Annotated in this window: 54 protein-coding genes and 1 riboswitch (1 of these 55 running past the window's edge); of the genes, 29 read left to right on the forward strand and 25 right to left on the reverse strand. The window is 43.7% G+C overall.

The window, feature by feature from the left end; all coding sequences use genetic code 11:
* Positions 1-224 precede the first annotated feature (224 nt).
* From AAE02nite_RS00005 to AAE02nite_RS00015, 3 genes are all read right to left on the reverse strand, one after another.
* The gene (locus AAE02nite_RS00005) at positions 225-1802 is read right to left on the reverse strand and encodes an amino acid permease (protein ID WP_146894367.1); all 1578 of its coding nucleotides are present in this window, start codon (positions 1800-1802) and stop codon (positions 225-227) included.
* A 161-nt stretch (positions 1803-1963) separates the two neighbouring features.
* Entirely contained in the window at positions 1964-2266 is a 303-nt protein-coding gene (locus AAE02nite_RS00010; RefSeq protein ID WP_146894368.1) for a hypothetical protein, read from the reverse strand.
* 306 nt (positions 2267-2572) lie between these two features.
* Positions 2573-3196, reverse strand: a complete 624-nt coding sequence (locus AAE02nite_RS00015) for a NifU family protein (protein WP_146894369.1) — start codon at positions 3194-3196, stop codon at positions 2573-2575.
* Positions 3197-3424: 228 nt separating this feature from the next.
* On the opposite strand from AAE02nite_RS00015, the gene AAE02nite_RS00020 reads away from it, so the two are divergent.
* Positions 3425-4801 (forward strand): sodium:proton antiporter, encoded by a 1377-nt coding sequence (locus tag AAE02nite_RS00020; RefSeq protein WP_146894371.1) that lies wholly within the window; start codon positions 3425-3427, stop codon positions 4799-4801.
* 162 nt (positions 4802-4963) lie between these two features.
* On the opposite strand, the gene AAE02nite_RS00025 is transcribed toward AAE02nite_RS00020, so the two are convergent.
* From AAE02nite_RS00025 to AAE02nite_RS00035, 3 genes are all read right to left on the reverse strand, one after another.
* Entirely contained in the window at positions 4964-5941 is a 978-nt protein-coding gene (locus AAE02nite_RS00025; RefSeq protein ID WP_146894372.1) for a YitT family protein, read from the reverse strand.
* A gap of 128 nt (positions 5942-6069) precedes the next feature.
* Positions 6070-7146 (reverse strand): chorismate synthase, encoded by a 1077-nt coding sequence (gene aroC / locus AAE02nite_RS00030; RefSeq protein ID WP_146894374.1) that lies wholly within the window; start codon positions 7144-7146, stop codon positions 6070-6072.
* Between the two features lie 3 nt (positions 7147-7149).
* Entirely contained in the window at positions 7150-8541 is a 1392-nt protein-coding gene (locus AAE02nite_RS00035) for a BatD family protein (RefSeq protein WP_170252493.1), read from the reverse strand.
* Between the two features lie 449 nt (positions 8542-8990).
* Between AAE02nite_RS00035 and AAE02nite_RS00040 the strand changes: the two genes are divergently transcribed.
* From AAE02nite_RS00040 to AAE02nite_RS00050, 3 genes are all read left to right on the forward strand, one after another.
* Entirely contained in the window at positions 8991-9725 is a 735-nt protein-coding gene (locus tag AAE02nite_RS00040) for a ferritin-like domain-containing protein (protein ID WP_146894377.1), read from the forward strand.
* 18 nt (positions 9726-9743) lie between these two features.
* The gene (locus AAE02nite_RS00045; protein ID WP_146894379.1) at positions 9744-10571 is read left to right on the forward strand and encodes a ferritin-like domain-containing protein; all 828 of its coding nucleotides are present in this window, start codon (positions 9744-9746) and stop codon (positions 10569-10571) included.
* Positions 10572-10798: 227 nt separating this feature from the next.
* Positions 10799-10990, forward strand: coding sequence for a hypothetical protein (locus AAE02nite_RS00050; protein ID WP_146894381.1), 192 nt, complete (start codon positions 10799-10801; stop codon positions 10988-10990).
* Here the strand turns inward: AAE02nite_RS00050 and queG are convergent.
* The 4 genes from queG to AAE02nite_RS00070 form a co-directional block, all read right to left on the reverse strand.
* A complete protein-coding gene (gene queG, locus AAE02nite_RS00055; RefSeq protein WP_146894383.1) occupies positions 10987-11925 on the reverse strand; it encodes a tRNA epoxyqueuosine(34) reductase QueG in 939 nt (312 codons plus the stop codon). The genes AAE02nite_RS00050 and queG overlap by 4 nt on opposite strands.
* A 149-nt stretch (positions 11926-12074) precedes the next feature.
* Positions 12075-13112 (reverse strand): Holliday junction branch migration DNA helicase RuvB, encoded by a 1038-nt coding sequence (ruvB, locus tag AAE02nite_RS00060; protein ID WP_146894385.1) that lies wholly within the window; start codon positions 13110-13112, stop codon positions 12075-12077.
* Positions 13113-13273: 161 nt separating this feature from the next.
* The gene (locus AAE02nite_RS00065) at positions 13274-14452 is read right to left on the reverse strand and encodes an acyl-CoA dehydrogenase family protein (RefSeq protein WP_146894387.1); all 1179 of its coding nucleotides are present in this window, start codon (positions 14450-14452) and stop codon (positions 13274-13276) included.
* A gap of 122 nt (positions 14453-14574) precedes the next feature.
* The gene (locus tag AAE02nite_RS00070) at positions 14575-16986 is read right to left on the reverse strand and encodes a TonB-dependent receptor (RefSeq protein ID WP_146894389.1); all 2412 of its coding nucleotides are present in this window, start codon (positions 16984-16986) and stop codon (positions 14575-14577) included.
* Positions 16987-17041: 55 nt separating this feature from the next.
* Positions 17042-17138: riboswitch (TPP riboswitch) on the reverse strand.
* A gap of 217 nt (positions 17139-17355) precedes the next feature.
* On the opposite strand from AAE02nite_RS00070, the gene AAE02nite_RS00075 reads away from it, so the two are divergent.
* Complete coding sequence (locus tag AAE02nite_RS00075; RefSeq protein ID WP_146894391.1) at positions 17356-17610, forward strand: hypothetical protein; 255 nt, start codon at positions 17356-17358, stop codon at positions 17608-17610.
* Between the two features lie 144 nt (positions 17611-17754).
* Here the strand turns inward: AAE02nite_RS00075 and AAE02nite_RS00080 are convergent, their stop codons facing one another.
* The 4 genes from AAE02nite_RS00080 to AAE02nite_RS00095 all read right to left on the reverse strand — a co-directional run bounded on the left by AAE02nite_RS00080 (position 17755) and on the right by AAE02nite_RS00095 (position 22124).
* On the reverse strand, positions 17755-18627 hold the full coding sequence (locus AAE02nite_RS00080; RefSeq protein WP_146894393.1) for an aldose 1-epimerase family protein: 873 nt from the start codon (positions 18625-18627) through the stop codon (positions 17755-17757).
* A gap of 212 nt (positions 18628-18839) precedes the next feature.
* Positions 18840-19364, reverse strand: coding sequence for an AAA family ATPase (locus AAE02nite_RS00085; protein WP_246150691.1), 525 nt, complete (start codon positions 19362-19364; stop codon positions 18840-18842).
* A 35-nt stretch (positions 19365-19399) separates the two neighbouring features.
* Positions 19400-20755 carry a sensor histidine kinase gene (locus AAE02nite_RS00090; RefSeq protein ID WP_146894395.1) on the reverse strand — a complete coding sequence of 452 codons (1356 nt, stop codon included), beginning with the start codon at positions 20753-20755 and terminating at the stop codon, positions 19400-19402.
* The gene (locus AAE02nite_RS00095; protein WP_146894397.1) at positions 20745-22124 is read right to left on the reverse strand and encodes a sigma-54-dependent transcriptional regulator; all 1380 of its coding nucleotides are present in this window, start codon (positions 22122-22124) and stop codon (positions 20745-20747) included. The genes AAE02nite_RS00090 and AAE02nite_RS00095 overlap by 11 nt, the downstream gene beginning before the upstream one ends.
* A 266-nt stretch (positions 22125-22390) precedes the next feature.
* On the opposite strand from AAE02nite_RS00095, the gene AAE02nite_RS00100 reads away from it, so the two are divergent.
* The gene (locus AAE02nite_RS00100; RefSeq protein ID WP_146894399.1) at positions 22391-22831 is read left to right on the forward strand and encodes a hypothetical protein; all 441 of its coding nucleotides are present in this window, start codon (positions 22391-22393) and stop codon (positions 22829-22831) included.
* 108 nt (positions 22832-22939) lie between these two features.
* On the opposite strand, the gene AAE02nite_RS00105 is transcribed toward AAE02nite_RS00100, so the two are convergent.
* The 4 genes from AAE02nite_RS00105 to AAE02nite_RS26815 form a co-directional block, all read right to left on the reverse strand.
* A complete protein-coding gene (locus AAE02nite_RS00105) occupies positions 22940-23473 on the reverse strand; it encodes a hypothetical protein (RefSeq protein ID WP_146894401.1) in 534 nt (177 codons plus the stop codon).
* A gap of 138 nt (positions 23474-23611) precedes the next feature.
* Positions 23612-23869: a winged helix-turn-helix domain-containing protein gene (locus AAE02nite_RS00110; protein ID WP_146894403.1), complete on the reverse strand. Its 258-nt coding sequence runs from the start codon at positions 23867-23869 to the stop codon at positions 23612-23614.
* A 67-nt stretch (positions 23870-23936) separates the two neighbouring features.
* Positions 23937-24116 carry a DUF2158 domain-containing protein gene (locus AAE02nite_RS00115; RefSeq protein WP_146894405.1) on the reverse strand — a complete coding sequence of 60 codons (180 nt, stop codon included), beginning with the start codon at positions 24114-24116 and terminating at the stop codon, positions 23937-23939.
* A 551-nt stretch (positions 24117-24667) separates the two neighbouring features.
* The gene (locus tag AAE02nite_RS26815; RefSeq protein WP_146894407.1) at positions 24668-25048 is read right to left on the reverse strand and encodes a fatty acid desaturase; all 381 of its coding nucleotides are present in this window, start codon (positions 25046-25048) and stop codon (positions 24668-24670) included.
* Positions 25049-25383: 335 nt separating this feature from the next.
* On the opposite strand from AAE02nite_RS26815, the gene AAE02nite_RS00125 reads away from it, so the two are divergent.
* The 4 genes from AAE02nite_RS00125 to AAE02nite_RS00140 all read left to right on the forward strand — a co-directional run bounded on the left by AAE02nite_RS00125 (position 25384) and on the right by AAE02nite_RS00140 (position 32708).
* Positions 25384-27762, forward strand: a complete 2379-nt coding sequence (locus tag AAE02nite_RS00125) for an ABC transporter permease (protein WP_146894408.1) — start codon at positions 25384-25386, stop codon at positions 27760-27762.
* Between the two features lie 239 nt (positions 27763-28001).
* Complete coding sequence (locus AAE02nite_RS00130; RefSeq protein ID WP_146894410.1) at positions 28002-30413, forward strand: ABC transporter permease; 2412 nt, start codon at positions 28002-28004, stop codon at positions 30411-30413.
* A gap of 455 nt (positions 30414-30868) precedes the next feature.
* Complete coding sequence (locus AAE02nite_RS00135) at positions 30869-31810, forward strand: DUF4097 family beta strand repeat-containing protein (RefSeq protein WP_146894412.1); 942 nt, start codon at positions 30869-30871, stop codon at positions 31808-31810.
* A gap of 232 nt (positions 31811-32042) precedes the next feature.
* Complete coding sequence (locus AAE02nite_RS00140; RefSeq protein WP_146894751.1) at positions 32043-32708, forward strand: ABC transporter ATP-binding protein; 666 nt, start codon at positions 32043-32045, stop codon at positions 32706-32708.
* A 3-nt stretch (positions 32709-32711) separates the two neighbouring features.
* Here AAE02nite_RS00140 and pnuC read toward each other — a convergent pair whose 3' ends face one another.
* Entirely contained in the window at positions 32712-33284 is a 573-nt protein-coding gene (pnuC, locus tag AAE02nite_RS00145) for a nicotinamide riboside transporter PnuC (protein WP_146894414.1), read from the reverse strand.
* A gap of 89 nt (positions 33285-33373) precedes the next feature.
* On the opposite strand from pnuC, the gene AAE02nite_RS00150 reads away from it, so the two are divergent.
* The 10 genes from AAE02nite_RS00150 to AAE02nite_RS00195 all read left to right on the forward strand — a co-directional run bounded on the left by AAE02nite_RS00150 (position 33374) and on the right by AAE02nite_RS00195 (position 45027).
* On the forward strand, positions 33374-33694 hold the full coding sequence (locus tag AAE02nite_RS00150; protein WP_246150693.1) for a rhodanese-like domain-containing protein: 321 nt from the start codon (positions 33374-33376) through the stop codon (positions 33692-33694).
* Positions 33695-34114: 420 nt separating this feature from the next.
* Positions 34115-35584 carry an IMP dehydrogenase gene (gene guaB / locus AAE02nite_RS00155; protein ID WP_146894416.1) on the forward strand — a complete coding sequence of 490 codons (1470 nt, stop codon included), beginning with the start codon at positions 34115-34117 and terminating at the stop codon, positions 35582-35584.
* A gap of 198 nt (positions 35585-35782) precedes the next feature.
* On the forward strand, positions 35783-37849 hold the full coding sequence (locus AAE02nite_RS00160) for a PP2C family protein-serine/threonine phosphatase (RefSeq protein ID WP_146894418.1): 2067 nt from the start codon (positions 35783-35785) through the stop codon (positions 37847-37849).
* Between the two features lie 15 nt (positions 37850-37864).
* Positions 37865-38203 carry an STAS domain-containing protein gene (locus tag AAE02nite_RS00165; RefSeq protein ID WP_146894420.1) on the forward strand — a complete coding sequence of 113 codons (339 nt, stop codon included), beginning with the start codon at positions 37865-37867 and terminating at the stop codon, positions 38201-38203.
* Positions 38196-38615 carry an ATP-binding protein gene (locus tag AAE02nite_RS00170; protein WP_146894422.1) on the forward strand — a complete coding sequence of 140 codons (420 nt, stop codon included), beginning with the start codon at positions 38196-38198 and terminating at the stop codon, positions 38613-38615. Before AAE02nite_RS00165 ends, AAE02nite_RS00170 begins: the two co-directional genes overlap by 8 nt.
* Positions 38616-38985: 370 nt before the next feature.
* The gene (locus AAE02nite_RS00175) at positions 38986-41262 is read left to right on the forward strand and encodes a peptidylprolyl isomerase (protein ID WP_146894423.1); all 2277 of its coding nucleotides are present in this window, start codon (positions 38986-38988) and stop codon (positions 41260-41262) included.
* Positions 41263-41439: 177 nt separating this feature from the next.
* A complete protein-coding gene (locus tag AAE02nite_RS00180) occupies positions 41440-42813 on the forward strand; it encodes a peptidylprolyl isomerase (RefSeq protein ID WP_146894424.1) in 1374 nt (457 codons plus the stop codon).
* Positions 42814-42819: 6 nt separating this feature from the next.
* The gene (locus tag AAE02nite_RS00185) at positions 42820-43785 is read left to right on the forward strand and encodes an AAA family ATPase (protein ID WP_146894425.1); all 966 of its coding nucleotides are present in this window, start codon (positions 42820-42822) and stop codon (positions 43783-43785) included.
* A gap of 178 nt (positions 43786-43963) precedes the next feature.
* Positions 43964-44392, forward strand: coding sequence for a hypothetical protein (locus tag AAE02nite_RS00190; RefSeq protein ID WP_146894426.1), 429 nt, complete (start codon positions 43964-43966; stop codon positions 44390-44392).
* Positions 44393-44445: 53 nt separating this feature from the next.
* A complete protein-coding gene (locus AAE02nite_RS00195; RefSeq protein WP_146894427.1) occupies positions 44446-45027 on the forward strand; it encodes a GNAT family N-acetyltransferase in 582 nt (193 codons plus the stop codon).
* Between the two features lie 70 nt (positions 45028-45097).
* On the opposite strand, the gene AAE02nite_RS00200 is transcribed toward AAE02nite_RS00195, so the two are convergent.
* A complete protein-coding gene (locus AAE02nite_RS00200) occupies positions 45098-46234 on the reverse strand; it encodes a lipid A deacylase (protein ID WP_246150695.1) in 1137 nt (378 codons plus the stop codon).
* 148 nt (positions 46235-46382) lie between these two features.
* Here AAE02nite_RS00200 and recA point away from each other — a divergent pair, with 148 nt between their 5' ends.
* From recA to AAE02nite_RS00225, 5 genes are all read left to right on the forward strand, one after another.
* Entirely contained in the window at positions 46383-47414 is a 1032-nt protein-coding gene (recA, locus tag AAE02nite_RS00205) for a recombinase RecA (protein WP_146894428.1), read from the forward strand.
* A 162-nt stretch (positions 47415-47576) separates the two neighbouring features.
* Positions 47577-48377 carry a DUF3108 domain-containing protein gene (locus AAE02nite_RS00210; RefSeq protein WP_146894429.1) on the forward strand — a complete coding sequence of 267 codons (801 nt, stop codon included), beginning with the start codon at positions 47577-47579 and terminating at the stop codon, positions 48375-48377.
* Positions 48378-48535: 158 nt separating this feature from the next.
* Positions 48536-49228 (forward strand): response regulator transcription factor, encoded by a 693-nt coding sequence (locus AAE02nite_RS00215; protein ID WP_146894430.1) that lies wholly within the window; start codon positions 48536-48538, stop codon positions 49226-49228.
* A gap of 2 nt (positions 49229-49230) precedes the next feature.
* Positions 49231-50268: a sensor histidine kinase gene (locus AAE02nite_RS00220; protein WP_146894431.1), complete on the forward strand. Its 1038-nt coding sequence runs from the start codon at positions 49231-49233 to the stop codon at positions 50266-50268.
* A gap of 239 nt (positions 50269-50507) precedes the next feature.
* The gene (locus tag AAE02nite_RS00225; protein WP_146894432.1) at positions 50508-51221 is read left to right on the forward strand and encodes an RluA family pseudouridine synthase; all 714 of its coding nucleotides are present in this window, start codon (positions 50508-50510) and stop codon (positions 51219-51221) included.
* Positions 51222-51322: 101 nt separating this feature from the next.
* Here the strand turns inward: AAE02nite_RS00225 and AAE02nite_RS00230 are convergent, their stop codons facing one another.
* Positions 51323-51970 (reverse strand): chemotaxis protein CheC, encoded by a 648-nt coding sequence (locus tag AAE02nite_RS00230; RefSeq protein WP_146894433.1) that lies wholly within the window; start codon positions 51968-51970, stop codon positions 51323-51325.
* Positions 51971-52624: 654 nt separating this feature from the next.
* On the opposite strand from AAE02nite_RS00230, the gene rplM reads away from it, so the two are divergent.
* From rplM to tsf, 4 genes are all read left to right on the forward strand, one after another.
* Complete coding sequence (gene rplM / locus AAE02nite_RS00235; protein ID WP_146894434.1) at positions 52625-53074, forward strand: 50S ribosomal protein L13; 450 nt, start codon at positions 52625-52627, stop codon at positions 53072-53074.
* 9 nt (positions 53075-53083) lie between these two features.
* Positions 53084-53470 (forward strand): 30S ribosomal protein S9, encoded by a 387-nt coding sequence (gene rpsI / locus AAE02nite_RS00240; protein ID WP_146894435.1) that lies wholly within the window; start codon positions 53084-53086, stop codon positions 53468-53470.
* 21 nt (positions 53471-53491) lie between these two features.
* Positions 53492-54262, forward strand: coding sequence for a 30S ribosomal protein S2 (gene rpsB / locus AAE02nite_RS00245; protein ID WP_146894436.1), 771 nt, complete (start codon positions 53492-53494; stop codon positions 54260-54262).
* Between the two features lie 204 nt (positions 54263-54466).
* Positions 54467-55300: a translation elongation factor Ts gene (gene tsf, locus AAE02nite_RS00250; protein WP_146894437.1), complete on the forward strand. Its 834-nt coding sequence runs from the start codon at positions 54467-54469 to the stop codon at positions 55298-55300.
* Positions 55301-55384: 84 nt separating this feature from the next.
* On the opposite strand, the gene AAE02nite_RS00255 is transcribed toward tsf, so the two are convergent.
* The 4 genes from AAE02nite_RS00255 to AAE02nite_RS00270 all read right to left on the reverse strand — a co-directional run.
* Positions 55385-56557 carry an SHOCT domain-containing protein gene (locus AAE02nite_RS00255; protein WP_146894438.1) on the reverse strand — a complete coding sequence of 391 codons (1173 nt, stop codon included), beginning with the start codon at positions 56555-56557 and terminating at the stop codon, positions 55385-55387.
* A gap of 89 nt (positions 56558-56646) precedes the next feature.
* Positions 56647-56895, reverse strand: a complete 249-nt coding sequence (locus AAE02nite_RS00260; protein WP_146894439.1) for a hypothetical protein — start codon at positions 56893-56895, stop codon at positions 56647-56649.
* 59 nt (positions 56896-56954) lie between these two features.
* The gene (locus AAE02nite_RS00265) at positions 56955-57491 is read right to left on the reverse strand and encodes a hypothetical protein (RefSeq protein WP_146894440.1); all 537 of its coding nucleotides are present in this window, start codon (positions 57489-57491) and stop codon (positions 56955-56957) included.
* 64 nt (positions 57492-57555) lie between these two features.
* A protein-coding gene (locus AAE02nite_RS00270; RefSeq protein ID WP_146894441.1) for a MutS-related protein crosses the window boundary here: on the reverse strand, positions 57556-57671 show its 3' portion. 1687 nt of this gene lie beyond the right edge of the window; 116 of the gene's 1803 nt are visible here — the last part of the coding sequence; the start codon falls outside the window, past its right edge; its stop codon occupies positions 57556-57558.

A 57671-nucleotide genomic window follows, 5' to 3' on the forward strand; every position in this document is an offset into this window, starting at 1 on the left:
AAGCTATAAAATATTGAGTAGTGAATACCTGATAAAATATTTCAGGTGAAAACACACTGAAACGGCGGCCGAACTGCCCGACAGACAAACCTTTATCGAGCCTTAGAAGTGCGTCAGATTAACATCAGAAATAATAAATATCAGATTATCATCAATTTGACCTTTGATTCTTATTTGATATATAAATTTTCTAAAAATTTAACTGGGAAAGCACTAATCTAAAATTAATTAGCATCCGGCAGGTTGTTGTTTTTATTTAATTTACTGTGATGACGGCTGTATAAAAAATAAACCACCAAACCAATAGCCAGCCAGCCCAGTAACCTGTACCAGGTATGAATATTGAGGCCGGCCATCATGGCTAAACAAACAACAATGCCCAGAATCGGCACCAATGGTACCAGCGGTGTCCGGAAAGGCCGCGGCCGGTCCGGCTCTTTCACCCGTAAATACCAAACACCGCCACAAACAATTACAAAAGCGAGGAGAGTCCCGATGGATGTCATCTCGCCCAATTGGGCAATGGGCAAAGCACCGGCCGTAATCGCACATACTACCCCAATCAGAATAGAGCTCACATAGGGTGTTTGAAAACGCGGATGAATTTTACCAAAGAACGGCGGAATCAGGCCGTCGCGCGACATGGAATAGAAAATACGGGGCTGCCCCAGCAATAATACCAGCATAACCGAACCCAAACCGGCTACGGCGCCAATTTTTATTAAATCGGTTAGAATGCTATAACCGGTAGCTTCAATTCCCAGGGCAATCGGTTCCGCCACGTTTAGTTTGCGGTAATCGACCAGGCCGGTTAAAATACCCGATACCAGAATATACAGAATGGTACAGATAACCAATGAGCCTAATATCCCAATAGGCATATCGCGTTGCGGATTTTTTGCTTCCTGAGCAGCCGTACTCACCGCATCGAAACCAATATAAGCAAAGAATATCACCCCGGCCGCCCGCAAAATACCGCTCCAGCCATAGTGACCGAACTCGCCGGTATTCTCTGGTACAAAAGGTGTCCAGTTATCGGCAGCCAGTTCCGGGTTCCGGAAAATAAAGTAGCCGCCGGCCAGCACAAAGGCAAACACCACAAATAATTTAATAAATACTATAAAGTTATTGAACTTGGCCGACTCCTGAATTCCTATTACCAGGATTACGGTTACGAGCAAAATTGCGCCGGCGGCCACCAGGTTAAAAACACCGGTTGCGTGCGGCAGGGTTACGATATTCAATCCCTGGCTGGCATAAGATTGGGTAAGCTGGTCGGTTATCTGCAGCCAGGCCTGAGACTTAGGATCCTGTACCAATTCTATGCCCGGCGCATTCCACCACATGGGCGGTATATTAATCCCCAAGTCGCGCAAAAAGCTAACCAGGTAACCACTCCAGCCCACGGCTACCGTAGCAGCCCCGAACATATATTCCAGAATTAAATCCCACCCGATTATCCAGGCTACTAACTCCCCTAAAGTGGCATAGCCATAGGTATAAGCCGAGCCGGCAATCGGAATCATGGAGGCAAACTCGGCGTAACACAAGCCGGCAAAAGCACAACCAATGCCCGCAATAATAAAAGAAAGTACCAATCCAGGTCCGGCAAACTGGGCAGCCGCACTGCCGGTAAGCACAAATATGCCGGTCCCGATAATAGCACCAATACCCAGCATAATCAGGTTAGTAGCCGAAAGGGTACGTTTCAGGGTGTGTCCGCCGTGGCCGTCGCTGTGCCCACCTTCCGCTTCCTGTAATAATTTATTAATAGATTTTCTGGCAAATATTTTAGAAGCCATTGACCTTTATCCTTAAATATTTAGAGATTGATTAATTCTGTTTTAAACTGCCCGCTGGCTGGTAACCAATTTGGCGGAAGAAGCTTAAGAAAAAGAGATTTGCTCTTGCTGGTTGGTTATGCACTTTCTGACAGCATTCAGCAAGAATATTTTGGTTGCTGCTACGGCGCATTGGGTAAAACCCGAAGTAAATACCGGCTGCGAGAGCTGAAAAAAGGCGAAGGGTAAGTAAAAAATTGCAGCGCCGGAAAAAACACCAATATTGTCAACGCAAATACGGCCAGTTGCACCAGCAGTTCTTTTTCTGCTAAAATGTGAAAATAAGAAGCATTAACCTTTGTGGCAAGCTGATAAACCAGGTTCTGTTTCTCCGAATCCGGTTGGTTAACGACTTGCTCCGGCTGATTTTCGAAATGCCTGAGCGGAAAATACTTAGGTGATACGCAAAGGACTACCGTCAGCACGTAAAGTAAAGTAAAGTAAAGGCAAGCAAAGAATTTCTTTTTCCGGATGATATTTTGCTGCTAATTTCCATGCCCGGCAAATATAGCATATAACTTTAATCTCAGATATTTACCGGCATAAGAATATGCAATTTTTGTCACAACTTTTATCGATTTGATCCTAAATAATATTTAAACATAAAAGATTAAGCATCATTAATCGCCAGGTAATATCCTAAATTAATTTACCGTCAAAAAAAAGCCCGGCCAAATCGGCCAGGCTAATTTTTTATTTAAAGTAAAACTCCGGAAGCGGAATCTGGCAGATTAATAGCCAAAATCAGTAACGCCTTCGGCTACTACTTCGGTAACTTCGGGCACCATACGCTTTAATAAATTCTCGATACCGGATTTTAAGGTGATGGTAGCCGACGGGCAGCCGCTGCACGAACCTTGCAGGTTTACCGTAACTACACCCTGGTTGTAAGATTTAAAAGTAATATTACCGCCATCCTGCTCCACGGCTGGCCGTACGTAATTTTCCAACAGGTCAATTACTTTTTGCGAAATAACGGCATCTTCGCCGGTTAATTCGGCCGTAGCATCGGTATTGGCCTGTGCCTGTTCGGCCGCCGGGTTCTGTAAAAAAATGGGGCCACCGGCTTCTACATAAGATTTAATAAAATTACGCAGTTCCGGAATTAACTGCACCCACTGAATATCGGTGTTTTTGGTAACCGTTACAAAGTTGCTGGCGATAAATACCCGCGACACATAATCGAAGTTAAATAATTCCTGGGCCAGCGGCGAGTTAGCGGCACTTTCCAGGTTTGGGTAATCTACGCTAACACTGTCAGGGGCCAAAGTGGTGCTCAGCACAAACTTCATCGACTCCGGGTTAGGATTCGCTTCGGCATATACCGAAACTGATTTTTCTTTATTTTCTATCATAATATTCTGAGGTTAACAGGTAAATATAATTACTGCTATTATTGATCCAAAGTTAAACATAAAATCAAAAAACCGTATACGTTGCCTTATTTATGAAAATAAACTGCCATCCCGTCAGTACCAGGCAATTTACTGCTGCTAAGCTTTTACTTTTTCCTGGGGTAGTTTATTAAACCGGAACGTGTAACTTTGCCGCCATTATCATTTTCTGGACAGATTTATTCCTGCATGGTTAATCTATTTCTGCTACTATCTGAAACAATGCCGGTGCTGCCGGGGTTCCTTATTATTCCTTTCCTGCTTTTATTAGGTATGATTGCCTCCGGCCCGGTGTTATTTCCGCACTTCTGGGAGCATAATTACCGCTATGTAGCGGTTAGTCTGGGGTTGCTGGTGCTGGGGTATTATTTGCTGGTGCTCCACGACCACCACATGCCCGCCGAAACCCTGGCCGATTATATTTCTTTTGCCGTATTATTGAGTTCGCTCTATATTGCGGCCGGTGGCATTTACATTAATGCCAACGCCCGGGCTACACCATTAATAAATATTATTGTGCTTTTTACCGGCGCTTGTCTGGCCAATATTATTGGTACCACAGGTGCTTCTTTGCTGCTCATCCGGCCCTTTATCCGTTTAAATATTCACCGGATAAAACCTTATCAGATTATCTTCTTTATTTTTATTGTCAGCAATGCGGGTGGTTTGCTTACGCCGCTCGGCGATCCGCCGCTGTTTATTGGTTTCCTCAAAGGTGTTCCCTTTTTCTGGACCTTGCAGCACCTGGTTTTGCCCTGGTTTATTGGCGTAGCTAGTTTATGCGCTATTTTCTATTATTTTGACTGGAAAAACCGGGCCGAAGATTATACCCCTAAAGCTGAAGTAAAACAAAAAATTGATCAGCGCATTGAGTTTTATTTTACCGGCAAGCGCAACCTGGTGTGGCTGGCGATTATTATTAGCGCTATTTTCCTGGACCCGAACGTGGTGCCAGGGTTGCCGGCTATAACGGTAGGCGAAATGCGGTTCTCTTTCATCCGGGAAATAATTCAGTTAACGGCGGCATTCTTCTGCTACCGCTATTCGAGTAAAACGGCACTCAACGGCAACCACTTTTCTTTTGGGCCTATTCTGGAAGTAGTATTCTTATTTTTCGGGATATTTTTTACCATGATGCCGGCGCTGCAAATGGCCTCGCGGCTGGCCGCTTCCCCGGCTTTCAGCAACCTGCTCAACCCCGATACGGTTTACTGGGCAGCTGGCTCCCTATCCGGCTTTTTAGACAATGCGCCTACCTATGCCAACTTTTTATCGCTGAGCATGGCCAAATACAACCTGAGTTACAGCAATGTGCAGGATGTACATAACTTTGCCATGGGGATGGCCGGCTCGCCAGAAACGTACCAATTGCTGGAAGCTATTTCGCTGGGCTCCGTATTCTTTGGAGCTTTCTCTTACATCGGCAACGGGCCTAATTTTATGGTGAAAGCCATTGCCGAAAGCGCCGGTATTAAAATGCCTTCTTTCTTTAAATATATTTTAGCCTATTCTATCCCGTTCCTGTTGCCGGTTCTATTCTTAATCTGGCTGGTGGTAGTGCGGTAAAAGTTAACAGTAATCAGTTATTAGTTAATAGTTCGAAAAAAATAGGCAAGCGAGACTAAGTTGCAGTTAGCATTGCCACTTTTCTTCCCACCAATATAAGTTAAAATTCAATTTTTAGCTTCTTTACTGATAACTAATAACTAATACCTGTTAACTAACAACTTACTTCCCTTTTAAAGGCCGTTTCTTAATCATGCCGCCTTTGGTATCTTTGATGCTGTTCATCACAATAAAGGCATTGCGGTCTATTTTTTCTACTTCGGTTTGCAGGCGGGCAATCTCCAGGCGGGTAATTACGGTAAATACAATATCTACGGTGCCCAGCTGCTCGCTTTGCTTGCCGTAACCCCGTTTGCCATTGTAAATCGTTACGCCCCGGCCCATTTGCTCGGTCAGCATAAGCCTGATTTCATCGCTGTGCGACGAAATAATGGTAACGCCGGTATATTCTTCTACCCCTTCAATAATAAAATCGATGGTTTTGGAGGCGGCCAGGTAAGTCAGGATAGAGTACAAAGCTACTTCTATAGATAGCAGATATGCCGCCCCCGAAAATATTACCACGTTAAAAATTAGGACAATATCGCCAATGGTAAGACCGGTTTTCCGGCTGAGCGTAATAGCTAATATCTCCGTGCCATCCAGCACCGCCCCGCCCCTAACCGATAAACCGATACCGGCTCCCAGAAAAAAACCACCAAAAGCAGCTACTAATAATTTATCGGTGGTAATAACCGGGTAAGTAATGGTTAACAAGGCCAGGGCCAACCCACAAATAGCCAGAATGCTTTTAATCGCAAAACTTTTCCCAATTTGGGTAAAGCCCAGAATCAGGAAAGGAATATTAATAACCACAATCAACAGCGGTAGCGGATACTGCGTGAGCCCGGAAGTTAAAAGCGAAATCCCTGTAACGCCGCCATCAATAAAGGAATTAGGCAATAAAAAACTCTTCAGTCCGAAGCCCGCCGAGATTATACCTGCCAGGATAAAAATGACGTCTTTCACCAGGTGCCAAGCCGTAACTTTCAGGCGCAGAAACTCTTTGGCCTGGCCGTATTTGCTCATTTCCGGCAGCCCCTCCAGTTGTTTCCGGTGCCGGAACCGGTTTACCACAAACTGCTGCAATGATGGGTTCATCTGGCTGGATTCATTTGTACAATGAAAAAATATTAGTCGGGTACAATTTTCCGGCGCTGCCTTAGCTGTATATACGCTTCCTGTAAACGAAGAATACTACCCTGATAAAAAAGTAAAGTATCAAGTTGTTACCGGATGGCTTTCTGGCGGAGCAAAAAATCAACGATAACCAGGGCCGCCATAGCATCTACAATTGGTACGGCGCGGGGCAATACACAAGGGTCGTGGCGGCCTTTCCCTTCTAAAGTTATGGTTTCGCCGGCATCGTTAATACTGGTTTGGGGTTGCAGAATAGTGGCTACCGGTTTAAAGGCTACTCTAAAATAAATATCTTCACCGTTAGAAATGCCCCCCTGAATACCCCCGGAATGGTTTGTACGGGTTCTGATTTTACCGTCTTCGTCGGTGTAAAATTCATCGTTGTGTTGGGAGCCGTACATGGTAGTACCGGTAAAACCGCTGCCGTACTCAAAGCCTTTAACAGCATTAATGCTCAGCATGGCCTTTCCTAATTCGGCGTGCAGTTTATCAAAAGCCGGTTCGCCTAAACCTACCGGAACGCCTTTAATCACGCAAGTAATTACCCCCCCTATGGTATCGCGGTTTTTGCGAGTTTCCTCTACCAGTTTAATCATGGCCTCGGCCGTTTCCGGCTCCGGACAACGAATTTTGTTGCTATCGATTAAACTTAAATCTAAAGCCCGGTAGTCTTCTTTTAGCGCAATATTACCCACCGCCGATACGTACGAAGCAATCTGAATACCTTGCTGTTTTAAGTATTTGCTCGCAATAGCGCCGGCGGCTACCCGTGCTAAGGTTTCGCGGGCCGAGCTGCGCCCACCGCCCCGGTGGTCGCGCAGGCCGTACTTGGTAGTATAGGTATAATCGGCGTGCGAAGGCCGGAAAGCGTGCTCTAAGTGGGAATAATCTTTGCCAGCCTGGTTTTTATTATTTACCATCATGGCAATAGGTGTGCCGGTAGTTTTATTATCGTATAAGCCCGATAGAATAATGATTTCGTCTTCTTCTTTGCGCTGGGTGGTAATATTTGATTGGCCGGGCCGACGGCGATCTAATTCCTGCTGAATTTCTTCGGCGGTTATTTCCAGGCCGGCGGGGCAACCATCTACCACTACACCTACCGATAAGCCGTGCGACTCGCCGAAAGTGGTAATTTTAAAAAGCTTACCGTATGAATTACTCATTTATTATTTTTTAAAGAACAAAAACAACGAGATACAAAGTAAAAACAAAATGACCACATTCGTATACAACTTTATCTCGTTAAACTGATTTAAACTAATAAGATTATTTTCTTCTTCCCCGATGAGTTTATAAAAAGGGTCCGATGCTTCCGGGCGATAGTCTCCCAGCTGGTTTTCGGCACCTTTTACCGCTACTGCTAATTCAGAACGCAACGTATCGTAGCGGCTTTTTACCGGATCAAAATAAACTAACCAGAACAGGGTACCTAAATTATACGATCCAGGTTGCCGGGCCAGCAGGTTGTACCGAAAATTCTTGGCTCCTTCCTGCACCGCGGCTGTTTTAGTACGAATTACCTTTGTTTCGGGTGGATATATTTCCAAGCCGCTCATGGGCGGCGGTGTCGGCGGCAGAATAGCGCCTAAATTTCCCTGGCCTTCTACTTCAAACTGATAAGAGAAGCTCTGGCCCGTCCGGAAAGTTCTCCGGTTCAGGCTTTCCTTTAATTTATACTGGCCTACTGGTACCACGTCGCGCAACGGGTGCGGGGGCAAAGCTTTAACTGCGACTGTTTTGGGCCTAGAGGTAAACGTTATTAAATTAGTTGGCTCTGCGGGAGCAGCAAAAGCTGCGGGCTCCGGCTGCTGGCTCATGGTTAATGTTACTGCCGGAAAAGCAATTGGGTTTGGACTGAGCGGATAAAGCAGTTTCCGGAACAGGTTAAATTTGAGGAAGGTTTTTTCCCGGATAATAACGGTATCGGGTTTTATTTCGGCGGTGGGTTCAAAAGCTTCTTCCCAGGCATTTTGCTGCCTTAACTTTTTAATAAACTCCGGGTACTGTTGGGCGAAATCATGAAAGTTTAATATCCCTTGTTCGGGCTCATGCAAGTAAAAAGCCAGCCGTACGTACAAGCCCTCTCCCACATAAATATTTTCTTTATCGGTTTCCAACGACAAAAAGGACTGGCTTTCTAAAGGTTTACTTACCGGCGGGCCAATTACTATGGGCGCATCTTTACCCGGGGGCGGCCCTGTTTCTTCCACCTCGGTTGCCATCGGCAAAATAGTTATAGTAGTACCTTTGGCTTGCATTCGCTTACCATTCACGGTAATGGCAAAAGGCTTTAAAGTAAATTTACCTTCTTCCAGGGCGGCATAATTTTGGGTAATGGTTTGTTCGATAATGGTTTTGTTGCCCAACCCGATGCGGGAAGTGGTATTGGTGCGAGTACTTTTTTTAAATCCTTCTATCTCGGGGAAATCTCCCAGGTTATGCAGCGGTTGGTTCCGGAGGGTTACCGAAATGGTATAATATTCATTAATAGGAATTTTATTGGGGCCTAGTACAATAACTATCTCCTGCCCATAAGCCCATTGGCTGCTGCCAACCACGCAAAACAGGAGCAGAAATAAAAAAACATTTTTCCTTAAGCAATTATTAATCAAAGCAACCAAGCCTTCCTCAGCATATTACCTACCATTAAAAAAATTAAAGCCTGCATGCTGCCAATTATTAATCAATCAGGATAAATACAGAATAAAATATGAACGCTCTGCAACAAAAGGTATTATGCTTTTTCAGGAGCATTAAGCTAACCCGGCAAAGTTCATCAGAAATTTACCAAATTACCAAACCGCAACTAATTAGTTATCATTTATTTATCTCAACCTAAAAGCCCCAATACAAAAATATTTCTATTTGCGGCGCTTTATTTAAATCCAGTTTTGCCATCCACTCCGTAGGTCTCGTCATCTTTCCGGATTTTAAAAGTAATCGTTAGCCGGCGGCGGTTGCTGTAATCCGGAACAAAGATGATTGTTTCATTTCAAAAATTAAAACTATGGCAAAAAATACAAATCCGCAGGAAACTGCTGACGGATTAACGAAAAAGGTTACCAGTCCTATTCAGCGGCGTTCCTTTCTGAAGTACGCCGGGGCCGGAGCTGCCCTTTCCACGCTCTTTATTATGGGCTGCGACAATGACGATGACATGAATAACTTGCCCGGCGACGGGGTAAACCTGGGCTCGGGTGATGTAGGCATATTAAATTATGCTTATGCCCTGGAGCAACTCGAAGCGGCATTTTATACGCAGGTAGTTGCCTCTACCAGTTTTAACACCACCTTTTCCAACGCCATGGAAAGGATGATTTTAACTGATATTCGGGATCATGAGGTGGCACACCGGGAGTTCTTTAAAGCCGCTATTACCAGCGCCGCTCCCGACGACATTATTCCGGGCTTAACGCCAGATTTTTCGGCCGTAAATTTTAACGATCGCAATGCAGTACTGGCCACCGCCAAAACTTTCGAAGATTTAGGAGTAGCTGCTTATAACGGCGCTGGCAAATTACTTACCAGTGCTACTTTCCTGACTTTAGCCGGCAAAATTGTTTCGGTAGAAGCGCGCCACGCGGCCGAAATTCGGGATATTATTTCGAATGGCACCTTTGCCAGCGGACCCGAAATAAATAATATGGGTATGGATCGGGCCTTAATGCCCAAAGATGTGCTTGCGGCCGCCCAACCTTTTATCAAAGAAAAAATCAATTTCAGTAATCTGCCAACCACTTAAGCCAGGAGGAAATAAACCATGAATATATTTAATTTATTAACCGAAATAGAAAAGGCAGATCCGGAAGTTTACGGTCGGTTAGATTCTCGCCGGGCCGTGTTTAAACACTTTGGTGGTTTTGGCAAAAAATTAGCAGTAGCGGCTGTACCGTTGGCTTTTGGTTCTATGCTGAACAAAGCTTACGGCCAAACCGCCTCCCGCAGCGTAATGGAGGTGCTGCAATTTGCCCTGTTACTCGAAAACCTGGAAGCTGAATTTTACAAACAAGCGGCCGCTACCAGTTTATTTCCGGCGGCACCCGCCAAAATGGCTTTCGAAACCATAAGAGATCACGAAGTAGCCCACGTATCTTTTTTACGGTCGGCCATAACCGGGGCCAGCGGTACGCCCACCAATTATACAGCCAACAGCTTCGATTTTTCGGCTAAAGGCAATTTACCCAATACTTTTACCGATTACGGCACCATGCTGGCCGTAGCCCAGGCTTTTGAAGATACGGGGGTGCGGGCGTACAAAGGTCAGGCGCAATTCCTGATTAGCAACAACGCGGTACTGGAAGCAGCCTTGCAAATACATTCTATCGAAGCGCGCCACGCGGCCCACATCCGCCGCATGCGCCGCGATTTGGCCAGCAGCCCGGCTAACCAGAAACCCTGGATTACTTTAAAAGACCGCGGCGGCTTACCGGCTTTGGTACAACCCATTTACGATGGCGAGGAAGTAACCACCCAGGCCGGGGTAAATATTGCCACGGGTAGTGTTTCGGCCAATGCGGCTTCCGAAGCTTTTGATGAGCCATTGGATACTGCTCAGGTTACTGCAATTGTAACACCCTTTATTCGTTAATCTTTTTTTCTGCTGTTTTCCCTAAAAGAAGAAGGCCTGCTAACGGGCCTTTTTCTTTTAGGGAAAATATCAAACAATTACAGCAGTTCGCTTTTTAAATAATTAAAAATTTTCTAACTTAGACACCCTTTCGAAAAGGTTATTTGTGATTTTTACAATTACTAACTGACGGCCCAAATTTTCGTATACTATATCAGTTCACCTTTAAAAATTAAGGAGTATAAAAAATGCTGGAGTATGTAAAAACCATTCTCGTTAAAGTTAGTTTTGATGTCCGTTTATTTGAGAAAGAGCTCCGCAAAGGCCTGAAAATGCTGGCCAAACAGGAACTAGTACTACTAAGAACCTGGTGTTACGAACAATTTTCGGGAATTTACCGCCGTATTATCAAGCGGGTATTTGCGAAGGCTGCTATTTAATTTTTTTCCTTTTGTTCCTCTACAAATTTAATATTACGTAAGAGGCCGTTAAACCCCGTTCGTTTAACGGCCGATTTACGAAAAACCTGCCGAAACACATCTTCAGTCAGTTCCCGCCAATCGTTTTTAGCTAAATGCTGTAAAGCCGGTTCCAACTTAAATGCCGGTTCCTGGTGCGGTTTTGAGAACCTATTCCAAGGGCAAACATCCTGACAGATATCGCACCCAAACACCCAGTTACCAAACTTACCTCCTACTTCGTCCGGTATTTTATCTTTTAGCTCGATGGTAAAATAGGAAATACATTTGCTGCCGTCTACTACGTAGGGTTCGGTAATCGCGCCGGTGGGGCAAGCATCCAGGCATTTGGTGCAAGTACCGCAATAATCTTTTATCGGGCCATCGTACTCTAATTCTAAATCAATAATTAATTCGGCGATAAAGTAAAAGCTGCCTACCTGCGTCGTAATTAAATTGCTGTTTTTGCCAATCCAACCCAGTCCGCTTTTTTTTGCCCAGGCTTTATCCAGCACCGGCGCCGAATCGACAAAGGCCCGGCCATCTACCTCCCCAATATTTTCCCGGATATAAGTTAGCAGGGATTTCAGTTTGTCTTTTATTACAAAATGGTAATCCTGGCCGTAGGCGTATTTCGATATTTGCAACGAATTTTCGGGCAGCGTTTCGGGCGGATAATAATTCAATAATAGAGAAACCACCGATTTGGCGCCGGGCACCAGTAAATGTGGGTCCAGGCGTTTATCAAAGTGGTTCTCCATGTAGTGCATCTGGCCGTGCATTTGGTTGTTCAGCCAGTTTTCCAGGCGGGGTGCTTCTTCTTCCAGAAACTCTGCTTTGGAAATACCGCAGTACATAAAGCCCAGCTCAGTGGCTTTTTGCTTGATAAGATTGGTAAATTGCTGTTTTACTGACAAAATATATTTACGCCTGATTGGCTTTGTAACAAAAGTACCGGAAAATAAATCCTTTCGGCTCACTCATTTTTAGGTACAAAAAACGCCAAGCACTAAGCACATGGCGTTTCGGGTATTCAGCAGATTTAAAAACTTAATTAAATAATGGTTTAGCCGGAAGTATCGAACAAAGTACCGATTTTTTGCGGCGGAATTTTACCCAAATGTACGTAAGCCAGTTCGGTCGCTTCCCGGCCGCGGGCGGTGCGTTTCAGGTAACCTTCCTGAATCAGGAATGGCTCGTATACTTCTTCAATGGTTTCGGCTTCTTCGCCGCAGGCCGTAGCAATGGTGCTTAATCCAACCGGTCCACCTTTAAACTTATCAATAATGGTGTTCAGAATGCGGTTGTCCATTTCGTCTAAACCGTTATGATCAACATCCAGGGCATTCAGCGCAAACTGGGCAATATCTACGGTAATGGTGCCATTGCCTTTTATTTGGGCGAAATCGCGGGTACGGCGCAGTAAATTATTTGCAATACGGGGCGTTCCGCGGCTCCGGCGGGCAATTTCGTAAGCAGCATCTTCGTGAATAGGAGACCCTAAAATATCTGCTGACCGTTTTACAATGGTGGTAAGCAGTTCCGAATCGTAATACTCCAGGCGGGAATTAATACCAAAACGGGCCCGCAACGGCGAAGTTAACAAACCCGAACGGGTAGTAGCACCAATTAAGGTAAACGGGTTCAGGCTAATTTGTACCGTACGGGCATTCGGACCGGAATCGAGCATGATGTCGATTTTGTAGTCTTCCATGGCCGAGTACAAATATTCCTCCACAATGGGGTTCAGCCGGTGAATCTCGTCGATAAACAACACATCGTTCTGCTCCAGGTTGGTGAGCAAACCGGCTAAATCGCTGGGCTTATCTAGTACTGGGCCCGAGGTCATTTTAATATTGGCATCGAGTTCCGAAGCAATAATATGCGACAACGTTGTTTTTCCTAAACCCGGCGGGCCGTGCAGCAGCACATGGTCCAAGGCCTCGCCGCGACGGCGGGCAGCGGCCACAAATATTTTGAGGTTCTCGACAATCTTGTCCTGGCCGGTAAAATCCCGGAAACTCAAAGGCCGGAGCGCCTTGTCAATTTCCTTTTCGGCCGGCGACATTTGTTCGTCAGAACCGGTTAGATATTCTTCACGCATAATTAAAGAAATGCAATTAGATAAATTTTCAGATTATAAAGTTAACACTTTCGGCTAATAAAACGGTCAAAAAGATGCAGATAAATTAGCTTAAAACTAATTATTTTACTTTATTAAAAGTTTTACTAAATTAATTAGCAGTAACAAATATTTATTGCCTCTTATTTAAAAGCCGGAATACCGGTAATATCGGCCCCGGTAATTAGTAAGTGAATATCGTGGGTACCTTCGTAGGTAATTACCGATTCCAGGTTCATCATGTGGCGCATAATGGGGTACTCGCCGGTGATGCCCATGCCCCCGTGAATCTGGCGCGCTTCGCGGGCAATATTTAATGCCATTTCTACGCTGTTGCGCTTAGCCATGGATATTTGTTGGGTGCTCGCTCTGCCTTCGTTTTTAAGTACGCCCAACCGCCAAACCATTAATTGGGCTTTCGTAATTTCCGTCAGCATTTCGGCTAATTTTTTTTGGATTAACTGAAACGAAGCAATGGGTTTATCGAACTGGATGCGTTGTGATGCATAGTTACGAGCAGATTCGTAGCAATCGATGGCCGCTCCAATAGCACCCCAGGAAATACCGTAACGGGCCGAATCGAGGCAACCCAACGGGCCGCGTAGACCTTCTACGTTGGGCAACAAATTTGCTTTGGGCACCTTCACATCTTCAAACACCAGTTCGCCGGTGGTGCTGGCGCGTAAACTCCATTTATTATGAATTTCAGGCGTACTAAAACCTTCCATGCCGCGCTCTACAATTAAACCTTTAATGCGGCCATCCTCATTTTTAGCCCATACAATAGCTAAATCACAAAGCGGTGAATTCGAAATCCACATTTTGGAGCCATTCAGCAAGTAATAATCGCCTTTGTCTTTAATATTGGTAAGCATGCCGGCCGGGTTAGAACCAAAATCGGGTTCGGTTAAACCAAAGCAACCCAACAACTCGCCGCTGGCCAGTTTGGGCAAATATTTATTGCGCTGTTCTTCGGAGCCATATTCGTAAATCGGGTACATCACCAGCGAACCTTGTACTGAGGCGGTGGAACGCATGCCGGAATCGCCGCGCTCAATTTCCTGCATAATAATACCGTAGGCAACATTATCGAGCCCGCCGCCGCCGTACGCTTCCGGAATGGTGGGACCAAAGGCCCCCACCTCACCAAACTTCTGCACAATCTCTTTCGGAAAATGCGCTTCCTGGGCCCAACGCTCAATATTGGGCGATATTTCTCGCCGCACAAAATCGCGCATGGTTTGCCGCACCAGTTTATGCTCATCGGTTAGTAAATCATCTATATTAAAATAATCGACGGTGCCCGTATTCTCTATTGCCATAATGTTCTTCGTAAATTCTCTGGTAGCTTTTTTACCGGAAAAGTTTAGGTTAAGATATACAAAAAAGACCTGCCTTAAAAGTAAAGCAGGTCTTTTGTAGTGCAACAGGTACTGTTATTGCCTTAAAAACGTAAACCAAGCGTGAGCAGGTAATTGCGGGTAGCTTGCGGAAAATAATAGTTGTAATCGTAGCGGGTGGAATCGCCGGTATATTGCTCACTAAAAGTATAGCCGTTGGCTTCGTACTTTGCATTAAACAGATTATTCACCAGCAAGGCTAATTCCAGTTCGCGCATAAAGGCTGGCTTTAACACGTATCGCAAGCGCAAATCGGCTACCTGATAACCGTTAATTTTGCGGGCTTCACTGGCCGTATTGTCTAGATATTGCTTACTAACGGTTTTGTAAATCAGGGCTGCTTTCAATTCCTTCAGCGGTTGCACTTCCAGTTTATGGGTCGAAATAAAATTAGGGGAAAAAGAAATATCCGTTTCGGTATAGTTATTTTCTACGGTTCCTTCAGGGTTATAATCGGCATCGTAAATGTAAACTGTTTCGGTATAATTCTGGATTTTATTCCGGCTTAAACCAACCGAGCTGCTTAATTCTACCAGGTTATGCAGGTTTAATGAACCAGCTAACTCCAGCCCAGTGCGGTAGCTGTCTTTAATATTGGTGCGCAGCGGCGAGCCTACATCGTTAAGTTGCCCGGTCAGCACCAATTGGTTTTTGTAATCCATATAATAATAATTAGCGTCGAGGTTGTATTTTATGTGGCGACCAGTTAAAGCAGGATTGCTGCCCCGGAGGCGGTAGCCAGCTTCTAAGTTATACATGGTTTCGGCTTTGGGTTCAGCTGCTCCTTTCCGATCCACAAAATCGCTGCGCACCGGCTCACGGTTCCCCACAGCGTACGAGGCATACAGCGTTTGATTTGGGGAAAGTGTGTAAGTAATACCGCCTTTGGGATTAAAGAAATTAAAATCAGCCTGTTGGGTTACGTCGCGCTTATCATCGTCGGTACCTTCTAGGTTGTAATTAATGGTGCGGTATTGCAAATCGCCGAACAAGCCTAATTTATTTGTTAGCTGGTAATTTACTTTGCCGTAAATATTAAAATCGGTTTTTAAAGCGTTTCCATCGTAGTACCGGTGCCGGGTTTCGCTGCCGGAAGCAAACCGGGCCCAGATTACTTCGCCGTAATGGTCGCCGTCGTATTGGTTCCAGCCACCGCCCAAAGTAGCTGTAAGGCGGTTGTTTTGTGGGTTATAGTTAAGGGCATAGGTAAGCCCATAAAAGTAATTGTCTAACCATTTCTGCCGAATCAGATCGGTGCGGCTAATGGTAGTATCGCCTAATACTACTGCCGGAATATTATAGTTAGCGAGTTTCTGATTGTTTTTGTATTGCTCGTAATAGCCTCGTCCGCGAATCAGGAAAAAAGCGCCTCCTAAATCAAAATGCCGGGCCAGATTTTTAGAATAATGTAACTGGTAATGATCCTGCTGGTAATTGTCGGTTTCGTTATCGTAGGTGAGCGAATTATATGTGCGATCAGTTTCCAGTTTATCCTGGGGAACGCCATTCCAGGCTTGGTAGGTTTTTTCCTTACCCGAGAAAGAGACAAAACGCAACATCCCGGTTTTGCCCAGGTAACCTGCCGAAAAGTAATATGATTTCAGATCGGAGAAAGCACGATCGATGTAGCCATCCGAAGAAATTTTAGACAATCGCCCATCGAAAGTAAATTTATCTTTGATTAGCCCGGTGCCAAAACTTACGCTATGTCGGCGGGTGTCGAAAGAGCCAATAGAATTAATGGCTTCGGCGTAAGCTTCCTGGTTAAAACCCAGCGTCCGAATATTTAAACTGCCCCCAAAAGCAGCTGCCCCATTAGTAGAGGTTCCTATGCCCCGCTGCACCTGAATATCCTGCACCGAAGAAGCCAAATCAGGCATATTCACAAAAAAAGTACCGTGCGATTCAGGATCGTTTATTGGAACACCGTTTACCGTTACGTTAATGCGCGTAATATCAGAACCCCGGATGCGGATACCGGTATAGCCTACGCCGGCACCGGCATCGGAATTAACCACTACCGATGGCGTTTGCTCGAGTAAATACGGTAAATCCTGGCCAAAATTACGCTCCTGAATCTGCGCTTTGCTTACATTAGTAAAAGTGGTACCGGTTTTTTCATTGGCCCGCGTAGCCGAAACTACTACTTCTTCGGTGCGATAGCTGGTGGGGTGTAATGCTACATTGGCCGTAATATCCTGGTTTATCGTAAGGGTTTGCTTATGGGCGGAATATCCAACATAGGAAACCTGCAGGATTTGGGTACCAGCCGGAATATTTGCTAACTGAAAGTATCCCTGGGTATCGCTGGTGGTACCAAACTGCCCTATCTGCACGGTAGCACCCATTAAGGGTTTTTGGGTTTGGGTATCTGTAATAGTACCGGTAACCGAAAACTGGGCAAAGGCTAGTAACGGGCACAGCAAAACAAACCAAAGGAAAGTAATTTTTTTCATCCTGCTAAAAATTTTAAAAGTGATGCGCAGGAATGCCCTTATAAAAGGTAACAAAGAAGAAAGTAACCGTTTTCCCTTCGCCGGCATTACCCGGATCAGGTTCAATGGGTATGATCTCAGCCCGTATTATTAAGGCACCCCTAAACTGTTAGCAAAGGTAAAAGCTTATTTATACAATAAAAACAACTACCGCTTATTTTTAAATTTGACCGAAAAATATTCTTGAAATAAATTTACCGCAACTACAAAAATTCATAAACTTAAACTACTCCGTTTCGTTATTAAAGTCAGAGCCCATTGGCTACCATATATAGCCATTTTGCTGATAATCAGGCACAAAATACAATACTAATTTGGGATGAATTTCGTATGATTAGCTTATTTTATACTTTCGCCGTTTTAACCATTTTGGCTTACTTTATGGTAATGCCAAAAAGAAAACTTAACAACCCGCCCTCTGAAGGAAACGATGACGATGGCGGCGAACCCATTGGCTACGATTTACCGGATCTGGATTTACCACCGGGTATCAGTTTACCCATCAACGACTTTGAACCGGATTACAACAAAAAGCCCTCGCGGGTTTTTGTGGATGAAGATGGCACTTTGGTTTTTTCTAAATAAAAGTGTAAAACCGAATCGGCAGGTGAAAATACGCGTTCTTGTTTTGTGCCCATTTTAAATATACTACCAGAAATAAATTTAATTCCGGCGGAATAAAAGCTAATAACAAACGAGGAGCTATAATAAGTAGCTCCTCGTTTGTTATTAGCGTACCCGGATGGTGTACGCGCAGGTAAACGACTCACCAGCAGCTAATTTATTAATACCTTCTTTTTGGGTTAACTCCCCGTTATCGCCTACGCTGCTGGCAATGCCGTGCCACGGCTCGAGACAAATAAAACCGGCGCCCGGTTCTTTCGTCCAGATGCCAAAATACGGAAAGCCTTTAAACTCGAAAGTCAGGCCGTGGTTATGTTTTAGATTTTTTAATTCTATTTTTTCGGAAGCGAGATTCTTAAACACCAGGGCATCGTGCAAAAACAAATCGTACGAAAGCGGCAGTTTGGTTTCATTTTTCAGCAACGGTTCGGTTTTACCGTTCAGCAAACCCTGCTCTAATAAATAATGTGCTTGCGTTTCAGGCTGCTCAAATTCCAGATAATAATCAGCAAAAGATTCGCCGGGCAGCAATGGGCAATTAAAAGCCGGGTGTGCTCCAATCGAAAAGTACAGATCTTCCTCAGCCGGATTCTGAACAGAATAAATGGTGTCCAAAGCATTGCCTTGTAGCCGGTAAATAATTTGTAATTGAAACGGAAACGGATAAACCGCTCTGGTTTCCTCAGAATCAGTTAACTCAAATACTAATTCTGTTGCGGATTGGCTGGCCAAAATAAAATCCATATCGCGGGCAAAGCCGTGCTGAGGCAATTCGTACGTTTTACCCTGGTAAGAATATTTGCCGTTAGGCAATTTACCTACCACCGGAAACAAAACCGGAGCGTGCCGGGGCCACACCTTTGCATCAGCCTGCCAAATATATTCCAGGTTATTTTGTTTGCTTTGGAAGCTGCGTAATTCGGCTCCGCTTGCTTTCACACCTATTTTATAGTTATCGTTTTCCAGGTAATAAATCATAGACAATTGAATTATAATGAAATAACTAATTACACTGCAGTTGTCGCAAGTTTAGCAAAGCTTAACTTGTGACTTTTAATAAAAGGAAGTTTTCAACTTCCTGCCAGTTGAAAACTGGCCTATAAAATATAGGCCAAAGTTACGCTTCACTAAACTTGAACCATACTACAATAAAAAGTTTGTAATTACCGGTTTGCATCAGGCGCAAAATATTATTTCACTAACCGTTCTACATGCAACAAAGCATTCTGAAACCGTTCTTTCTGATTACCGGAAATTTGCACAAAAGGAAAGCCATACTGCTCTAATTCTTTTCTATACCACTCGAAAAAAAATTGCCGCAGGTGGGGGTGTTCGCGTTGTTCGTCCGCCTCCCAGGGTAAATCCACATCCATGAGCAGGTATAAATTAAAATCCTGCTTTTCCAGGGCTTCCAGAATCCAGGTGGGGCAATAGCCAAACGCGTGCGTAAACCATATTTTTATTACGAGTAAATCGGTATCGGCGAATAATATTTTATTAGCAGTTGCGGTGGCTTGTTGTACGGCGGCTAACTGGCCCCGGGCAATATTTTGGATGTCCTGCGGGGAGTAGCGCTGCGGCAGTTCGGCAATGTAAGAACGGGCAAATTCGGGTACCCAAACCGTCTGGTAATGTGCGGCCAGTTGCGCCGCTAACGTTGATTTACCCGTAGATTCGGGCCCGGTAATGGCTACTTTTACGATGCGTTCGGACAAGCGTTTTAATTTAATTAAGCGGCCAGCAATCTTCTTTAAAACTGTAACCGGAACGTGCAGCCGCCATTTTCGGGTGAATGTACGGAAATTGTGCCGTTGTGTAAACGCATTATTTGTTTTGATAAGCTTAACCCAATGCCCGAACCCGTTTTTTTGGTGGTATAAAAAGGAATAAATATTTTATCCAGCGCTTCTTTTTTAATGCCGGGCCCGTTATCTGTAACTTCTAGTACCAACCGTCCTTTGTCGTTCTGATAAGCCGCTAACTTAATTCTTTTATCTTCTTGTTGCTGCAGAGCCTGCACGGCATTTTTAATTAAATTAATTAATACCTGTTCCAGTAAATTTTCGTCGGCTACCAGTATAATAGGTGGTGGAGAGTCTACTTGCAGCATTACGCAGTTCGCTTCCAGGTCAGGTTTCAGGAGCAAAACCAGCCGGTTAAATAAATCGGGCAGGTGAATATGGGTTAATTGCGGTGGCGGTACCTGTGTTAGATTCCGGAATTCGTGTACAAATTTTACCAGGCCTTCGCTACGCCGCTGAATGGTTTGCATGGCCAGTTGAATATCTGTTAAATCATCTTTCCGGACGAGGTGATTTTGGTCGGGGTGCCGCAAATGGTCGGTTAATTCTTCGCTCACACTGGCGGCCAGCGACGAAATAGGTGTAACCGAATTCATGATTTCGTGGGTCAGAATTTTTATAAGGTTTTGCCAGGCTTCCATCTCCTTTTCTTCGAGTTCCTGCTGAATATTTTGTACCGATAATATCCGGTATTCTTCGCCCCGGAGCCGTATTTCGATGGCATTTACCGATAACTGCACGACTTGCCCGGCCTGGTCAATTTTGAGTAAAGTTTTTTCGCCGTGCGGTAAATGCAGCAGCGCTTCGGTGGCTTTGGTATCTGATAATTTTAAATCGTGCAGGTTGTTTAAATGGTTTACACCCAGCAAGCGTTTGGCAGCACTGTTGAGTAAATGAATTTCACTGTTCTTTTTGTTAAACGAAATAATACCGGTACCCACGTGCTGTACCACCGTGCGGTAATAATGGGCATCGGCTTCTTTTTCGGCCCTTATTTCCCGGAATTTGTGGAGTACCTGGTTAAATTTCAGGTAAAGTTTGTCAAATACTTCGCCTTCGCCGCGCGGCGAATAGGTTTCGGTAAAATCGTCGTAATGAATAGAATCGAGAAATTTATTAAGTTGCTGGTTCGATTTTTCGAGATACCTAATCAGAAAAATAATTTGCAAGGATATTAGTACACCCAGAAAAATTAAAGTGCCGGTAAAACGGGACTGAAAATCTAAATACAGGAACAGCCAGAGCGTAAATGCCAGCGCCAGCACCCGCAGCGCCACCTGTACCCGGAAATTATTAAAGCTCATATTTTTCTAAACGCCGGTAAAGTGAGGCCCGCGATAAACCCAGTTCCTTGGCTACTTTCGAAATATTACCGTTAAATTTTTGCATAGCTTTCCGCACGGTTTCTTTCTCTACATCATCGAGGTTCAGCGTATCCATTTCTTCTTTAATTTGGGTGGATACGGGTTCTTCCAGAAAATAGAAATCTTCGGCCTGTAACCGGTTGTTGGTGCTAATAATGGTGGCCCGCTCAATTACGTGCTGCAATTCCCGGATATTACCCGGCCAGTTATACCGTTGCAATTTTTTTAGTGCTTCCGGTGAAATAGTTTTGAGCGTCCGTTTGTATTTCTGGCTGTATACTTCTAAAAAGTGCATCACCAATGCCGGAATATCTTCGGCACGTTCGCGTAAAGCGGGCAAGTGCAGTTCTACGGTGTTAATGCGGTACAATAAATCCTGCCGAAATTTCTGTTCCTGCACCATTTTGTACAGCGGCATATTGGTCGCACAAATCAATCGTACATCAATCGGAATAGGTTTATTGGTGCCTACTCGAATAATTTCGCGCCGTTGGAGTACCGTTAATAATTTGGCTTGCAGCGATAATGATAAATTACCGATTTCGTCCAGAAACAACGTGCCGCCGTTGGCAATTTCGAACCGGCCGATGCGGTCTTCGCGGGCGTCGGTAAAGGCGCCTTTTTTATGGCCGAAGAGTTCGCTTTCAAACAAGGTCTCGGTTACAGCGCCCATATCTACGGTGGTAAAAACCTTGTTAGCCCGCAGCGATTTTTGGTGAATAGTGCGGGCAATTACTTCTTTACCCGTGCCGTTTTCGCCCAACAACAAAATATCGGCATCGGTATCGGCCACTTTGTCAATCATGGCAAACAAGTGATTCATGCGGTGGCTTTGGCCGGTAATGAGCGTAAAGGGTTGCTGGTTTAGTTCAGTTAAGGCAGAATTTCGTTGTTTCAGGCTTTCTACTTCCTGATAAGATTGTTTTAATTTAGCAGCGGCCGAAAGGGTGGCAATTAATTTTTCGTTTTGCCAGGGTTTCAGCACAAAATCGGTAGCACCTTCTTTCAGGGCCCGCACGGCCATTTCTACGTTGCCAAAAGCTGTAATCATAATTACGACTGCCTTTGGGTCTATTTTTAATATTTCCTTAAGCCAGTAAAAACCTTCGTTGCCGCTCGAAATATCTTCGCTGAAATTCATGTCCAGCAGAATAATATCGAACTTCTCCTGGCCTACCAGGAAAGGAATGCGTTTGGGATTTTTTTCGAGAAAGACCGTAGGGCTGTGTTTTTTCAGCAGCATTTTGGCTGCAAACAGCACATCCTCGTTATCGTCGACAATTAATATTTTGCCTAAATTATTTTCCAATGTATTGGGAAGTATTTATTCTCTTGGATTATCCGAAATAATGCCAGTCTGTAAAAATGGCTTCATTGGCTTAATTTAGGCTTTTTAGTTTAAATATGGTGCAAAAGTGTTCGGGCCCGAACAAGGCAGGTGTTCAAAACTGAACACTATTGTCATTATCGAAAATCTCTTTCCCCAAAAGGAGGGTAAAAAATAATGCATTTGCAACTAAACCGTATTTAATTGGGTCAGTGGATTATAGGTAGTACTTGCTTAAACTAAACCGTATGAGAAAAATAGCCGCTGTTCTTGGTTTATTGCTATTATTAGGCTGCGAAGAAGATACCATTCATCCCATTAATTCTACTATCCAGATCGAACCTACTGAAATAACGGTGGGTACCGAAAAACGCATATTTCTGTCCTGTGCCACCGAGCAAACTTATATCTGCTCTAACTTTAATATTTTAACAACCCAGCAGGTACAGCAAAACCTTTTCCGGATCAACTTTTCCGGTATAGATAAAATTAGTTATTGTGCAAATACTTTGGGCCCGGCCCAGGCCAAAGTAGATTTAGGCGCATTGCCCAACGGTGATTACCTGCTGGAATTAAACAGTAAAACTTTCCGGAACAACGGTACGCTAAAAGTTACTGCCACCGAAATTAAACTGGATTTCCCGCACCAGGACGGCATTGCTATTATAAAGGAGGTATTTAAACGCTAATTTTATCCAGAACAAATTGCGTAAGCAGCTATTGAATCTTTGGCAATCAGCAGACGACTACAAATCAGAAAACTACCCGAGGGTTAATGAAACTGTCCGGACGGATGGCTATAAACCAATTCCCATGCCGCTCGTTTTCAACTGAGCCTCCAGTTGCATTTCGGTAGCTTTACACTTATGGGTTAAAATATCGGCATAAGCATCTACTTGCCCTTTTTCTTCTTCCATGGCGGTATAAATCTCTTTTGTTTTGCGCAATATATGCTCCGAGTTGGTTTTGTAAATGCTCCTCGCCTGCGTAATACGCGTGGTTTCTTTCTCCTGAGCTGCTTTAATTAAATCTTTTAATCGGCGCAGGTAAGTTGCTGCGCTAACCGCCGGCTCAACTAATGCCTGCGGCTCAGCATTAGCTTTAGGGGCTGTGTTATTTTCCGTGGGTTGAAGTAATTCCAGAATAGGTTGTACCAGATCCAGATATACTTTATGCCCTTCTTCAGTGGCCGCTAAAACTGCTTTAAATTCTTTCAATTCAGCCCGGTACCCAACTAGCCGGGCTAAATATTCATTTTTTTTCTTCTTCCAGTTTTTCAGCAACGAAACAAGTTCAATATTAATTTTATCCAGCTCATATTTAAGCTGCATAGGGCTTTTAATGTAATCAGTAGACATAATAATATTAAAAAAGAAGTAGTGTTCCGGTGTTGTGGCGAAGTAGATTTTACTTAAAGCCAAATTATTGCGGCAGGAAAATTTGATGCAAGAAAAACGAAGCGTAGTTTATCAGGAAATGGATTTGAGGTAGTTTAAGCCTTTTTGGGTTATCACGTACTGCTGTTTTATAGAATTCCGGTTTCGCTCCTGGTCCGATTTGATAAATCGTTGCTTTAACAAAACGGCCACATACCTTTTGTAATTATCAGTAGAAACCGGCACCCGAATGTGCTCTAATATGGTTTTCTGGTTATGCGGTTCTAAACAAAACTCCAGCATCTCTTTTTTAACATCGTCCAGGGGTATTATTTCTTTACTCGCCACCATACTTTACAGTTTAATTTATAATTTATTACAAAAATATATTATTTACCCTACAGAAAACACTGGTTATTTAACCCTGTTTTCTGTCTTTCAGCACCAGGTCCTGCGGATTAAAAGCCGCCTCCTTTAAGGTCATGCCTTCGTACCAACGGCAGTTGTAAAGGCCGGTCTTGGTTAGGTAATCAACGGTCATCATTTTATTACCAGATTTTGAAATTACGGAATCGCCCGTTTTGAAATTTTTAGGCATGTTATTAAAATAAAGTTGGTTAAAGGAAAATTTAGAGAAGCAAAAGGAGCAGACAATAAATATACAGGATGCGCCTGGCAGTATTATTTACAATTGCCAAGTGCTTGTTTTCAGAAGTTAAAAGTTAGCAAAGAGAAGCTTTTCTCTTTGCTAACCAGGAATATTGCATAAGCACAAGGCCTTCTACCTTTTCTCAGGGGCCTTCCCGACCGGAGCTGTATGCGGCATTAATTGCCGCTGAGGTACTAGCAATTTGCGTATTACCTCTGCTATATATTTAAGATTAATAACCATACCGGCTAAAATCAATAAAGAAAATAAGAATACTACGTTCATAAGCTGGTTGTTATAATTAGGTATACGTTAACTAATTTTTTTAACTGTAAATAGCTCAAAATAAAAGATTTATTTTAAGCCGGCCGGCCAAAACGACTGCTTTGGCCAACCTTTACCCAGGCAAAAAATTACCCGGGATTAAGTATTATTACTCTGTTACTTTACGGCTGCGAATCCCAGAAAAATATTACTTATTTAAGATTGTTATGGTAAACCTACGCGGCCATTACAGCCTTCTGTTCGCGCTCTAAGTAAGCCTGTTTACCAAATTTTTTGAGCATCCGGTAATCCGATCGCAAGGCGGCCCCAAACGAAGGACTTTCGAGGTAAGGCAAGTTAAATTCCAAGGCTGTCTTTTTTAGAATAACCGAAATAGCTGGGTAATGAATATGGAAGTATTTAGGAAAAAGGTGATGCTCTATTTGCAGGTTAAGGCTGCCCAATAAAAAGCCAACCAGTTTGTTATGCGTGGCATAATTGAAGCCTAAAACAAGCTTAAAAGCTATATCCGTATTTTTACCTATATAACTAGTAAAGCTACGTATTAATTTATAGGTAATACTAATAAATATTCGCTTGCAATAAAGAAGCCGAATTTATTTTAGCAAAATAGCTGTTAAAGCGCGTGCTGACTACTTCCAGGCAATTACTTTATTTCTAAATAATACAAAACCTGTTCACGCCCGAACACCAAACTGTTCAACTATGAACAGGTAATAAACTCCATTGTTTAATAAATACTTGTAAATCAACAAATTATTATAATGGCATATAAATTGGCCTAAGCATTTAAGCTGACAGAAACTTTCCTTATCGAATAGGTTTAAGAAAGAAGGTTATTCTTGTTTGGATTGGCTCAGTTAAATATTACCCAAGCTTAACTTCAATTTCCGGAAGTTCATCAGAATAAGTAAATTGTAAAAACAAAGCTATGCTGCACAACTACTTTAAACTGGCTTTTCGCAACCTGTGGCGAAACAAAGTTTTTTCCTTTATCAATATTGGGGGCCTGAGTCTAGGCTTGGCGTGTTGCATGCTTATTTTTTCGTACATCAAAGACGAAATTAGTTACGACCGTTTTCACGCGAAAAAAGGCCAGATTTACCGGATTACGGCTAATATTATTAACGAAGAAGAAGTAACTAAAACCGGCAGTACCAACATGGTAGTGGGGCCAGCCTTTAAGCAGGCAATACCCGAAATAGAAGCTTTCGTGCGGATGCAGGAAGACTTTTACATTGTGCGGCAGCAGGAAAACACTTTTAACCAGGAAGTAGTATTTGCCGATGAAAGCTTTTTCTCGGTATTTTCTTTACCCTTACTGTACGGCAACCCCAAAACAGCCTTAAGCAACTTCAACTCCCTGGTGCTTACCGAAAAAACCGCCCACAAATATTTTGGCAACACCCCGGCCATTGGCAAAAGCCTTGAGCTGAAAATGGGCGATACCTTTAAGCCGTTTGTGGTAACAGGCATCGCTAAAAACCCGCCCCAAAACTCATCGCTACAGTTCGAAGTGTTGCTCCCTTTTAAATATACCGAAACACATTTCCCTGATAACGCGTGGCTAGGCTTTTACATGAACACGTTTGTGGTTTTAAACCCATTGGCCGATCCGGAAAAAGTTGTACCTAAAATGAACCAGGTATTTCTGCAACAAGCCCGGCAACAGTTGCAGGAAGCTAAAGCAAAATTTGATTTTAAAAACCAGGTGCTATTTGGTTTGCAACCCTTACTACAAATTCACCTCGATACGGATTATGCTGATGTCCGGAATGGCTTAAAGTACGGCAGTAACCCAATTTACTCTTATATTTTAACCGGCATTGCGCTCTTTATGCTGCTTATTGCCTGCATTAATTTTGTAAACCTAACCGTGTCGAATTCGCTTAAACGCGGCAAAGAAATCGGCATCCGGAAAGTAATTGGCGGCAACCGCTTACAGCTTACTTTTCAATTTTTGTGCGAATCGTTCTTGTTGTGTTTCCTGGCTTTTGCTTTGGCGGTGGTACTGGTAGAACTTTCGTTGCCGTTTTTTAACGAAGTAGCCAATAAACGCCTGAGCTTGCCTTACCTGCTCGATGCTAAACTGGTAGCCGGTTACCTGGGAATATTTCTGATAACCGGTTTTCTGGCAGGTTTTTATCCGGCACTGGTTTTATCGGGTTTTAAGCCTATTCTGGTGCTGCAACACCGCTATAAATTTAACAGTAACGGCTACTTAGCCAAAGGCTTGGTAATATTTCAGTTTGCCGTAACTTCTTTTCTAATGATTGCCACCCTGGCCGTTTACGACCAATTTAATTTCTTAACGCATAAAAATTTAGGCTACAACGACGAAAATCTGGCGGTTATTCACTTGGGTCGCGGGCCCCATGATGAGGAGGTAAAATTATTTAAAAACGAACTGGCCGGAGAGCCCGGTATCCAATGGGTAGCCACAAAAGACGCCGGCCAAAATTATACGGTAGTTAAGGTTGATGGCAAAGAAATAGACTTTGCCATTAGCTGGATTGATGAAAACTTTTTGCCCGCCCTGCAGATTCCAATTGTAAAAGGCCGCAACTTTTCGTCGGCATCTCCGGCCGATGCGGAAAATGCAGTTTTAATAAACGAAACTTTTGCCCAAACCGCCGGCTGGATTAACCCCGTAGGTAAAAAACTCTATAACTTAAATGGCAATACCAAACCCATGACCGTAGTGGGCGTGGTAAAAGATTATCATTATGTTTCTTTAAAAGAAAAAATTGGTCCGCAGCTTTTTGTCGTGGGCGCCGGCGATGTTTGGGTAAAAATGAAACCTCAAAATATTTCCCAAACCCTGAAAATATTGGCCCAAACCCACCGCAAAATTCTTCCTTTTAAACCCTTCGAGCTTGATTTTATAAATACCCTGAACGAAAAAAATTACGAGCAGGAAGCCAAGTGGAAACAGCTCATAACCATGGGCGCTGTTTTATCTATATTTATTTCCTGCATTGGTTTATTCGGGCTGGCCACTTTGGCTATTCAGCAACGCACCAAAGAAATAGGCATCCGCAAAGTGTTTGGCGCTGCCGTTTCGGATATTGTGCTCATGCTTTCTACCGATTTTACAAAGGTCGTGGCCCTGGCCTTTTTCATCTCGGTGCCGGTGGGATATTACGCTATACATACCTGGCTGCAAGATTTTCCTTATCGCATTACTTTAAACTGGTGGCTGTTTGCCCTACCCTGTTTGGCTACGTTGCTGCTGGCCCTACTTACCATTGCGGCCCGCACCTTTAAAGCGGCCGTGGCCAATCCAATAAAAAACTTGCGGGTAGAATAACTGATTGAAGTCAGGATTTTCGCAAATTATTAAAAGTCCCCCTTCGGAGGGGGCAAGGGGGAGGATTTACACTATTAAAAACCATTTTGCGGAAATCTGAAAAGGAATTAAATAACTATAATCCCTTGGCAATATTTTCTAGAACCATCTAAAGATACATCCTGCCCAATACTGGTGCTCAACTTTTTAAATTAAGGTTAGAGCATAAAAGAAATTAAAACTCCCAATTTGCTACTATTATGCTGAAGAATTATTTAAAGCTGGCTATCCGGAACATGTTCCGCCATAAATTTTATTCCTTTATAAATATTATTGGGTTGGCTATTGGCATTGCCTGTTGCCTGCTGATTTTCCTGTACGTGCGCACATCGCTCAGTTACGATACCCACCATAAGGACGCCGATAATATTTACCGGGTTGTAACCGAGAACAAGAAAAGTGACCGACAACAATGGCTCACCTTAACGCCGCCCATGGTAGCGCCCACCTTGGTCAAAAATTTTCCGGAAGTAGAAGCCGCCGCCCGCCTGATAATATTACCCGGCAACCTGATAGAATACAAAGCGCATGAATTTTATGAAGATAATTTCTACCTCGCCGATTCTTCTGTTTTACAGGTATTAACCCTGCCGCTGCAACACGGCGATGCGCGCACGGCGCTTAACTCCCCGGATGCGGTTATTATTTCGGATGTAATTGCCCAAAAATATTTTGGTTCGGAAAACCCGATGGGTAAAATTATTAGCCTGAACAACGATACTAAATTAAAAGTAACTGGGGTGCTGGCTAAACCCAAAACACCTACGCACCTAAAAGCCGATATCATTCTTTCTTTTGCTTTTGCGCGGCAATTCTTTCCGGAGCGGCTGCAAAGCTGGAACTGGCACCAGTTTTATACCTACGTCCGTCTGAAAAATAATACTTCGGGCCCCGCCTTTGAAGAAAAACTAGCCCGCTTTACCGAAAAAGAAGTTGCACCCATTACGGCTAAAGCCGGTATTAACGATGTTTTCCATTTGCAGCCGGTAAAAGATATTTATTTGCGTTCCGGCCACTTAGAATACGACCAGCCCAACCGGGGTAACATTAATTTTGTGTATGCCTTTGCGGTTATTGCTTTATTTATTCTGGTTATTGCCTGCTTTAACTTTATGAATTTAGCTACGGCCCGCTCTTTAAAACGAGCCAAAGAAGTAGGTGTTCGCAAAGTAATAGGCGCCCACAAAGGCCAGCTCATTCTGCAATATTTAGGCGAATCGATCCTGATGACCTTGGTTGCTTTTTTACTGGCCATTCCTATTGTAGAACTAGCTTTGCCTTACTTTAACGAGCTATCCGGCGAAACTTTGAGACTGCATTTAGGTCAGGATTTCCTGGTAGTGGCGGGGCTACTGTTATGTAGTATTCCGGTTGGCTTGCTGGCCGGCCTCTATCCGGCTTTCTTTTTATCTTCATTCCTGCCCATCGATGTTTTAAAAAGTAATAATACCGGCAAAGGTTTTCGGCTTTCGGCTTTACGGCAAATATTGGTTATTACCCAGTTTGTCATTTCGGTGGTTTTAATTGCTGCTACGGCTATTGTATACCGGCAATTAAATTACCTTCAGCAAAAAGATTTAGGGTTTGATAAAGACCAGCTTTTGGTTTTTAATATGCAGAGCGATAAAATGCAGCAAGCCTACGAACAGGTAAAAACCGAACTTTTGCGCAACCCAAATATTGTTGCCGCTTCGGCTTCGTACGGCGAACCCGGCGGCCTGGTAGCCGGCGACGGCATCCGGCTGCGGGGCGATAAAGACAACCGGCCCATCAGCATGTTTACCGTAGATTACGATTATATCCCCTCCCTGAAACTCCAAATGGCAGCCGGCCGGCCGTTTTCTAAAAACTATAAAACCGATGAACAGCAGGCCTATATTATAAACGAAACCGCCGCAAAAGAACTAGGTTTTGGCACCCCCGAAAAAGCCTTGGGTCAGGAAATTATTTGGGATGAATGGCTGAACCCTGACAAATTGAAAATAGGAAAAGTGGTGGGGGTAGTAAAAGATTTTCATTATAAATCGCTGCACCAGAAAATAGAGCCGTTTATTATGCACGTGTATCCCGGCACTTTCAACAGAATGACTATCCGGATGCGCCCCGGTAATATTCCGGCAACCTTAACCCACCTGGAAAAAACCTGGAAAATTTTTGCGCCGGAATATCCTTTTGAGTACAATTTTCTGGATGAATATTTCGGAAAAATGGTAGAATCGGAACGCAAACTCAGCCAGGTATTTACCATTTTTGCCGGCTTGGCAATATTTATTGCCTGCTTAGGTTTGCTGGGCTTAGTGGCTTTTTCGGCGCAGCAGCGCACCAAAGAAATTGGCATCCGCAAAGTAATGGGTGCTTCGGTAACGCAAATCACCTTGCTCCTCACCAAAGATTTTACCAAACTGGTGCTAATTGCCATCCTGATTGCGACACCAATTGCCTGGTATGCCATGCATACTTGGTTACAAGATTTTCCGTACCGCATTACCATCAGTCCCTGGATTTTCTTCCTGGCCGGATTTATTTCGTTGTTGTTTACCTTAGTTACCGTTAGTTACCTGGCGCACCGGGCCGCCTCTACCAACCCCATCAAAAGCCTCCGTACTGAATAAAATATTTTAGGACTTTCGCAAAGTTATTGAAAGGTCCCCCTTTGGAGGGGGTAGGGGGAGGATTTACAATTTTAAAAAATCATTTTTACTAAAGTCCTAACTTATTCCGAAGGCTCTTCCTGGCGGTTCAGAAATCAATCTACATTCTGAACCGCCGTTTTCCTTTAGCTATTCAGCCTTAAAATTTGCGGTTGGTGTATAACCCATCAACTAAATTGTGCTAGTCATCGAGCGCTATAATTTATTTTCAGGTCAGCTGTTACTTTTTTATCAAACGCCAGTTACCCTCTTCGGATAAATATTTATTTGCCCAAGCAACCAATGTACTTAATAGAACATCTACCAGAATAAACAGGCCTTTACTTTGGAGCATAAATATATTACCTTAGCTGTACTCCCCAATAAATAATTGACAAACAATATTTTATAAATATTTACACCATAAATAAACCACTATGAAAAAATTAATCTTTGCCCTGGTTGTTGTGGCAGCGGTACTTTCTACTACCCTGCTGGCTTTTTCTCAAGACGATAAACAAAAACCTTATCTCGTAAAAAACTTTAGTTTAAACAACGGCGGTAACCTGGTAACCAGAACCTCGGGCGGCAGCATTAAAGTTACCGGTACTTCGGGCAACCAGGTTAAGGTAGAAATGTTTGTACGGCCGGCCAATTGGCGCAACCGCAACGAAGCCCCTTCTAAAGAAGTTTTAGAAAAATATACCTTTGACGTGCGCCAAGATGGCAATTCCGTTTACGCTGTAGCCGAACGCAAAGAGAAAAATTGGAAGTGGGATAATGATGATGCCCTGAATGTTTCATTTGAAATACAGGTACCTGAAAATATTGCCACTAAATTAAACACCAGCGGGGGCAGCATTAGCCTAGCCAATCTTACCGGCACCCAGGAAGCCAAAACCAGTGGCGGCAGCATCACCTTGAAAAATATTAAGGGCAATACCGTAGCCAACACTTCGGGCGGTAGTATAAATTTAAACCAATACCAGGGTAACCTGGATGCCCATACCAGTGGTGGCTCTATTAACCTGACGGATGCCCGGGGCACCTTAAAAGCCCGGACCTCGGGTGGCAGCATTCAACTGCAAAAAGTAGCCGGCGATATTGATGCCCGTACCAGTGGCGGCAGCATTCATGCCGATGTAACCCAGTTGGGCAAATATTTAAACCTGCATACCAGCGGTGGCAGCGTGCATGCTACCGTACCTAAAGGTCAGGGCTTGGATCTGGATTTAAGCGGTAATCGCGTAAAAACCACGCTTACAAACTTCGATGGTGAATCCGAAACCAACCGCGTTAAAGGCCGGATAAACGGGGGTGGCATTCCGGTAAAACTGAGCACTTCGGGCGGTACCACCGAGTTAGCTTACCGGATGTAAAGTATTTAATACAGACCGTTTAACAATTTAAAAAACCACCCCTGCCCCTCCTTGAAAATAAGGAGGGGAGCCCGGCTACCGGTTCGTCTTCCGCTTTTCCCAGAAGGTGTGTTGGGGCTCTATATAATACAAAATACCCTGGCCCGAAAATATTAGGTCAGGGTATTTTTTTATTCCGTTCCGAAAATATAATTTACCGTCGCTTACCTATATATAGCCAAACTTATCTATGCTGATTACGCTGAAAGATATCGATAAATATTACGCCAGTGGTTTCTCCCGCACCTACGTGCTCCGCAATATTAACCTGGAAGTACAAGAAGGTGAATTTATTTCTATTATGGGGCCATCAGGTTCTGGAAAATCGACGCTGCTAAATATTATTGGTATGCTGGAAGAACCCTCCAGCGGCGAATATTATTTCTTAGACAAGCCGGTACATAGGATTAAAGAGAAAGAGCGCACCCAACTCCATAAAAGTTTTATCGGGTTTGTATTCCAAAGTTATCACCTGATAGATGAGCTAACGGTTTATGAAAACATCGAAACGCCCCTGCTTTACCAGGATGTAAAATCCTCGGACCGCAAAGCCAAAGTAGCCGATATTCTGGATAAATTTAATATTGTAGGTAAAAAAGATTTATTTCCCACGCAGCTTTCGGGCGGGCAGCAGCAACTGGTGGGTATTGCGCGGGCGGTAGTAGCATCGCCTAAATTAATTCTGGCCGATGAACCTACCGGCAACCTGAACTCCCGCCAGGGTGAAGAAATAATGGAACTCTTCCAACGCCTGAACCAGGAAGGCACCACTATTATTCAGGTAACACATTCTGAGAAAAATGCTACCTACGGCTCCCGGATTATTGATTTGCTGGATGGCTCAGTGGTGAAAGCATAATAATTAAACAACCGGTTCCGGCGATCGCATTGACTTTCGCCATTCCCAATACCCTTGGGCCGCAATAATCAGGAATATAAAGTAAAGGCCTGCCGTGAGGTGGGCTTCTTTTTTCCAGTAAAGCCCTACGTAAAAAATATCGACCAACAACCAGATTATCCAGTTTTCAATTTTCTTTCGGGTAAGTAATATTTGAGCCAATACACTAAAAGCAGCCAATATAGAATCGAGCCACGGATAAGACGCATCGGTAAAGCTTTGGAAATATAGCGCCATCAGCACACTCGTAATAATACCCGTAACCACCACCAACCCAATTTGCTTTGGCTGCAGCCGCGTAACCGGCAACTCCAATTTATTTTTGCCGCCGTAAAGCCACTCGTACCAGCCGTATAAATTAGAACCCAAAAAGAATACCTGCAGCCACATATCGGCATACAACTGAATTTCGTAGAAAAAAATAAAATAGCAAGCGACACTTATTAACGCAATGGGCCACGTCCAGACATTTTGCCGGGCAGCCAGCCAAACGCACAAAAGTCCGGTTATCGCGCCTACTATTTCGTATGTATTCATTAATTATTAATTTCTAATCTTTTAATTGATAATTGCTGATTGTTTACTGATAATTGTTAATTGATAACTGTTCTCTGATAACTGAATAAATGCTGCCCGAAATTACAGTAACTGAACTTAGTAAAAAAATGGCCGCCGGCGAAGACATCTTATTAATTGATGTGCGCGAACCGGTAGAGTACGAAATTTGCGCTTTGACCTCGGTTTTAATACCACTCGCCGAGATACCTAAAAAACTGGAAAATATTCCCCAGGACAAACCGGTAATATTGGTTTGCCACCACGGTTTCCGCAGCGCTCAGGCCCTGCAATACCTGCAACAACGTTTTGGTTATAAAAACCTGCTCAATCTCAAAGGTGGTATCCACGCCTGGGCCGAACAAATAGACCCCACCATGCCGGTGTATTGAGGTTGGTTGTTTTACCACCCCTAGCCCCTCCTAAAATAGGCGGGGAACTCCGCTGATGCGTTTTCTACGGCTAACTTTTCATAGTTAATATTTCTTCAAAAATAATATTTGGGTAGGCAGAAAGACAGCAGCTACGAAGCAAATGACATCAGTTTGGTCATTCGGGCCTTTCAGGTTTCCGGTGCGCAGCATTCCGACGCAGGAGGAAAGGAAAGATGAGCAGCCCGAATGACCAAACGGGGCCCCGCGGCCGGAAGCAAACTTAGGCTTTAAACATTTATTAGCACCTCAGCATTGAAAGATGGAATCTTTCAAAAGAAATCCAGTACTTTCTTAATTCCAAACATTATTATTCCATAAATGCTGCCAATTCCAAAATTTATAGTAACTTTACACGGCAAATAACAAAACGTATTTGCAATGTCTTCCTCCCAATCCAAGATAATTTTTGAAGCCCTGACTTACGACGATGTGCTTCTGCTCCCGGCTTATTCCCAGGTTTTACCCCGCAACTGCGATACTTCTACCCCGCTCACCCGCAACATCCGGCTAAATATTCCGTTAATTTCGGCCGCTATGGATACGGTAACCGAGGCAGAACTGGCTATTTCGATGGCCCACGAAGGCGGTATTGGCATTATCCACAAGAACATGTCCATTAAGAAACAGGCCAACATGGTCCGGAAAGTAAAACGTTCGGAAAGCGGCATGATCCTGGACCCGGTTATTCTGGACGAAAAAGCGGTGCTGGGCGATGCGCTTAAGCTCATGCGGGAATATAATATTGGTGGCATACCAGTTACCAACGGCGACCGGAAATTAGTGGGTATTATTACCAACCGCGACATTCGGTTTCAGAAAGACAAAACGCAGCCGATTGCCGAAATAATGACGCGTGACAACCTGATTACTGCTAAAAAAGGTATCAGCCTGACCGAAGCCGAAGATATTTTGCAGCAATACCGCATCGAGAAACTGCCTATTGTAGACGGCGACGGTAAACTGGAAGGATTAATAACGTATAAAGATATCCTAAAAAGAAAAGACCGGCCCAATGCCTGTAAAGACGAGTTTGGCCGTTTGCGCGTTGGCGCCGCTGTTGGCGTAACCCCCGATACCCTGGCCCGGGTAGCAGCCCTGGTAGAAGCCGGCGTAGATGTAATTAGTGTAGATACGGCGCACGGTCACTCGCAAGGGGTATTGGATGCGGTAAAAGAAATAAAAAAACAATTTCCGAAGTTAGATTTAATTGCCGGTAACGTAGCCACCGCCGCAGGTGCCAAAGCCCTGGCCGATGCCGGCGCCGATGCCGTTAAAGTTGGTGTTGGTCCGGGCAGTATTTGTACCACCCGAATTATTGCGGGTATTGGGGTACCCCAGTTATCAGCGGTAATGGAAGCTGCCCGCGGCCTGGAAGGTACTGGCGTGCCGGTAATTGCCGACGGTGGTATTAAGTTTTCCGGCGATATTGTAAAAGCAATTGGCGGCGGTGCCAGCACCGTTATGATTGGTTCTTTGCTGGCTGGCACCGAAGAAGCGCCCGGCGAAATGCTTTTGCTCGAAGGCCGTAAGTTTAAAACTTACCGGGGCATGGGCTCAATTGAAGCAATGGAAGATGGCTCGAAAGACCGTTATTTTCAGGATGCCGAAGACGACATGAAAAAACTGGTGCCCGAAGGAATTGTGGGCCGGGTACCGTATAAAGGCGCAGTGGCCGAAGTGCTTTACCAATTAGTAGGCGGCGTTCGGGCCGGTATGGGTTACTGCGGGGCAGCTACTATTGATAAATTGCAGGAAGCCCAAATGGTTAAAATTACCGGTGCTGGTTTACGCGAAAGCCATCCGCATGATGTTCAGATAATTAGAGAAGCGCCAAATTATAGCCGGTAAAAAAATAGATTTTTTTTAATATATTTAAACTTATTTTTGGGGAAAAGAGTAGTTTTTAAAAGGCTCCGTCTCTAACCACCAGGTTTAAGATTTGGGCCAAAACTACTTTTTTTTACCCAAGGTAACTTTTTGTGCCGTTATATTTTAAATATACCTTACAACAACTTAATCGTAGCGAAAAAGAATAGTCGGTTATTCATGCCAGATCAGATAAAGCTTAAAAAATATTTTATTTTTATTGCGGTTTTAAGCTGGGGGTTGCTGGTAGGTAGTACCATCTTTTATTCTGCTACACACGGTAAGGCTACCCCCCAAACACAGCTTGCAGATTTTTTATCTTATGCCTTAAAAGCAATTTTTGTTTTTTCTGTTTTCATGGTGCAGCGCATCCGCGTGCAGAACTACAAAGGCCTTGATTTATTAGGTTACCTCTGGAAACTTTTTTTTCGGGCGGGTATTACGGCCTACATCTGCGCAGTAATGTACTTAGGGTACAACTGGCTCAAACCAGATCATCCTGAACCCAATAATTACCTGCTGCATATATTATACGCCGTAAACTTTGCATTCTTTGTTTATTTTATTGGCAAAGCTTTTCACATCTGGCGCGTACTTATTCTCCACCAGAAAACCAAAGCCTTAATGCTGGAATGGAAAATATTTGAGTGGGCGCTATTTGGCACTTTAATCCTGTCGCTTTTCCAGTTTAGTTTCCTGGATTTTATTTTTATTCCCCTTCAGCCCCTTTTGGCTATTTATGCTGTGTTTCTAAGCTTCCACCTGAAATGGGTAGCCTACATTACGGGTGGCAAAAAATGGCGAGTCATTTTACTTTTACTCGCTATTCTGGCCAGCATGGGCATTTTTATTCAGGTATTTATTTCGCTCAATAACCAGCTTACGGTTTACAACGATTTTCTGGATAATCCTTTTATCCGGTTAACTACCTTATTTGTGCTGGTATACCCCGCATTTTCATTTTTAGTAGCTTTATTCAGTCTGCCTACTGCTTCGGTGTTCGAACAAAAACGCTCCGATCTGCTAAATTTCCAACGCCTGACCCAACTCATTCAGAAAGGCGAAGACAAGCCGCAGGTTTTTAAAACTTTTTTCGAAAGCGCCGTTAATGCGTCTGGTTCCGATGCGGCCTGGCTCGAACTGCTGGATGAAGAAGGAGCCGAAGTAATTGAGTTTATAAATATACAGGAAGAACAACTTCAGAAAATCCGGAGTGAAGTGCAGAATGCGGTTGGCCACAATTTCGACTACGTAAATAACAATCTCGATAACAGCCAGCTCCGGCGCCTTAACCTGCCTTACAAATCTATTTATGTAACGCCTTTACGCGCAGCACAGCGCACCTTTGGTATTCTGTACTTATTAAAAGAAGTAGAGCAGGGTTTCGACCGGGAAACTATTAATGTAATCCGGACTTTTGTCAGCCAGACCAACCTTACCATCGAAAATTTACGCCTGGCCGAAGAAGCGCTGCAAACCGAACGCTACAAAGAAGAGCTTAAAATTGCCAGTACGGTACAGGAAAGCTTAATTCCCAAAACCTTCCCCAGCGATAGCTGGTTCGAGATTAGCTGCTTTTCGCAGGCGGCCAAAGAAGTAGGCGGCGACTTCTACGACTTCCTGCAATTAAGCGAAGGCCGGATTGCCATTATTATTGGCGATGTGTCGGGCAAAGGTATTTCGGCGGCTTTTCACATGGCCCAGATGAAAGGTATTTTTCATGGCCTGATGCAGGATGACCTGGAACCGGTGAAATTTATGGTAAAGGCCAATAACGCGCTTACCCACTGCCTCGAAAGAACCTCGTTTATTACCAGCTCGTTATATATAATAGATTATAAGTTAAAAGGAATATTTTTTGCCCGGGCCGGTCATTGTCATACCTTGTACTACAATTCTATGACCGAAGAAACCTTTTACTTTAACACCGAAGGTTTGGGGCTGGGCATTATCCGGGACCAAAACTATAGTAAGCGCATTCATAACATGCACTACGATTATAACCCCGGCGATGTAATGGTAATTTATACCGACGGCATTGTAGAAGCCCGCAACAAAAATCAGGAAGAATACGGCGAAGAACGCCTGCGCGAGATGCTTACCCAAACATATCACCTGGAAGCGGACGATATAAAATACGCGATTGTTAACGACGTTAATGAATTTAGTCAGGATATGCCCATCCACGACGACCAGACCCTGATAGTAATTAAGTTTAGAAATGTTCAACCAAACTTTTCCGCTTGACGTAATAAAATGGCTATGAAAATAACACAAGAGATTAAAGACAAAACGATCACCATTAGTTTAAACGGTGAATTAGATGCGAGTTCTTCTGTATTATTAGACGAAGAATTATCAAAACCTGAGATTATGCTCTTCAACAAAGTACTCGTTGACTGCGAGCATCTTAATTACATTTCTTCTGCCGGCTTAGGGGTATTTATCTCCCATCTGCAGCGTTTCGAAGACGCTCAGATAAAACTCATCTTCTTTAACATGCAGGAAAAAGTTAAAAACGTTTTCGAGATTCTGGGGCTCGACCTGCTGATGACCATTGTCTCTACCTACGACGAAGCCATGACCGTTTCGAATGAATAACTCGATCAGGATTAGAAGTAATAAGAATAACCTGAAAGTAGTAAGAGATTTTGTAACCAACTACCTTAGTCCTTATACGCTGGCAGAAAAAGAATTAAATCAGATTATTTTGGCTGTAGATGAAATTACAGCCAATTTAATTATTCATGCCAATAAAGAAGACGAGAGTAAGTTTGTGAAACTGGCTATTTTTCAGACCGGAGATACTTTTTTGTTTGAATTATCGGACAACGGCCATTCTTTTAACCAGAAAAACTACAAAGAGCCCGATATTAAAAAAATAATTTCGGAGGGCGGCAAAGGCGGTATGGGGGTGGCTTTGGTTAAAAGAATAATGGATAAAGTTGAGTTTACGACCCAGGGCACGAGCAATATTTGCCGGCTCTACAAAAAGGTGCATCAACCCGCCTGAAATTTCAGGTGAATGCTGCCCTACAATATTATTAACACTTAAAACTTTTTGCCGCCGCTATATTTTTACACCTGATATTAATGTTTTTACCTTATCCTTATATAAAAAGGCCCAGATGGGTTCCTGTATAAGGATTTTTTTATGTTCGTTTAAATTGGCCGTTTTAACTTAAAACCAAAACCCTTTTCTCTAAATGTTCTCTTCCCGGTACTGCCTTTAATAAATTTAAATTTTCCGTTAATATTTTCGTTACCTAATTTGGATTAACCAATCTCCTAATTACTTATAATAGTTAAAAATTTAGTAAAATTGCAGTCAGAGATTTCTTCTTTTAATTTATACCTTATTAGCAGGTATGCTTTTTCTTTGTATGCGTAAAAGCTTCTTTTATTTTGGTGCCACGGTGTTGCTTCTGGTGGGTTGTAAAGGCACGCAACCCCAGGCCAGTAAAGAACCGGTAATAGAAACCCTGGGCGACCGGCCGGTTTACACTTCTGAATTTGAGTACGTTTACAACAAAAACAATGGCAGTGCCGAGAATGCCTACACCCGGGCCAGTATTGAGGAATACCTGGAACTTTATACCAATTTTAAGCTCAAAGTAATGGATGCCGAAAGCCGGGGCCTCGACACCACCATGGCATTCCGGCGGGAACTGGATGGGTACAAGCAGCAGTTGGCGCAGCCCTACCTCACCGAAAAAAGTGTCACCGAAAAATTAATCCGGGAAGCTTATGACCGGATGAAGCAGGAAATTAATGCCTCCCATATTCTCATTGGCGTAGCACCCGATGCTGAACCCAAAGATACTTTAGCAGCCTACAATAAAATTCTGGATTTACGCAAACGCCTTGAGGCCGGCGAAGATTTTGCCAAACTAGCTCAAACCTATTCCGAAGATCCTTCGGCCAAAGAGAACAACGGCAAGCTGGGTTATTTTACCGCGCTGCAAATGGTTTATCCATTCGAAGATGCCGCATATAAAACCCCGGTAGGACAACTTTCTAACCCTATCCGGACCCGTTTTGGCTACCATTTAATTAAAGTAAACAGTGTACGGCCGGCGCAAGGCGAAATAAAAGTATCGCATATTATGGTGCGGGCTACGCCGGGTATGCCCAAAGCCGATTCGGTAGCCGCCAAAAGAAAAATAGATGAAATCTATACCCGGGTGGCCCGCAAAGAAAACTGGGACCGGCTGGTAGCTCAGTTTTCGGAGGATGTGAGCTCGAACCAGAACGGCGGCGAATTGCCCTGGTTTGGTACCGGCCGCATGTTGCCCAGCTTTGAGGAGGTAGCCTTTAAATTAGCCAAACCCGGCGATATTTCGAAGCCCGTACAAACTCCCTACGGCTGGCATATTATTAAATTACTGGAACGCCGCAGCCTGCCTACTTACGACGATATGGAAACTTCGCTGCGGAACCGGGTAGCCAAAGACTCCCGCTCCGAGTTAAACAAAGCGGCTTTTATCAAGCGCATCAAAACCGAAAATAATTTTCAGGAAGTAGCGGCCGCCAAGCAGTACGCGCTGGGTCGTGCCGATTCTTCGCTGGTAAAAGGAGTCTGGAAAAATAGCTTTCCCGATAAAGAAACCAATGTCACATTATTTTCTATTCAGGATAAAAAATACCAGGTAAAGGATTTCTTCTCTTATGTAGCGCAAAACCAGAAAGCCCGGCCTAACGCTTCGCCGGCCCATGCCATGCAGTTGCTCTACGATAGCTTTGCCGAACAATCTTTGCTGACTTACGAAAAAGAAAACCTCGAAAACAAATACCTGGATTACAAGATGCTGGTACAGGAATACCGCGATGGCATTTTATTATTTCAGTTAATGGATGAGAAAATCTGGTCTAAAGCCATTGAAGACACCGTTGGGCTACAAGCTTTTTTTGCGCAAAACCGCGAAAATTATAAATGGGACACCCGGGCCGAAGCAACCATTCTGAGTGCTGCCAATAAACAAATTCTGAATCGGGCCCAGCCGCTATTAAATGCAGAACGCTACGAAATCCGCAAAAACAAGCCGGCACCGGTGCTGTTTGCAGCCAATGCAACCACCCTATCGGCCAAAGCTACTGCTCAGCTCGATGAATTAGTTAACCGCTTATCTGCCGACCCGAACTTATCGGTGGCTTTAACCGGTCTGGCCGATGCCCGCGAGGCTGCCCGGAAAAATATACTGGTTCAGGAACGGGCGAATCAGGTAAAAGATTATTTGCAGAAAAAAGGCGTACCGGCCAGTCAGATAAGGGTAAATCCACCGCCTGCCACCGCCAACCGGCAGCGGGCGGTCAGCCTCGATTTATATTCGAAAGACGTAAAAGTACTGGAACAAGCATTCAACGAAAATAATCCGCTGGCACTGCAGGTAACCAAACGTAGGTTTGTAAAAGGCGAAAATAAAATACTGGATAAGGTAAATTGGCAGGAAGGCACTTATACCTTAGAGCAGGATGGCCGGGTTTATTTAATTCGGATAGATAAAATATTGCCACCGGGTTACAAAAACCTGAACGAAACCCGCGGCGTAGCCACCTCCGACTACCAGAATTACCTCGAAAAACAATGGGTAAACGAATTACGGCAACGGTACCCCGTAGTAGTAAATCGGGCCGAAGTAGATAAACTGATTAAAAAATAAAGCCTTAAATATAAAAACGCTGCTGGTAAGGCAGCGTTTTTATTATATGGTTATATTTAGGTACCTTTACTTTTCTTTCGGAAGTAAAATTTTTTTCTAATATAAAACGTTATCGATCAGTAGATTTTAGCGCACTAAACAGGCCTGATTCTACTGGCTCATAATTACCCAATTCAAATGATATCTAAATTTAGTTTACCTTTTTTAAGTAAACATACTTTCTTATTACTGGCTTTTTCTTTGGTAACTTCTTTTGCCTGGGCGCAGCAACGCCCTAAAGCAATTGATGGCATTATTGTTAAAGTAAATAACCAGATTATTCTGCGTTCCGACTTACAGACGGCTATTGCCCAGGAAGAAGCCCAGGCCCAGAAAAAAATCGCCGATCAGGACCGGTGCAATATTTTACGCGCCCTGGTGCAGCAAAAATTATTAGTTGCCCGCGCCGAAATTGACTCGGTGGTGGTAGACGAAGAAATGGTGGAAGGAACGCTGGATCAGCGAATGGGCTATTTTGTGTCGCAGATTGGTAGCGAACAAAAACTGGAGGAGTACTACAACAAAAGCATTAAGCAAATAAAAGACGATTTGCGCAAGCCCGTTCGGGAGCAGTTGATCGCCGAGAAAATGCAGTCGGAGATAACTCAAAAACTTTCGGTTACGCCCAACGATGTTAAAAAATTCTTTAATCAAATTCCGCAGGACAGCTTGCCTTACTTTTCTACTGAGGTAGAAATTGGTCAGATTGTAAAATTAGCCAGCGTAAGTAAAACCCAAAAAGACGAAGTACGCAACCGCTTACTCGAAATGAAAAAACGCATTCAGGGTGGCGAAAGTTTTGCAGAACTGGCAAACCAATATTCGGAAGACCCGGGCTCCGCTAAAACCGGCGGTGAGCTAGGCTTTATGAAGAAGAGAATGCTGGTACCCGAATACGAAGCTGCCGCACTCAAACTAGAGCCTGGCCAAATTTCAGAACCAGTTGAGTCCCAATTTGGGTTTCACCTGATTCAGTTAATTGAAAGACGGGGTGAAGAATACAATACCCGGCATATTTTACTGAAGCCCAACAGCACCGAAATTGATATGGATGCTACTGCTGCCGAACTTAATAAGCTGCGCGACCGTATTCTGAGCGATAGCATTTCTTTCTCGAAAGCAGCCAAAGAATTTTCGGATGACAAGCCAACCAAAGATAATGGCGGTTTAATGATGAATCCGCGCGATCGGAGCGCATTTATTCCCTTGGATTTGGTAGATCCGTCTATCTTCTTTATTATCGATACCATGGAAGTAGGCAATATTACCAAACCACTGGAGTACCGGACCGACGATGGCAAACAGGCTATGCGCATTATTTACCTGAAGTCTAAAACGCCGCCGCACCAGGCAAACCTGAGAGACGATTACCAGAAACTGGCCACTTATGCTTTAAATGAGAAAAAAAGAAAAGCCTTATCGGATTGGTTCGAAAAAAATAAAAACACGGTTTACATCGATATCGATCCAGAATTTAATAATTGTGATATCTTGCAAGGCAATCTCTTTTAAAGCCGCATGAGGAAATTTAACTCGGACAAAGAAGCAGCCGATTCGCTGCACCAGGCCTATTTGGGCCTTAATAAAGAAATTTCTAAAATTATTATTGGACAGGATGAGGTAGTACGCCTGGTACTAACCGCTATTTTCTCGCAGGGGCATTGTCTCCTCGTAGGAGTACCGGGACTGGCTAAAACGTTGCTCATCCAAACCATTGCGTCGTCGCTGGATCTTTCGTTTAACCGTATTCAGTTCACGCCCGATCTAATGCCTTCGGATATTGTGGGTTCTGAAACCATGGATCAGAACCGAAACTTCCAGTTCGTAAAAGGGCCGGTATTTGCCAATATTATTCTGGCCGATGAAATAAACCGGACCCCGCCTAAAACCCAGGCGGCGTTGCTCGAATCGATGCAGGAATATTCGGTTACGGTGGCTGGTCGACGTTACGACTTGCAACGGCCATTTTTCGTACTGGCTACCCAAAACCCCATTGAGCAGGAAGGTACTTATCCGTTGCCAGAAGCCCAGCTAGACCGGTTTATGTTTAATATTAACCTGGATTACCCAAGTTTTGAATCGGAACTGCAAATTGTAAAAAATACGACCTCCGATTTTAGAAACACCATCGAAAATGTTTTACACGGCGATGATATTATGGCCTATCAGCATTTGGTAAGGCGGGTACCGGTAGTAGATAATGTAGTGGATTACGCGGTGCGGTTAGTACACAAAACCCGGCCCAACACCCCAATGGGTGCGTCGCAAGCTAGCCAATATTTAGAATGGGGCGCCGGTCCGCGGGCTTCGCAGCATTTAATTGTGGGTGCCAAGTGTAATGCGCTGCTCAACGGCAAATATTCGCCGGATATAGAAGATGTGCAGGCAGTAGCCTATCCTATTCTGCGGCACCGAATTGTCCGGAATTTTAAAGCCGAAGCCGAAGGTGTTACCGTTGACAGCATTATTAAGAATTTACTTTAGAAAAATTTATACCCTACAGCAAAGGCCTGTTTAGTACTTGTATTAAACAGGCCTTTGCTTTTACCACCATGGGGTTTTAAGTAGCAATAACATTGTTTAAAAAGTAAATGGCTTTTGTCTAACTTTACCCGCAGATCAGCGGTATTAATAAAAATAACCTCATTCTTTTAAAAGAAGCATGGAAGCCAAAGCCCTTTACGAATTATTTGAACAAAACCTGAATACAATATTAGAAGTTCTGCACAGCGATGTAGAGATACAGCGCACCCCATTTCAGACGTCGTTACCCCTGGAAATTAAAATTTTGTGCACAGTGCTTAACACCACCGGCGAAAACTTTGGCGTACAAGCCGATAATTTAAACGCTGTAAGCGAATTTCATGACTTGTACGTCCACCAGAAAGACCACGCCTCGGTGGCCATGCAAAAAATTCTGAACGACAAACGCTCTTATATGAAAACGCCCGAAGGTACCGTGCTGGTGAAAGAACTGCTGATCCGGCGCTTAGAATATTTTAACGAAGCAGCCCGGGTACTGAATGTAATGGCCACCCAAAAAGCGTTGGGCAGTCCTTTACAGTACGACTATAATGGGTCTAAAAAATAATCTGGCAACGATGGGTAAAAATTGGTTATTCGTTTAATTTCTTTTTCACCAGCATGGCCGAAATAGCAGTAGAAACCGAATTAATAACCGAACGCCTACGGTTACGAACTTATCAGGAAGCCGATGCAGAAGCCTTCTTAACCTTAATTCAGGAAAACAAAACCCGTTTAGCACCCTCCTTCCCCAGCCGGGTGCGGGTAACCAACCGTTCCGAAGAAGCCCTGCGCTTGATAAAGCGGTTCCGGGTAGATTGGCAATTAGGGCAGGTATACGCCTTTGGTATTTGGCGTAAAGAACAAAACGTATATATTGGGGATATTTCGCTAAAGAATTTTGACAATTCAATCCCAAAAGCTGAAGTTGGCTACTACTTGGCGGCTGCCTCGGAAGGAAGAGGTTACTGTACCGAAGCTTTACGGGCCGTTACTAATTTTGCTTTTGAACAGCTAGACGTAAATAAATTATACATCCGTTGTTCGCTTGGCAATAACCGGAGTTACGCACTGGCCGAACGCTGCGGTTACCAGCGCGAAGGCTTGGTCCGGCACGATTTCCGGGACCACACCCGCCAGCTCATTGATGTTTACTACTACGGCATTACCCGCCCCGATTACCGGGCTTTTTACCAGAACTAATTCCAAACCACCATCCGAAGGTTAAAATAGTTGGAGTAATTAATGTTGGCTTTACCGGGTGGCAGTAAGCTTATTTTTTCCGTTTGGTTACAAATAAATCGGTATTATAACGCACGTAAAATGAACTGGAAAACTCCAGTTGCGGATCGTTAAAATCGTAGAGTGGTTCCAGGCGTAAGGTCAGAAACATATCTTCCAGCAGTTTTATATCGTGGCTAAAGCGGAGAATGAGTAGTTCCCGCTCTTTTTCTAAATAATTTGGTTTTTTAAAAGTGGTAGAGGCCGATTGAAACAAGCGTCCTCCCTGCTCCGCCAGATAACCATTCCCCCGCCAGTAACTCAGCATCACATTTTGCACCCGGGTATCTAAACCAGCGTTCAGGTAAAGGCCCGTACCACTGGTAAAAGGATATTGATACACATTGGAGAAGTCTTTAAACCCAACTAAATAATTTTCGGTATGCCAGGCCTTCCAGAAGTTACCATCGATGCTCTTCCGGAGTTTAAAACCAACGGCCCCGTTAAACAAAGTTACCAGCGGTAAACTAGCGGCATCTATCTGCCCGCCTTTGTGCTGTGCTGTAAACTGCACCGGCAAACTTAATCGCCAGCCCCGCACCTCGTCCTGGAACAAGCGCTGTTCTGCACTTAGGCCGCCGGCAATTTCTTCCCGGAACGGATCGCCCTTGTAAATCATTTTTTCCCAATCAATCCAGGAGTCGAGCCAGAGCTTATCGCGGTGCCAGATAAACTGAATGCCGTTTTCCAGCGGGTCGTTTATTACTTTCTCTAAATCGTACAGGGGCTCAATATAGCGGTGACTAACGTTGGCCTGCAAATTGCCGAACAGCAATTGATAATGCGGTTTTTGGAGCTTAACTGTAAACGTAGGCCTTACCTGGTTATAGCGGGTAGTGCCGAAATCCTGCCACAAGAGCGCCCCCGCCTCTATCCGAATAAATTCGGCCGGAAAATATACCAGCTTCGGATTCAGGTGGTAGCCGAATAAAGTATAGCCATCGGCAATATCGTTAAAGTATTCGTTGTTCTTCAGAAATCCGAAAGCATCCAGCCCAATCCGGAAATCCTGGTCGTACTCGGCTTGTACGGTAAGCTTTTTTTCGAGCGCCGAATTATCGAGCTGGGCATAAGTAATTCGGACCGAAAAGGTTAAAAACAGGAGAAAAAAAGAATAAAATATCTTCATAAATATACTGCCTGAATGGCACGAAAAAGCCTCCGCATATGTTAAAAATCAGCCTCTATTACCGTGGTTTCTTAGCCCGGCAAAGCTTGGAAATTGACGTAAAAAATCGTAATTTAGGCCTGAAATTAAGCAATATAAAAAGATAAAAATGAGTGCAAACAACGAAAAATTAAAAGCTCTCCAGTTAACCATGGATAAACTCGACAAGACCTATGGCAAAGGTACTGTTATGAGACTGAGCGATAACAAAGTGGAAGAGGTCCCTGCTATATCCACCGGTTCTTTGGGGCTTGATATTGCACTGGGCGTAGGCGGCTTGCCCAGAGGCCGCGTGGTTGAAATTTATGGTCCGGAATCGTCTGGTAAAACAACCTTAACATTGCATTGTATTGCCGAAGCGCAGAAAAAAGGTGGCCTGGCTGCTTTTATTGATGCTGAGCACGCATTTGACCGGGTTTACGCCGAAAAATTAGGTATTGATACTACTAACTTATTAATTTCGCAGCCGGATAACGGGGAGCAGGCGCTGGAAATTGCCGACCACCTGATTAGCTCCGGTGCTATTGATATTATTGTAATTGACTCGGTTGCAGCACTGGTGCCTAAAGGCGAACTGGAAGGCGATATGGGCGATAGCAAAATGGGTTTACAGGCCCGTTTAATGTCGCAGGCCTTACGGAAGCTTACAGGTACCATTAACAAAACCAACTGTTTGTGTATTTTCATTAACCAGTTACGTGAGAAAATTGGGGTAATGTTTGGTAACCCCGAAACTACCACCGGTGGTAATGCCCTTAAATTCTACGCTTCGGTGCGTTTAGATATTCGCCGGATTGGCCAGATTAAAGAAGGTGCCGATAATGTAACCGGTAACCGCACCAAGGTGAAGGTAGTAAAAAACAAAGTTGCGCCACCGTTTAAAGTGGTAGAATTTGATATTATGTACGGCGAAGGTATTTCTAAAGTAGGCGAAATCCTGGACTTGGGCGTGGAGTTAGGTATTATCCAGAAATCAGGTTCTTGGTTCTCTTACAACGGCGATAAACTAGGCCAGGGCCGCGATGCGGTTAAACAACTGTTACTGGACAACGAAGGCTTGATGGATGAACTGGAAGGTAAAATCCGGGCCATTGTAAAAGGCGAGCCGGAAAAAGTTGCCGCTGCATTAAGCGACGAATAACATTTTATTATATTTCAGTTAAAACTAAAAGGTGCTCTAATACAGGCACCTTTTTTTATTGTTTACAGTTCTGCATATAAAATCATTCTCTTAAATTTACCGTTGGTATAGTTGGTATAACATTTGTTCTCCGAAAGAATAAAAGCCAACTTTAAAACAGTTATGAATAAATATTTGCCGGTATTTTTAGTATTGGTAGTAGTGCTGGCATCGGGCTTTATGCTGAACGATACCCTGCGCCGCGTGGAGCAGGATTCGTTTTCGACCGGTGAAGTGTTGCGGTACAAGGTGCATTACGGCGTGATTAACGCTGCCGAAGCCGTCATTGATATTGACCCTAACCTACAGAAAGTAAATAACCGGGCCTGCTACAAAGCCAATGTATACGGCAAAACCATTGGCTCTTTCGATTTTTTTCTACGCATCCGCGATACCTGGCGCTCTTATATAGACACATCCGCTATTTTACCGCTGCGTTTTCACCGGAATATTGAAGAAGGCAAGTACCGAAAAAAAGAATACGTAAACTTTGACCATTACCGCAACATTGCGGTGGTAGAAGATAAAAAAGGCACCGAAACCTTTAAAATTCCGGAGAATGTGCAGGACATTGTCAGCGGTTTTTATTACATGCGCACGTTAAACCTCGATAAGTACAAAAACGGCGATGTTATCCGGCTACAAGGGTTCTTTGATGATGAGGTATATGATTTTACAGTTACCTTCCGGGGCCGCGAAATAGTAGAAACCAAAGCGGGCAATATTCAGGCTTTTAAACTGGTACCTAAAATGCCCGCTAATAAATTATTTTCCGGCGAAAACGCGGTATCGGTGTATCTCTCCGACGACAAAAACAAAATTCCGGTAATGATTAAAGCCGAAATGTTTGTGGGCTCCATTAAAGTTAATTTATACCATTACAGCGGTTTGAAATATAAGCTGAATGTGGCTAAAAGCAGCTAAAGCTCTCTTTTTAAGGCGAAACTCTGCGCGGAGGTTAATCTTAATAATTTCTTAACATACAGGCAGCTTATTACCAATGCCTTAGCCATTTAAATATGTTATCTTTGTTAAGGTTAAACCAAGATTGCTTGGGCAGTCTTAAAAAGTAACTAAACAAAGTGCAAACAACAGCTAATTATAAAATTCTGGTAGTAGACGACGACCCGGATATTGTGGAACTACTGCAATATAACCTTAACCGGGAAAACTACGAAGTGGCCAGCGCCGAAAACGGCAAAGCCGCCATTGCTACGGCCCTTACCTACAAACCCGATATTATATTAATGGATGTAATGATGCCGTTGATGGATGGTATAACGGCTTGCCGGCATCTGCGGGAATTGCCGGAGTTTAAAGAAACCTTTATTATATTTTTGACGGCCCGCTCCGAAGAGTTCTCAGAAGTGGCAGCTTTCGAGGCCGGAGCCGATGATTTTATTAGCAAGCCCATTAAGCCCCGGGCACTCTTAAGCCGGTTGGCCGCTTATGTGCGGCGCGATGCCAGCCAATCGCCGGAGGCAAACGAAGTTATACAAGTAAGTAATCTCCGGATAGACCGCACCAGCTTCTCGGTATTTAAAAACGACGAAAAAATTACTTTGCCCAAAAAAGAGTTTGAGTTGCTTTCTTTTCTGGCAGCTACCCCCGACAAAGTATTTAACCGGGAAGAGTTACTGAACAATATTTGGGGAACCGATGTATTTGTAATTGCCCGTACCGTGGATGTACACATCCGGAAGGTACGCGAAAAAATAGGCGAAGAACATATTAAAACGATTAAAGGGGTTGGCTATAAGTTTAACCGAGATTAACCATGAATCTTAATTCCCGGACAATAGCCATTATTGTCTCGGCGGTGGCGGCGGCAATATTTACCGCCTTCCTTTTATTTTCCCAATATTTGTCGGTGCGGGGGCTGGTTGTTTGGCTGGGCCTCACCTTTTCGGTTTGCTTTATTCTGGTATATTTCTCTTTCGAAACCCTGATATTCCGGGAGATAAACAATATTTACGCCGGACTGGAGCATATTAAACGGAAAGAATTCCGGCGCATGAGCAATAAATTTTTATTTCGTCCCGAACCTTTAAAGCGGATTAAAGACGAAATATTGTATATGGCCGAGCAAAAGCAAAAAGAGATAGACGAGCTCAAGCGGCTACAGGTTCTCCGGCGCGAGTTTCTGGCCGATGTTTCGCACGAACTCAAGACTCCGATTTTTGCGGCCCAGGGCTTTATTCATACCCTGCTGGATGGCGCCATGGATGATGAAAACGTACGCGATAAATTTCTGCAGAAAGCTGCCAAAAGCCTCGATGGCCTTGATAACCTGGTGCAAGACTTAATCAGTATTTCGCAACTGGAGAAGGGGGTGGTAAAAATGCAGAAAAAGAATTTCGATATAGCATTGCTCTGCCGCGAAGTATTTGAAGAACTGGAACAAAAAGCGGCCACCCAAAACGTTAAACTGCACCTGGACACGGAAGGAGATGGTCCTTTTGGTGTTTACGCCGACTGGAACCGCATTAAACAGGTACTCATTAATTTAGTGGACAACGCTATCAAATACGGCCAGCCCGAAGGAAATATCTGGATTAAACTTTCCGAAACAAAAAAGCGGGTCCAGATTACCGTGACAGACGATGGCCCCGGCATTGCCGAAGAACACCAAACCCGGGTTTTCGAACGTTTTTACCGCATTGACAAAAGCCGTTCGCGCGATAGTGGTGGTTCGGGCCTCGGACTAGCTATTTCCAAGCATATTTTAGAAGCGCACCGCTCTTCCATAGAACTCACCAGTAAAATAAATCGGGGTACCTCCCTGCGTTTCCGGCTAAGCAAGGCCAAGGTTTAAATTCGTTATTTGTTAATCGTTGTTTGTTAATCGGAGATTGATGATGTGCCAGCGACTGTTCTTCCTCATTGCCTTGGCAATATTTTACTTTCGCTAGTTTAGTTATCAAAAGCTGTTTTGTTACGTTAATAAAATAAACCTGCATCTTTGCAGTCAATCCAAAATTATTCCGAACATCGAATTTGAAACATTAAATATTCGAAGCGCGAATAACGAACCACGATTAACGACCAACGAATATGAAATATCCTGTTTTTAAGGATTTAATACTTTTCGAGAACGACGATTTTATTATCATAAATAAACCTCCTTTTTTGGCTACGCTCGAAGATCGTACGCCCCAAAGCACCAATATTTTGCGCCTGGCCCGGCAGTACCACGAAGATGCCCAGGCTTGCCACCGACTGGATAAAGAAACTTCCGGCACCCTGGCTTTAGCAAAAAACAATGAAGCTTACCGCCATTTATCCATGCAGTTTGAGCACCGGCAGGTAACTAAACTGTACCACGCGGTAGCCTGGGGCTCCCACGATTTCCAGGATTTACTTGTGGATAAGGCCATTCAGCCGGGCCTGAAAGGTACTGCCAAACTAAGCCGTTCGGGAAAATCCGCCGAAACGTACTTTACCACGCTGGAAAAATACAGCCAGCACACCTTGTTAGCTTGTAAGCCCATAACCGGACGGATGCACCAGATACGATTGCACCTGGCCTTTTTAAAGGCCCCTATTGTAGGCGATACCTTATACAAAGGCGAACACGTATATTTATCGAGTCTGAAGCGCAAGTTTAATTTAAAGAAGGAAGAGGAAGAGCAACCTTTTATCAAACGTTTTGCGCTGCATTCGAGCCAGTTAGGATTTACTTCTTTAAGCGGCGAACCCATTCTGGTAGAGGCGCCTTACCCCAAAGATTTTCAGGTACTGTTAAAAATGCTGCGGCAATACAGTTAAACTTTTAATAATTACCAACAAAAAAGCCCGGTTAATTCCTGAATGTAAATCAGGAATTAACCGGGCTTTGCTTTAAGGGGCTTTACCCAGAGGGAAATGCCTTAGGTCAATTCTTTCAGCAATTTGTAATCATACAGATTATCGCGCCGGATTATGCGTAGCAACGTAGAAACCGAAAGCGAATCGAACACCACCAGCATGGGTATTTCTACTTCTTTAAGTAAATTATTAAACTGGGTTTTAATGGTAATTACAAAAGGCTGATAACCGGGCAAATCTTCCAATATATGGTTGATTGAACCGGCTTTATTCGAAAATAAGTGCACCGGCTCGGTAGTTGTCAGGTTTAGTTTCAGAATTTGGCTTAATTGATTCGCCAGAGCCTCTGTTACTACCTGGCTTATTTCCCGAAGCATTTCATTTTTCTTCTGTTGTAATTCTGCATTACCAAGAATTAAATCCTGATCCAGGCATACCTCTGCAATTTTCCCAATGTTCTCTTCGGTAAAAAGCATAAAAGTTTTGCCGTTCAAATCGCCTGTAATACCTGATCGAAGAACAAAATATATTGCTTCGAATTCATCGATTACATCGGGTAAAACGCGGGGCTCAATAATTTTAACTTCCGGCACATTCAGCAACACGCCTGATTTAGAAAAATTAGAAAAAGAGTCGGCTGCTCTGGCCAAGCCAATGCTAATTATTTCCCGGAGCACATCCTTTTCTAATTCGTTTATTATAATGTACATCTCACAAAAACTAAAATTCTAATCCTAATGGCGTTAGCTTATCTGTTAACTCCTTCAGATACTTTGTATTTAAACGTAGGTATAAATACGAGGGCAATTTTAAAAAGTAAGCTTTAAAAGTAAAAATATTTATGTAATTTTTTATTCCTTTTAACTGATAATCAACTATTTTATCTTAATCTTTTTATCTGCTAAGCAAGCGTTTCAGCCTCATTATTATATTTAAAACTTCTGAAAAATATAATAATTCTGCCGCTGATTACCGCTAAGGCGTGTTTTCAACTGCAACTGATTAATCAGAAGACAACCACAGGCAGGCACGAAACAACCGGGCGTACGTTCCAACATAAAAGATTAAAACCGGAAAAGGCAAATTTGGTTTTGTTTTTTTTATTTCGACCCTACGTATTTATTTCATTATCCTTTTTTACGCAGCAATAATTGGCAGTACCATTGATACTAATCATTCAAGTAATTAAAAGAATAAAAAGGGCTGTAAATTCCGATTCCGGAAAAGTACCTACCACAAATATCAGAATACTAATTTTTTAATTATCAGCCGTTTGTAAATCCGATAATTTACCTTAACTTTGCACCTCCTTTTCTGAATACTAAAAGGAAATCTATTCATTTATAACCATTTAACCATCAATAATGGACCATTTAAGTTATAAGACGCTATCAGTTAGTAAAGCGACCGCTAATAAAGGTTGGGTAGTGATAGACGCCGGAGACGCAACATTAGGCCGGGTAGCCAGCCAAATAGCTAACATTTTAAGAGGTAAGCACAAAGCTTCCTTTACCCCTAACGCGGATTGCGGCGATAATGTAATTGTTATCAATGCGGTTAATTTACGCGTTACCGGTAAAAAACTAGATAACAAAGTTTATGTAACGCACTCTGGTTATCCAGGTGGTCAGAAACATACTACCGTTCGCGAACTGAAAGCCAAATCGCCGGCTAAAGTAGTAGAAAGAGCGGTACGCGGTATGCTGCCCCGCACCCGTTTGGGCCGCGAGCAATTCCGTAACCTGTTTGTGTACGATGGCGCGGAACATCCGCACGAAGCACAACAGCCAAAACAAGTAAAAATCAATTTATAATCATAATTAATGGAAGTTCTCAATACATCTGGTAGAAGAAAAACCTCGGTGGCGCGTGTTTACATGACGTCTGGGCAAGGGAATATCACTATTAACGATAGAGATATAAAAGAATATTTCGCGAGCGAAGTATTACAAACAATCGTTAACCAGCCATTCAAAACTTTGGATGCGATTGGTAAATACGACGTTCGGGTGAACGTAAAAGGTGGTGGTACCAGCGGACAAGCCGAAGCAATCCGGTTAGCCATTGCCAAAGCCCTGATAACTGAAAACGCCGAGAGCCGTCCGGCCCTGAAGAAAGAAGGCTTCTTAACCCGCGACCCCCGGATGGTGGAGCGTAAGAAGTTCGGTAGAGCAAAAGCGAGACGTTCATTCCAGTTCTCTAAACGTTAAAATTAAAGGTGTATCAGAAAAATGGCTAGTACAAATTATAAAGAATTACTTGATGCCGGTGTTCACTTCGGGCACCTTACCCGGAAATGGGATCCGAAAATGGCTCCTTACATTTTCATGGAGAAAAACGGCATTCATATTATCGACCTGAACAAAACCGTAGCTTCTTTAGACGAAGCTGCTGCTGCTATCCGCCAGATAGCTAAATCGGGCCGGAAAATCCTGTTTGTAGCTACAAAGAAACAAGCCCAGGATATTGTTGCCGAAGAAGCAAAAAGACTTAAAATGCCTTACGTTACCGACCGTTGGTTGGGTGGTATGCTTACCAACTTTGCTACCGTACGTAAGTCGTTAAAGAAAATGTCTACCATCGATAAAATGGTAAAAGACAATACGGCTTATGCCGCTATGGCAAAACGCGAACGTTTAATGTTATCGCGCGAGCGGGAAAAATTATCGCGCGTACTGGGTGGTATTGCTGACTTGTCTCGGTTACCAGCAGCTTTATTTGTAGTAGATGTTAAGCGCGAGCACATTGCTATTAAAGAAGCTCAGAAATTAAACCTGCCGGTATTTGCAATTGTTGATACCAACTCTAACCCAGAGTTAGTTGATTTCCCAATTCCGGCGAACGACGATGCTTCAAAATCGATTGCGCTGATTGTGAGCGTAATGGGTAAAGCCATTGAAGAAGGTTTATCTGAAAGAAAAGTAGACAAAGAAGATACGGAGCGCAAGCGTTCTGAAGATGAAGGCATTGCAGAAAAAGTAGCTGCTGATTCTGGAGAATAATTCGGGAGACAAATCTAAATCTTTTAATACCCTATAAACTGAACATTGGAAATCTTAATTCTGATGTTCAGTTTTTTTTAAAGCACAAATCAGACGTTGGATGTTAGATACTAGATATTGGATGCTAGATAATAGATACTGGATTTAATATTCACAAAATCTGACTTTTAACTTTTAACTCATAACTTTAAACTAAATAGAAATATGGCTATTACAGCACAAGACGTAAACAGACTGCGCCAGGAAACCGGAGCCGGTATGATGGACTGCAAAAAAGCACTGACCGAAGCAAACGGCGACTTTGAAGCGGCTAAAGATATTTTGCGCAAAGCAGGTCAGAAAATAGCAAGCAAGCGCGCGGACAATGCCACCTCTGAAGGGGTTGTACTGACCCAGGTGAGCGAAGACGGTACCACCGGTAAAGTAATAGCTTTTGCCTGCGAAACCGAGCCGGTATCTAAAGTTGCTGATTTCCAGAACCTGGCAAAATCTATCCTGGAAGCTGCTGTATCGACCAATGCTGCTACCAAAGAAGATTTATTAGCTACTCCGCAGCCAGATGGCCGTACATTACAAGACCACATTACCGACCTGATGGGTAAAATTGGTGAGAAACTGGATGTAGTATCTTACGAAACCGTTACTGCTGATAAAGTAGTGGCTTACAACCACTCTAATGGTAAACTGGGTGTTTTAGTTGGGCTGAAAAATACCAACGGCACCGATGTAACCGAAGTTGGAAAAGACGTAGCCATGCAAATTGCCGCCATGAAGCCAATTGCCTTGGATAAAGATGGCGTAGATGCTGGTACTATTCAGCGTGAAATTGAAATTGGTAAAGAACAAGCCCGTGCCGAAGGCAAGCCAGAAGCCATGTTGGAAAAAATTGCCATGGGTAAACTGAACAAGTTCTACAAAGAAAATACTTTGTTAAACCAGGAATTCGTAAAAGACAACTCTTTATCTATTGCCCAATTACTGGATAAAACCAGCAAAGGCTTAACTGTTAGCGAATTCAAAAGAATTTCTATTGGTTAATAATGTTGCTTGTTTCACGAAAAAGCCTTCTAAAATTTTAGAAGGCTTTTTCGTTTCTGGATGGGCTAATATTTTTTAGCTCCATTATTCTTCTATGAATCTATTCTCCAGTAATTGTTCCTGCCGGAAATAAGTCATTTTAAAATCTTTATTAAACCGGGCTCTTACCCGGGCAGTGGTTTCCTGTTTCTGCCCTTTCGATTTCCGGAAAGCCGTACCGTGCTCAATGTACGTTACCTCATAACCGTTCTCCCCGCTACTCGTCATTTTTAAGGTTCCTTCTTCTATCGACGATTGGCTATCTTGAAATTCATTAAAATGGTAAGAACTAATATTTTCGTTGATGGCCTGGGGCGTAGTTCCGGTTAAGGTGTAATATCGCTCCACCGTTGGCGCAAAATGGTTTTGGGCCGCAAAAGGCGCACTTTTCATATCGGCATAATAAGCTTGGAGGCGGTCTTTTATTTTATTCAGCGCCTCTTCTTCGCTCAGTTTAGGAGGGGAAGCTGGTGTTGGAACTATTGTTTCGGTTGCTGCGGGTGCTGTTTCGGCAGCAGGTACGGTTAAAGTACCGGCAGCGGTTGTAGCAGCTTCGGTGGTTGTTGCTTCCACAGGCGTATTTACCGGTGGGGTTGGCCCTTTTTCCGGGTTTAAGCGCACCGAATCGGTTACGGCAGGTTCCGGCTTTGTGGCAGGAGATTCGGTACCCGTTACTTCGCTGGCAGCTGCCTCTTCGGTTCCCGGACCGCTCTTGCTCGTTAAACGCTCCGACTCCGAATCACTAAAAAAATGATAAGCCACTAACCCGACCAACAAGATTACGGCCAAAGAAATCAGAATGGTGAGTAACCAATCCTTCCGTTTGCCTTCTGTAACTTCCTCCGGCTCGTCCAGGGTTAAGCTCCGAAAGTTTCTATTTGCATTTTCTGGAATTGAATTTACAACCGTTTCCTCTCTATTCGCATTTGTTACGTTTTTGAATTCCGAGTTTTTGTATTCTGAATTTATAGAATTACCCTCCACTGCCCGGGGGTAAACCCGTTCCTGCATAGGTGTAGGCGGCACAATGGGTGGGGGCGTTTCCGTCCGGAGTGGGTTAACTGGCGTAGGTTGGGGCGGATTAGTGGCAGCAGATGAATTATTACCAAAAATAATCTTTCGCTTCAGCACCTCATACTCCTGTTGGGTTATAGCACCCGAATCCAGCAGGTTCTTTAGTTCCTGTATAGATTTAAGGGCCGAAAAATCATTTTCCATTTACTTTTATAAGATTAAATAACAAACAGGTTAATCAGTTCTTCTACGTAATTCGCACAAAGGCAGCCAAACAAAATATTTTATACTTTTTAGCTAAACTCCAGCCGTTCCTGCGCGTCGTGCAGCGCTTTGCTCATTTCGCCAAATCGCTGTAAAGCATTGTTAATAAAAGTTTCGTCTAACAACTTAGGAATATCTGCCTCATCCAGAATATCCATTTCGCTAACTTTATAAGTTTGCTCCAAAGAGCCTTTTTCTAGTTTAATAATATACTTTCCGTTCCAGGCGAAAATGGTTATTTTAACAGCCGGGTGCGGAATTTCAGATAAAACGCGCATTTGTTCTATTTAAATTTCGGGTAAAGCTACAAACTGATTTTACTTATACGGGCAGGAATTTAAATGATCTCGATGGTTTTAAGCTGGCGGTGCTGGTTTATTTTGTAAGTACGCCGGTTAAATCCCCGGAAAAGCTGTCCTAGCCCAAATAATGCCAATCCGGCCTGAGCCGTTACCCGGCCATTCTCTTTATCATCGGTAAGCAGGTAATTACCGCCGCCAATTAAGGTAAACAAAGATCCTGCGCCTCTTATGCCGCCACCCAGGCCGTATAAAAATCTCCCCATTGGTGCCCGCTGCACTACCCTAACTTTCCGGATATCCCGGATGGGCAGTTCGGTATTAAAAATAAGGATAGATTTTTTCCTTACAGCATCCAGCTTGCCGGTGTACAATCGTTTATCATCGGTTAATTTAAAAGTGAGGGTAGTACCCGGATAAAACCGGATGCGGCTTACCTTGCCTGGCTTATCTAATACCAGGTTATATTTTTTAGACCAATCAGCCGGCTTTGGAGATATTTCATCAACTTGGCTCCAGCACCGGAGAGCTCCGCAAGTCAGCAGAAAAATAAGTACTACTGCATGTTTTATCATAGGCCGGATGGTTGACAAAGCGCTGGTTGTAATATAAATTTATTGCCCTGATTAGCGCCGGGAATTATTTGTCTATCGCAATTCCCATCAGCTGCATGAGTTTACTCGCATTAAAGCTATGGCAGAGGCCCGGCTGTAATTTGTAATCAAATAATATTTTGTCTTCTTCGATGGTGCTGT

Origin of the sequence: Adhaeribacter aerolatus (genome assembly GCF_007991635.1) — a bacterium.
In the GTDB taxonomy this organism is placed as follows: Bacteria; Bacteroidota; Bacteroidia; order Cytophagales; family Hymenobacteraceae; genus Adhaeribacter; species Adhaeribacter aerolatus.

Bases quoted from the DNA above. Each gene is read 5' to 3' on its own strand.
- AAE02nite_RS00260 (WP_146894439.1), bottom strand. From the start codon at position 56,895: ATGCGCGTTTTATCTGAAATTCCGCACCCGGCTGTTAAAATAACCATT.
- AAE02nite_RS00015 (WP_146894369.1), bottom strand. From the start codon at position 3,196: ATGATAGAAAATAAAGAAAAATCAGTTTCGGTATATGCCGAAGCGAAT.
- AAE02nite_RS00045 (WP_146894379.1), top strand. From the start codon at position 9,744: ATGAATATATTTAATTTATTAACCGAAATAGAAAAGGCAGATCCGGAA.
- rpsB (WP_146894436.1), top strand. From the start codon at position 53,492: ATGGCTAGTACAAATTATAAAGAATTACTTGATGCCGGTGTTCACTTC.
- AAE02nite_RS00090 (WP_146894395.1), bottom strand. From the start codon at position 20,755: ATGAGCTTTAATAATTTCCGGGTACAGGTGGCGCTGCGGGTGCTGGCG.
- AAE02nite_RS00200 (WP_246150695.1), bottom strand. From the start codon at position 46,234: ATGAAGATATTTTATTCTTTTTTTCTCCTGTTTTTAACCTTTTCGGTC.
- AAE02nite_RS00065 (WP_146894387.1), bottom strand. From the start codon at position 14,452: ATGGCAATAGAGAATACGGGCACCGTCGATTATTTTAATATAGATGAT.
- AAE02nite_RS00040 (WP_146894377.1), top strand. From the start codon at position 8,991: ATGGCAAAAAATACAAATCCGCAGGAAACTGCTGACGGATTAACGAAA.
- AAE02nite_RS00265 (WP_146894440.1), bottom strand. From the start codon at position 57,491: ATGATAAAACATGCAGTAGTACTTATTTTTCTGCTGACTTGCGGAGCT.
- AAE02nite_RS00130 (WP_146894410.1), top strand. From the start codon at position 28,002: ATGCTGAAGAATTATTTAAAGCTGGCTATCCGGAACATGTTCCGCCAT.
- AAE02nite_RS00170 (WP_146894422.1), top strand. From the start codon at position 38,196: ATGAATAACTCGATCAGGATTAGAAGTAATAAGAATAACCTGAAAGTA.
- AAE02nite_RS00050 (WP_146894381.1), top strand. From the start codon at position 10,799: ATGCTGGAGTATGTAAAAACCATTCTCGTTAAAGTTAGTTTTGATGTC.
- aroC (WP_146894374.1), bottom strand. From the start codon at position 7,146: ATGAGTAATTCATACGGTAAGCTTTTTAAAATTACCACTTTCGGCGAG.
- AAE02nite_RS00210 (WP_146894429.1), top strand. From the start codon at position 47,577: ATGAATAAATATTTGCCGGTATTTTTAGTATTGGTAGTAGTGCTGGCA.
- AAE02nite_RS00255 (WP_146894438.1), bottom strand. From the start codon at position 56,557: ATGGAAAATGATTTTTCGGCCCTTAAATCTATACAGGAACTAAAGAAC.
- AAE02nite_RS00025 (WP_146894372.1), bottom strand. From the start codon at position 5,941: ATGAACCCATCATTGCAGCAGTTTGTGGTAAACCGGTTCCGGCACCGG.
- AAE02nite_RS00220 (WP_146894431.1), top strand. From the start codon at position 49,231: ATGAATCTTAATTCCCGGACAATAGCCATTATTGTCTCGGCGGTGGCG.
- AAE02nite_RS00190 (WP_146894426.1), top strand. From the start codon at position 43,964: ATGGAAGCCAAAGCCCTTTACGAATTATTTGAACAAAACCTGAATACA.
- rpsI (WP_146894435.1), top strand. From the start codon at position 53,084: ATGGAAGTTCTCAATACATCTGGTAGAAGAAAAACCTCGGTGGCGCGT.
- AAE02nite_RS00135 (WP_146894412.1), top strand. From the start codon at position 30,869: ATGAAAAAATTAATCTTTGCCCTGGTTGTTGTGGCAGCGGTACTTTCT.
- AAE02nite_RS00115 (WP_146894405.1), bottom strand. From the start codon at position 24,116: ATGCCTAAAAATTTCAAAACGGGCGATTCCGTAATTTCAAAATCTGGT.
- AAE02nite_RS00125 (WP_146894408.1), top strand. From the start codon at position 25,384: ATGCTGCACAACTACTTTAAACTGGCTTTTCGCAACCTGTGGCGAAAC.
- AAE02nite_RS00230 (WP_146894433.1), bottom strand. From the start codon at position 51,970: ATGTACATTATAATAAACGAATTAGAAAAGGATGTGCTCCGGGAAATA.
- ruvB (WP_146894385.1), bottom strand. From the start codon at position 13,112: ATGCGTGAAGAATATCTAACCGGTTCTGACGAACAAATGTCGCCGGCC.
- AAE02nite_RS00195 (WP_146894427.1), top strand. From the start codon at position 44,446: ATGGCCGAAATAGCAGTAGAAACCGAATTAATAACCGAACGCCTACGG.
- AAE02nite_RS00005 (WP_146894367.1), bottom strand. From the start codon at position 1,802: ATGGCTTCTAAAATATTTGCCAGAAAATCTATTAATAAATTATTACAG.
- AAE02nite_RS00185 (WP_146894425.1), top strand. From the start codon at position 42,820: ATGAGGAAATTTAACTCGGACAAAGAAGCAGCCGATTCGCTGCACCAG.
- AAE02nite_RS00100 (WP_146894399.1), top strand. From the start codon at position 22,391: ATGAGAAAAATAGCCGCTGTTCTTGGTTTATTGCTATTATTAGGCTGC.
- AAE02nite_RS00075 (WP_146894391.1), top strand. From the start codon at position 17,356: ATGATTAGCTTATTTTATACTTTCGCCGTTTTAACCATTTTGGCTTAC.
- pnuC (WP_146894414.1), bottom strand. From the start codon at position 33,284: ATGAATACATACGAAATAGTAGGCGCGATAACCGGACTTTTGTGCGTT.
- AAE02nite_RS00020 (WP_146894371.1), top strand. From the start codon at position 3,425: ATGGTTAATCTATTTCTGCTACTATCTGAAACAATGCCGGTGCTGCCG.
- AAE02nite_RS00110 (WP_146894403.1), bottom strand. From the start codon at position 23,869: ATGGTGGCGAGTAAAGAAATAATACCCCTGGACGATGTTAAAAAAGAG.
- guaB (WP_146894416.1), top strand. From the start codon at position 34,115: ATGTCTTCCTCCCAATCCAAGATAATTTTTGAAGCCCTGACTTACGAC.
- tsf (WP_146894437.1), top strand. From the start codon at position 54,467: ATGGCTATTACAGCACAAGACGTAAACAGACTGCGCCAGGAAACCGGA.
- AAE02nite_RS00225 (WP_146894432.1), top strand. From the start codon at position 50,508: ATGAAATATCCTGTTTTTAAGGATTTAATACTTTTCGAGAACGACGAT.
- AAE02nite_RS00180 (WP_146894424.1), top strand. From the start codon at position 41,440: ATGATATCTAAATTTAGTTTACCTTTTTTAAGTAAACATACTTTCTTA.
- AAE02nite_RS00080 (WP_146894393.1), bottom strand. From the start codon at position 18,627: ATGATTTATTACCTGGAAAACGATAACTATAAAATAGGTGTGAAAGCA.
- AAE02nite_RS00165 (WP_146894420.1), top strand. From the start codon at position 37,865: ATGAAAATAACACAAGAGATTAAAGACAAAACGATCACCATTAGTTTA.
- rplM (WP_146894434.1), top strand. From the start codon at position 52,625: ATGGACCATTTAAGTTATAAGACGCTATCAGTTAGTAAAGCGACCGCT.
- AAE02nite_RS00150 (WP_246150693.1), top strand. From the start codon at position 33,374: ATGCTGCCCGAAATTACAGTAACTGAACTTAGTAAAAAAATGGCCGCC.
- AAE02nite_RS00105 (WP_146894401.1), bottom strand. From the start codon at position 23,473: ATGCAGCTTAAATATGAGCTGGATAAAATTAATATTGAACTTGTTTCG.
- recA (WP_146894428.1), top strand. From the start codon at position 46,383: ATGAGTGCAAACAACGAAAAATTAAAAGCTCTCCAGTTAACCATGGAT.
- AAE02nite_RS00070 (WP_146894389.1), bottom strand. From the start codon at position 16,986: ATGAAAAAAATTACTTTCCTTTGGTTTGTTTTGCTGTGCCCGTTACTA.
- AAE02nite_RS00175 (WP_146894423.1), top strand. From the start codon at position 38,986: ATGCGTAAAAGCTTCTTTTATTTTGGTGCCACGGTGTTGCTTCTGGTG.
- AAE02nite_RS00160 (WP_146894418.1), top strand. From the start codon at position 35,783: ATGCCAGATCAGATAAAGCTTAAAAAATATTTTATTTTTATTGCGGTT.